51 protein-coding genes and 1 rRNA gene (2 of these 52 cut by a window edge) are annotated in these 57671 nt (G+C 25.1%); 22 read left to right on the plus strand and 30 right to left on the minus strand.

The genetic code is table 4. The features are described from left to right. The 17 genes from FOY43_RS02870 to FOY43_RS02950 all read right to left on the minus strand — a co-directional run. Nucleotides 1-5658, minus strand: partial view of an ABC transporter permease gene (locus FOY43_RS02870; protein WP_146309033.1) — the 5' portion only. Its footprint begins 2058 nt before the window's first position; the window shows 5658 of its 7716 coding nt (coding positions 1-5658); its start codon is at nt 5656-5658; the stop codon falls past the left edge of the window. 93 nt (nt 5659-5751) lie between these two features. Then, entirely contained in the window at nt 5752-7740 is a 1989-nt protein-coding gene (gene ftsH, locus FOY43_RS02875; protein WP_146309034.1) for an ATP-dependent zinc metalloprotease FtsH, read from the minus strand. A 49-nt stretch (nt 7741-7789) separates the two neighbouring features. Next, nucleotides 7790-8683, minus strand: coding sequence for a tRNA lysidine(34) synthetase TilS (gene tilS, locus FOY43_RS02880; RefSeq protein ID WP_146309035.1), 894 nt, complete (start codon nt 8681-8683; stop codon nt 7790-7792). Next, nucleotides 8661-9245 carry an aminoacyl-tRNA hydrolase gene (pth, locus tag FOY43_RS02885; RefSeq protein WP_146309036.1) on the minus strand — a complete coding sequence of 195 codons (585 nt, stop codon included), beginning with the start codon at nt 9243-9245 and terminating at the stop codon, nt 8661-8663. Before pth ends, tilS begins: the two co-directional genes overlap by 23 nt. 77 nt (nt 9246-9322) lie before the next feature. Further along, on the minus strand, nt 9323-9586 hold the full coding sequence (locus FOY43_RS02890; RefSeq protein ID WP_146309037.1) for a DUF4177 domain-containing protein: 264 nt from the start codon (nt 9584-9586) through the stop codon (nt 9323-9325). 19 nt (nt 9587-9605) lie between these two features. Continuing rightward, nucleotides 9606-10412, minus strand: coding sequence for an alpha/beta fold hydrolase (locus FOY43_RS02895; protein WP_146309038.1), 807 nt, complete (start codon nt 10410-10412; stop codon nt 9606-9608). Beyond that, nucleotides 10412-11392, minus strand: coding sequence for a lipoate--protein ligase (locus FOY43_RS02900; protein ID WP_146309039.1), 981 nt, complete (start codon nt 11390-11392; stop codon nt 10412-10414). Before FOY43_RS02900 ends, FOY43_RS02895 begins: the two co-directional genes overlap by 1 nt. Before the next feature lie 107 nt (nt 11393-11499). Continuing rightward, a complete protein-coding gene (gene lepB / locus FOY43_RS02905) occupies nt 11500-11970 on the minus strand; it encodes a signal peptidase I (protein WP_146309040.1) in 471 nt (156 codons plus the stop codon). Between the two features lie 158 nt (nt 11971-12128). Then, nucleotides 12129-13760: a hypothetical protein gene (locus FOY43_RS02910; protein WP_146309041.1), complete on the minus strand. Its 1632-nt coding sequence runs from the start codon at nt 13758-13760 to the stop codon at nt 12129-12131. Nucleotides 13761-13992: 232 nt separating this feature from the next. Then, nucleotides 13993-16164, minus strand: a complete 2172-nt coding sequence (locus FOY43_RS02915) for an ABC transporter ATP-binding protein (RefSeq protein ID WP_146309042.1) — start codon at nt 16162-16164, stop codon at nt 13993-13995. Further along, entirely contained in the window at nt 16142-16780 is a 639-nt protein-coding gene (locus FOY43_RS02920; RefSeq protein WP_146309043.1) for a hypothetical protein, read from the minus strand. The genes FOY43_RS02915 and FOY43_RS02920 overlap by 23 nt, the downstream gene beginning before the upstream one ends. Before the next feature lie 199 nt (nt 16781-16979). Then, complete coding sequence (locus FOY43_RS02925) at nt 16980-19115, minus strand: ATP-binding cassette domain-containing protein (RefSeq protein WP_146309044.1); 2136 nt, start codon at nt 19113-19115, stop codon at nt 16980-16982. A 90-nt stretch (nt 19116-19205) separates the two neighbouring features. Continuing rightward, nucleotides 19206-21113: a M13 family metallopeptidase gene (locus tag FOY43_RS02930; protein ID WP_146309045.1), complete on the minus strand. Its 1908-nt coding sequence runs from the start codon at nt 21111-21113 to the stop codon at nt 19206-19208. A gap of 9 nt (nt 21114-21122) precedes the next feature. Next, entirely contained in the window at nt 21123-21803 is a 681-nt protein-coding gene (gene rsmG / locus FOY43_RS02935; RefSeq protein WP_146309046.1) for a 16S rRNA (guanine(527)-N(7))-methyltransferase RsmG, read from the minus strand. Continuing rightward, nucleotides 21803-22777, minus strand: a complete 975-nt coding sequence (locus FOY43_RS02940; protein WP_146309047.1) for a ribose-phosphate pyrophosphokinase — start codon at nt 22775-22777, stop codon at nt 21803-21805. The genes rsmG and FOY43_RS02940 overlap by 1 nt, the downstream gene beginning before the upstream one ends. A gap of 102 nt (nt 22778-22879) precedes the next feature. Further along, nucleotides 22880-23656 carry a 16S rRNA (adenine(1518)-N(6)/adenine(1519)-N(6))-dimethyltransferase RsmA gene (gene rsmA / locus FOY43_RS02945; RefSeq protein ID WP_146309048.1) on the minus strand — a complete coding sequence of 259 codons (777 nt, stop codon included), beginning with the start codon at nt 23654-23656 and terminating at the stop codon, nt 22880-22882. Then, nucleotides 23656-24456, minus strand: coding sequence for a TatD family hydrolase (locus FOY43_RS02950; RefSeq protein WP_146309049.1), 801 nt, complete (start codon nt 24454-24456; stop codon nt 23656-23658). The genes rsmA and FOY43_RS02950 overlap by 1 nt, the downstream gene beginning before the upstream one ends. Before the next feature lie 89 nt (nt 24457-24545). Here FOY43_RS02950 and FOY43_RS02955 point away from each other — a divergent pair, with 89 nt between their 5' ends. Next, complete coding sequence (locus FOY43_RS02955) at nt 24546-26450, plus strand: M13 family metallopeptidase (RefSeq protein ID WP_146309050.1); 1905 nt, start codon at nt 24546-24548, stop codon at nt 26448-26450. A gap of 52 nt (nt 26451-26502) precedes the next feature. On the opposite strand, the gene FOY43_RS02960 is transcribed toward FOY43_RS02955, so the two are convergent. After that, a complete protein-coding gene (locus FOY43_RS02960) occupies nt 26503-28704 on the minus strand; it encodes an AAA family ATPase (protein WP_146309051.1) in 2202 nt (733 codons plus the stop codon). 65 nt (nt 28705-28769) lie between these two features. Here FOY43_RS02960 and FOY43_RS02965 point away from each other — a divergent pair, with 65 nt between their 5' ends. After that, nucleotides 28770-29750 (plus strand): aspartate--ammonia ligase, encoded by a 981-nt coding sequence (locus tag FOY43_RS02965; RefSeq protein ID WP_146309052.1) that lies wholly within the window; start codon nt 28770-28772, stop codon nt 29748-29750. Between the two features lie 64 nt (nt 29751-29814). Here the strand turns inward: FOY43_RS02965 and FOY43_RS02970 are convergent, their stop codons facing one another. The 3 genes from FOY43_RS02970 to FOY43_RS02980 all read right to left on the minus strand — a co-directional run bounded on the left by FOY43_RS02970 (nt 29815) and on the right by FOY43_RS02980 (nt 32677). Beyond that, complete coding sequence (locus tag FOY43_RS02970) at nt 29815-30027, minus strand: RNA-binding S4 domain-containing protein (RefSeq protein WP_146309053.1); 213 nt, start codon at nt 30025-30027, stop codon at nt 29815-29817. 8 nt (nt 30028-30035) lie between these two features. Further along, a complete protein-coding gene (dnaN, locus tag FOY43_RS02975; RefSeq protein ID WP_146309054.1) occupies nt 30036-31142 on the minus strand; it encodes a DNA polymerase III subunit beta in 1107 nt (368 codons plus the stop codon). A gap of 128 nt (nt 31143-31270) precedes the next feature. Then, on the minus strand, nt 31271-32677 hold the full coding sequence (locus FOY43_RS02980; RefSeq protein ID WP_146309055.1) for a helix-turn-helix domain-containing protein: 1407 nt from the start codon (nt 32675-32677) through the stop codon (nt 31271-31273). Between the two features lie 231 nt (nt 32678-32908). Here FOY43_RS02980 and mnmE point away from each other — a divergent pair, with 231 nt between their 5' ends. The 3 genes from mnmE to FOY43_RS02995 all read left to right on the plus strand — a co-directional run bounded on the left by mnmE (nt 32909) and on the right by FOY43_RS02995 (nt 35544). Next, nucleotides 32909-34297 carry a tRNA uridine-5-carboxymethylaminomethyl(34) synthesis GTPase MnmE gene (mnmE, locus tag FOY43_RS02985; protein ID WP_146309056.1) on the plus strand — a complete coding sequence of 463 codons (1389 nt, stop codon included), beginning with the start codon at nt 32909-32911 and terminating at the stop codon, nt 34295-34297. 11 nt (nt 34298-34308) lie between these two features. Beyond that, entirely contained in the window at nt 34309-34716 is a 408-nt protein-coding gene (locus FOY43_RS02990; RefSeq protein WP_146309057.1) for a ferritin-like domain-containing protein, read from the plus strand. A 72-nt stretch (nt 34717-34788) separates the two neighbouring features. Then, nucleotides 34789-35544: a class I SAM-dependent methyltransferase gene (locus tag FOY43_RS02995; protein WP_146309058.1), complete on the plus strand. Its 756-nt coding sequence runs from the start codon at nt 34789-34791 to the stop codon at nt 35542-35544. Between the two features lie 15 nt (nt 35545-35559). On the opposite strand, the gene FOY43_RS03000 is transcribed toward FOY43_RS02995, so the two are convergent. The 4 genes from FOY43_RS03000 to FOY43_RS03015 are packed head-to-tail and all read right to left on the minus strand — an operon-like array spanning nt 35560 to nt 37368. Then, a complete protein-coding gene (locus FOY43_RS03000) occupies nt 35560-35886 on the minus strand; it encodes a hypothetical protein (RefSeq protein ID WP_146309059.1) in 327 nt (108 codons plus the stop codon). Continuing rightward, nucleotides 35880-36776 carry a UTP--glucose-1-phosphate uridylyltransferase gene (locus FOY43_RS03005; protein ID WP_146309060.1) on the minus strand — a complete coding sequence of 299 codons (897 nt, stop codon included), beginning with the start codon at nt 36774-36776 and terminating at the stop codon, nt 35880-35882. Before FOY43_RS03005 ends, FOY43_RS03000 begins: the two co-directional genes overlap by 7 nt. A 53-nt stretch (nt 36777-36829) precedes the next feature. Beyond that, a complete protein-coding gene (locus FOY43_RS03010) occupies nt 36830-37141 on the minus strand; it encodes a hypothetical protein (protein WP_146309061.1) in 312 nt (103 codons plus the stop codon). Nucleotides 37142-37173: 32 nt separating this feature from the next. Next, nucleotides 37174-37368, minus strand: coding sequence for a helix-turn-helix domain-containing protein (locus FOY43_RS03015; RefSeq protein ID WP_146309062.1), 195 nt, complete (start codon nt 37366-37368; stop codon nt 37174-37176). A 131-nt stretch (nt 37369-37499) separates the two neighbouring features. Here FOY43_RS03015 and serS point away from each other — a divergent pair, with 131 nt between their 5' ends. The 4 genes from serS to yidC all read left to right on the plus strand — a co-directional run bounded on the left by serS (nt 37500) and on the right by yidC (nt 41414). Next, nucleotides 37500-38768, plus strand: a complete 1269-nt coding sequence (gene serS / locus FOY43_RS03020; protein ID WP_146309063.1) for a serine--tRNA ligase — start codon at nt 37500-37502, stop codon at nt 38766-38768. A gap of 175 nt (nt 38769-38943) precedes the next feature. Continuing rightward, the gene (rpmH, locus tag FOY43_RS03025) at nt 38944-39090 is read left to right on the plus strand and encodes a 50S ribosomal protein L34 (protein ID WP_146309064.1); all 147 of its coding nucleotides are present in this window, start codon (nt 38944-38946) and stop codon (nt 39088-39090) included. 10 nt (nt 39091-39100) lie between these two features. Next, complete coding sequence (rnpA, locus tag FOY43_RS03030; RefSeq protein ID WP_146309065.1) at nt 39101-39433, plus strand: ribonuclease P protein component; 333 nt, start codon at nt 39101-39103, stop codon at nt 39431-39433. Continuing rightward, nucleotides 39420-41414 carry a membrane protein insertase YidC gene (gene yidC / locus FOY43_RS03035; RefSeq protein WP_146309066.1) on the plus strand — a complete coding sequence of 665 codons (1995 nt, stop codon included), beginning with the start codon at nt 39420-39422 and terminating at the stop codon, nt 41412-41414. The genes rnpA and yidC overlap by 14 nt, the downstream gene beginning before the upstream one ends. Before the next feature lie 120 nt (nt 41415-41534). Here yidC and rrf read toward each other — a convergent pair. Continuing rightward, nucleotides 41535-41640 (minus strand): 5S ribosomal RNA (gene rrf, locus FOY43_RS03040). Nucleotides 41641-41679: 39 nt separating this feature from the next. Next, entirely contained in the window at nt 41680-42231 is a 552-nt protein-coding gene (locus FOY43_RS03045) for a hypothetical protein (RefSeq protein ID WP_146309067.1), read from the minus strand. 237 nt (nt 42232-42468) lie between these two features. On the opposite strand from FOY43_RS03045, the gene FOY43_RS03050 reads away from it, so the two are divergent. The 7 genes from FOY43_RS03050 to FOY43_RS03080 all read left to right on the plus strand — a co-directional run bounded on the left by FOY43_RS03050 (nt 42469) and on the right by FOY43_RS03080 (nt 48378). Continuing rightward, entirely contained in the window at nt 42469-44652 is a 2184-nt protein-coding gene (locus FOY43_RS03050; RefSeq protein ID WP_146309068.1) for a HinT-interacting membrane complex protein P80, read from the plus strand. Next, the gene (locus FOY43_RS03055; RefSeq protein ID WP_146309069.1) at nt 44652-45896 is read left to right on the plus strand and encodes a HinT-interacting membrane complex lipoprotein P60; all 1245 of its coding nucleotides are present in this window, start codon (nt 44652-44654) and stop codon (nt 45894-45896) included. Before FOY43_RS03050 ends, FOY43_RS03055 begins: the two co-directional genes overlap by 1 nt. A gap of 5 nt (nt 45897-45901) precedes the next feature. Next, nucleotides 45902-46216, plus strand: a complete 315-nt coding sequence (hinT, locus tag FOY43_RS03060; protein WP_146309070.1) for a histidine triad protein HinT — start codon at nt 45902-45904, stop codon at nt 46214-46216. A gap of 129 nt (nt 46217-46345) precedes the next feature. Further along, nucleotides 46346-46648, plus strand: a complete 303-nt coding sequence (locus tag FOY43_RS03065) for a thioredoxin family protein (RefSeq protein ID WP_146309071.1) — start codon at nt 46346-46348, stop codon at nt 46646-46648. Between the two features lie 403 nt (nt 46649-47051). Continuing rightward, nucleotides 47052-47525, plus strand: a complete 474-nt coding sequence (locus FOY43_RS03070) for a hypothetical protein (protein ID WP_146309072.1) — start codon at nt 47052-47054, stop codon at nt 47523-47525. Continuing rightward, nucleotides 47525-48007 carry a DUF4231 domain-containing protein gene (locus FOY43_RS03075; RefSeq protein ID WP_146309073.1) on the plus strand — a complete coding sequence of 161 codons (483 nt, stop codon included), beginning with the start codon at nt 47525-47527 and terminating at the stop codon, nt 48005-48007. The genes FOY43_RS03070 and FOY43_RS03075 overlap by 1 nt, the downstream gene beginning before the upstream one ends. Further along, nucleotides 47989-48378 carry a hypothetical protein gene (locus tag FOY43_RS03080; protein WP_146309074.1) on the plus strand — a complete coding sequence of 130 codons (390 nt, stop codon included), beginning with the start codon at nt 47989-47991 and terminating at the stop codon, nt 48376-48378. The genes FOY43_RS03075 and FOY43_RS03080 overlap by 19 nt, the downstream gene beginning before the upstream one ends. 260 nt (nt 48379-48638) lie before the next feature. On the opposite strand, the gene FOY43_RS03085 is transcribed toward FOY43_RS03080, so the two are convergent. From FOY43_RS03085 to FOY43_RS03095, 3 genes are all read right to left on the minus strand, one after another. After that, entirely contained in the window at nt 48639-49955 is a 1317-nt protein-coding gene (locus FOY43_RS03085; protein WP_146309075.1) for an aminopeptidase C, read from the minus strand. Nucleotides 49956-49967: 12 nt separating this feature from the next. Continuing rightward, on the minus strand, nt 49968-51308 hold the full coding sequence (ffh, locus tag FOY43_RS03090; protein WP_146309076.1) for a signal recognition particle protein: 1341 nt from the start codon (nt 51306-51308) through the stop codon (nt 49968-49970). 138 nt (nt 51309-51446) lie between these two features. Beyond that, on the minus strand, nt 51447-51680 hold the full coding sequence (locus FOY43_RS03095; protein WP_146309077.1) for a YdbC family protein: 234 nt from the start codon (nt 51678-51680) through the stop codon (nt 51447-51449). Nucleotides 51681-51947: 267 nt separating this feature from the next. On the opposite strand from FOY43_RS03095, the gene FOY43_RS03100 reads away from it, so the two are divergent. From FOY43_RS03100 to FOY43_RS03125, 6 genes are all read left to right on the plus strand, one after another. Continuing rightward, a complete protein-coding gene (locus tag FOY43_RS03100; RefSeq protein WP_146309078.1) occupies nt 51948-52916 on the plus strand; it encodes a YwaF family protein in 969 nt (322 codons plus the stop codon). Between the two features lie 131 nt (nt 52917-53047). After that, on the plus strand, nt 53048-55252 hold the full coding sequence (dnaX, locus tag FOY43_RS03105; protein ID WP_146309079.1) for a DNA polymerase III subunit gamma/tau: 2205 nt from the start codon (nt 53048-53050) through the stop codon (nt 55250-55252). A 3-nt stretch (nt 55253-55255) separates the two neighbouring features. Then, nucleotides 55256-55543 (plus strand): YbaB/EbfC family nucleoid-associated protein, encoded by a 288-nt coding sequence (locus FOY43_RS03110; protein ID WP_146309080.1) that lies wholly within the window; start codon nt 55256-55258, stop codon nt 55541-55543. A 9-nt stretch (nt 55544-55552) separates the two neighbouring features. Beyond that, nucleotides 55553-56140 (plus strand): toprim domain-containing protein, encoded by a 588-nt coding sequence (locus FOY43_RS03115; RefSeq protein ID WP_146309081.1) that lies wholly within the window; start codon nt 55553-55555, stop codon nt 56138-56140. Nucleotides 56141-56160: 20 nt separating this feature from the next. Further along, nucleotides 56161-56808, plus strand: a complete 648-nt coding sequence (tmk, locus tag FOY43_RS03120) for a dTMP kinase (protein ID WP_146309082.1) — start codon at nt 56161-56163, stop codon at nt 56806-56808. After that, nucleotides 56798-57671, plus strand: partial view of a hypothetical protein gene (locus FOY43_RS03125; protein ID WP_146309083.1) — the 5' portion only. 62 nt of this gene lie beyond the right edge of the window; the window shows 874 of its 936 coding nt (coding positions 1-874); it begins with the start codon at nt 56798-56800; the stop codon falls past the right edge of the window. The genes tmk and FOY43_RS03125 overlap by 11 nt, the downstream gene beginning before the upstream one ends.

The following is a 57671-nucleotide window of genomic DNA, read 5'->3' on the forward strand; positions in this document are numbered from 1 at the left end:
GATTTTAATTTCAGTTATACCAGACATTAAATCAATTGGTTTATAACGCAATGAAATTAGTGAAATTAACACAATTAATATTGACATTCCAATAAATGGAACAATAATTGTTAAAGCAAAACTTAAGAATGAGAATTTATATGGACTAGGTGGTAATGTTCAATAAGAGCTAAAAATCTTTCCAATTGGTTCTTGGAGAATGAATCCAATAATATAACCTGATATACCACCAATTAATGCTGTAAACATGGCAAAAACAGTAAATGAAAGTGATAGTTGCAATGTTGAATAGCCCTGTGCTACCAAGATACCAATAACCTTATTTTTATTATTAATATATCTTCTAATAATAAAGACAATTGAAGTTGAAACTAAAACTAATAGAACTGTAAGAATGATATTTGAAACATTTTGGATTGAACTTATTAAACCTGATAGAATACTTACTCTAAGAGCTCTTTCAGGGTTGATTGGATCGGTTTCGGTTGCTTCATAAACCCTTTTTATTGCGGTACTTCCACTTTCTAAATTATTATTAACAATATTGGTTACTTGCTCTTTTAATTCAGAAGTTTTCATTTCATCAGGTGTTTTGATCAATAAATATTCTTTAACCACATTGCCTTGGTATGCGAATCTTACTCTATCAAAACCATTTTCATTAACATAAATTAATGCTTGATTTTTTGTATCAACTTGGATGTTGTTTTCATCAATTACTGGGTATAAATAGTCAGCAGTAATATCTTCACCAATGATAATAAATTTGATTCCGTTAACATCAACCAAGAATTTTGAATCAAGAGAATTAATTAACCTCTCTATTTCCGTCGGTGTTTCAGGTATTTTGCCTTCATAAATAGCCTTATTATTATTTATTAAAAATGAGTAATTTACCTTAGCGACATATGAACTTGTATCATTGAATTTAATAACATTTTCATCATATGATTCAACAGTAATTGAATTAAGAATGTCTAAAAATAGTTTGGTAATATCAATATCGAAGAATGTGAATTGACCTATAAATTCTGACATTTTAATATTTAAAGTATTATCAATAACTAAATCAATTTCACTCTCGTGCTCAATCAAAGTATTTAACGGTTTTTCATTTTTAAATAGTAGTGAAAATGTATCTGAATTGGTTTTAACTAATTCTTCTAAGTTTACTATTTTATTTTGAATGAATCAAGCTAAGTTACCTAAAGAGTCTTGATTTATTTCGCTATTTGAGTTTTCTGTGAACAACCAAATCAATAATTCTGGTGTTAAATTTCTTAAAATTGGATCCAATAAAACTGAATTTATACCAAAAAGAGTAGTAATTTCACTTTTTTCTTCATTTTCAAAAATAACCTTAAAAATATCTTTGTTATTATAAAGTTCATCTTTTACTAAATCGCCATTGATTAAGTTTCTGATGATTTGAGTTAATAACGCTTCACCATTTTGTTTGTAATATTTATCAGATGAAGCGATGTAACTAAACATTCTAGTTATTTCTTTTTTGTTTTCTAAAATGAATGACTTAAATTTAATATTATCATTAATGAAATTATTTAAATTAGCATTAGATAACATACCATTTTCTTCATTAAAGAATAATTCAATCATCCCATTTAAGTCTACAATAGAACGTGAAACAGAAAAATCAGCACTTTCAGGTAATGGTATATTCGAAAGGGTTGGTTTTAATAATTTTTTATCATTAAAGTATTCAATAATTTCTCTTCTATTCGCAAAACTTAGTAAATTATTTGCAAATTTGATTTTTTCGTTTCTAGAATAAATATTCTCATCTAACATGAAAATTTCAAATCATAATTTGAATAAATTTAATCCATCTAAACCATAACTAAATTCTGTTGTTGCATTATATGGAATGATTTTATTTAATAATCCGCTGATAATTGCTCAATAAGTATTCGAATCCTCATGATCAATTCCTAAACCGAAATTGTAATTTACTAAATATCTAGAAAGGTTCGCTACGTTCATCTCGTTTGAGAAATTAACTTTATTTCTATCGAGCTTAATCATTTGAATAACTTGATTGAATTTTGTCGAAAATTCGCTAAATTGATCTTTGTTAGTTACACTATATTTTTCTAGAAATTCTTTTTCTAAATAGTTTAATTCTTTTGTTGAGCTAAAGTTGTTTGGAATTTTTTCAAAAATCACAATATCTTTTTCAAAATTACGTAATTTGGGGGAATTTACATTAGCCGAATTGAAAAGTTTAATCAAATCAAAGAAATCTAATTTTTCATCGTCTGATGAAGGAATTAATAATTTATTATTTTCATCGATATTAATAATAGTATTCTTTGATGAAATATTAAATCCTTCAATTATTAAGTTTTTAATCAATTTATTTGAACCAGGTATTGAAAATAATGCTTTTAATGCTGATTTTAATATATCCGAAGTCTTGAATGAGTAAATAGCATAGTTACGCTTAGTTGTTTCATATTCTTCTAAACTTTTGTTATATGTCACTAATTCATCAGTAATTTTGTATATATTCAAATTTTTTCTAAGTTCTGATGAAAAAATATTAAAGTCGAATATTTCTAAAATTTGAGCAATCATTAATTTGAAATTATTGAATTTTGTTGGATCTTCAGGGTCAAAAATTTTTGTTTCAGAAAAAATTGATTTAACAATCTCTTTAATATTTTCAGGTAATAAATCGAGAATTCTATTTAAAAATACATTATTTTCTTTATTAACAAACATATTTTCATCTAGATTATTCAACATGTTTACCAAGGCATTTTTAACAGTTGTTTGGTTTAATGACTCTAATAAATATAGAATTATTTGGGATGAACTTAATTTAACATTTAATTTTTCGTTATCAACATTTACTAATTTATTATGTTCACCACTATTATAAAATTCCATAATCTTGCTTGTAAAACTTTTGAAATCAAACGAAAGGATTATATTAGTTAGGGAATCTAAAACTATTTTAGGATCTTTAGATAAATTGACCAATTCTGATGCACTAAAATATTTCTCAAAATTTAGTCCAAAAAATTGATTGGCAAAGCTGAATAAATTGTTAATTTGTGTTGTTAAATATTTTTTCTGTTCATTTATGGTTTCGAAATTATTTATTTTTAGTTTTATATTATTAAATATTCCATTAATAATTACAGATAAATAATCACCATTCCTTGTCTGAGTAAGGTTATAAATTAAGGAAAAAATTGTTTTAGGTAGTGTTTCAGTATTTGCTTTTCCAGTAAATAATTTGTATAACTCATTGTCATTTAGTGCTTGTTTTAGAGATTCCATAAATACAGACATAGATTCTTTTGATATATAACCTTGACGTACTAAATCACTATCTAAAAGAATTTTTTCAATTGAACTAGTAAAAATATTTAAAGTTTGTTTATTTAATGCTTCATCGACAATATCCGCATTAGGAACAACATATCCTAAAGGCAACGATATTGTATTTTTGAATAAATCGTCACTTTTAGCTCATCCATTTGGATTAATGTATGAAGTTCTTAAAGTTCAATTTTGACTAATCATTAAATCGATAATATCACTATCGTTTCAATAAATAGAATTATGATTATTAAAGACAACATTTTTTCAAATGATCTCATCATTAACTTTTGTTTGTCTAACAACAACAATTTTGTTCGAATCTGATGCAAAACCGTATCCATTAAATTTATTAACATCTATCTCTTCTTTATCGAAATTTGTAAATTTAAAAATCTTTGTGCTTATTTTTTTAAAATCACCATTATTTGGATTGAAAATTTCAACATTTCCTATTTCGTTATCTATAATTAAATAATTTGGGTTAATATTAAAACCTTGATTTAGATATTTTACCAATAAACCTGAAACATAAGATGGTAGTTGTTTGCTTTTAAAAAATTTATCCTGACCATCGTTTATAAAGTTGATCGATGTTTTTTGATAAAACTCATTGTATAGTTTTCCAACATTTAATTTAACACCGTTAACAACATTGTTTTCATCACCAATATTAATGAAGTTAAATGAGTTTTTTCTATTATTTTTTTGATCAACTGCATCAACAGTTAATGTTTGTCTATAACCTATGTTTGATTCTTTTACTATCTCAGCCACTTTAGTTATTAATCTTTTTTTAGTAATTACTAATGAACCGTTTTTTATACGATTAAAAGTATCATCTTTAATATTTTGATTGTTTATATTAGTTAATTCATCATAAATTTTTTCTTCAGAAATACCTTCAATATCCTTAATTGTTTTTGTTCCTGAATAACTAAATTTTTCGTAATTTATTGATTGATTTTGTAAATTTTCAGGAGCTATCATTAGTTTTAGATCTAAATCTTCTTTAGAAATTTTTGAAGTTAAATCAGATGTTTTAATTGTCTTGATATAGTTTCCGTTTTCATCAAAGAAATCTGTCAAAATTTCATCTTTTTTTTGCCAAAAAGAAAAGTCTTTTAAATATTTGGGTATTTCTAAATTATTTTTACTTATTTGATCATCGATATAAGTTTTATAATCACCTGTTCATTTTTCTCTGTTGGTTTCATCATATGTGATTGTATAATTTCATCTATTAAAATAAGAATATATGTTGTTTTTAGTAACTCATTGTTTCGGTAGATTAAATTTTATGTTTTGAGGAAAATTAAACAATACTTGTTGTTTAAATTCTGAAATATTATTTTTATTCAAATCACCAAACAAAATTGAATTATTAATTATAAAATTTTTAATTCTATTTTCTTCAGTATTCGAATAAATACCTTTGTTTATTAATTTAGTTAAGTCAGAAGTAAAAATATGATTGTTATTGCTATATTCTTCAAATCCAAGAAATGAAGTTAATTCTTTAGTTTCGACTTTATATGCTTGATTTAAGTTATCTCATTTTTTACCTTTAATAAAATCAAATGTTGCTTCAAGTGTATTAATGTTTATGAATAATGTTGAAAATTCAGAAGCTATCAATGAATTATCATCCTTAACTATTATTTTCGCAATATCATTCAATGTATAAATTTTGTCTAAATAAATATTTGAGTCTGAGTTAATTTTTTGTGTTTTTGTAAATATATTGAATTTATCATTCTCTTTATAAAATAGGTCAAAATTATATTCATCATTAAATAAAATTGTTTTTGAGTTTTCAGAAATGTCAAATAAAATTTTATTTTGAGTTTTATTATTGTAGAAAATATTAAAAAATTTAGATAAGTCATCTTTTTTGATATATAAATTTTTATAGTGTTCAGATAACTCTTTAAAAATAGAAAGATTAATATAATCATTATCTTCATTTAATAGCGAAACGCCATACTCAACTTTTAAATAATTAGAATCATCAAAATATATGATTGGCTCATTATAATCAGTTGGTATAATAACACTATTTTGATCGTTTCCATTTATATAGTAACCATTATTATAAGCACTACCGTTTGAAGGAATGTTTAAATCAAGTGTTAAATCATGTAGTTTAGATATTTTAAGTCTTTCATTATATTCATTTGTCATTGAATTTGTTATATCACTAGTGAAAGTAAAAACTGATGAAGATAAAAATACAAGAATAGTTAAACCTGTAATAGTAACTTTATTTTTAGAAAGTGATCTAAGTGTTTCTTTAAATAAATTCTTCATAATTCTCCTATTTATAAATTTAAATAATTATAAAGATTTTTGAAGAAATTACCCTTTTTATAGAAATAAAAATTACGGAAATCCGTAATTCTCTTATTCTTCTACACTTTTTATTAAATCATCAATACTTACTTTTTCATCTTTGCTCTCAACAATTTCATCTTCAGGATCTTCAGGTAATTTAAGATTCTTGGCAATATAATCGATTTCTTCAGAAACAATAGTTTCTTTTTGTAGTAATCTCTCTTTAATGAGTTCTAATAACTCTCTGTTTTCTTGAATTGTTTTTGTAGCTAATTCTAAAGCATTGCTAATTATTTTTCTTACTTCTAAGTCTATTTCATGTCCGATTTTTGAACTATAGTTGCTGTTTGTTGCTAATGTTCTTCCTAGGAATGGACTACCCTCGTCATTTTCATACTTAACTGGTCCAAGATCACTCATACCATATTGTGTAACCATTTTTCTAGCAATATTAGTAGCTCTATCAATATCACTACCAGCACCAGTAGAAATGTTCTCTTGTCCATAAACAATAGATTCAGCAGCACGACCACCCATGTAACTTGCGATAGTAGCAAGCAACTCACTTTTAGTCATGTTATATTTTTCTTCCTCAGGAATAATTAAGTTATAACCACCGGCATCACCACGAGGAACTATAGTAATTTTTTGAACTTTACTTGCTGAAGGAACTTTAATACCAACGACAGCATGTCCAGCTTCATGATATGCAACCATAGTTTGTTCTTCTTTTGTAATAACTCTAGTTTTTTTAGCTGGTCCTGACATTACACGGTCAATAGCTTCATCAAGAATCGCCAATGTTATTTTATTTGAGTTTTCTCTTACAGATAATAATGTCGCTTCATTAATAACATTTTCTAATTGAGCACCAGAATATCCTGGCGTTCTTTTAGCAATATTTTTAAAATCAACATTTGTATCAAATCTTTTGCCTTTTGCATGTAATTTTAAGATCTCTTCACGTTCTTTAACATTTGGTAATCCAACAGTAATAGTTCTGTCAAATCTACCTGGACGAGTTAAAGCAGGATCAAGAACATCAACACGGTTTGTTGCGGCGATGTATAAGATACCGGCATTCGATTCCATCCCATCCATTTCAACAAGCAATTGATTCAATGTTTGCTCACGTTCATCATGACCACCACCAATACCACTTCCTCTTGTTCTACCGATTGCATCTAATTCATCGATAAAAATAATAGCAGCTGGATTTTTTCTAGCTTCAGCAACAACTTGTCTAACTCTTTTTGCTCCAAGACCAACAAACATTTCTACAAAACTTGATGCTGAAATGTAATAAAAAGGAACATTCGCTTCACCAGCAGTTGCTTTAGCAATAAGTGTTTTACCTGTACCTGGAGGACCACCTAATAAAATACCATGAGGCATCCTTGCACCAGAGTCTTTATATTTTTTAGGATTTTTTAAATAATCTACAATTTCTTTAATTTCTTCAATAGGTTCCTGATTACCAGCAACATCTTTAAATTTTTTGTCAGAAATAATTTTTTGGGCTGGACTTTTATCGCCAAGAATTCCAGAACCACCTGCTCCAGAATTCATTTTAAACATTGATCAAATCGAAAACCCAACTATACCAACTATTAATATAGTTGGTAAAAGTGCAATAAATCAACCAACAATTGTAGGAGTTTGTTTTGGAACTGCTTGACTTATATCAAAAGTTTTATTTGATGCTTCGTAAAGTAAATCAGTAAAACTTAAACCGTTAAAATTATGACCGTTAAAAATACTAATGTAACTTTGAAGAGCTCCACCGGCTCTATAATGTAACTCCACACCATCTTTAATGTATGTTCAAGTGGTTAAATTTGTAGATGGATCATAAACAATATTTTTAATTTTGTTTTTATCACTAACACCAACACGAACAATTTCTTCAAGATGTTTTATTAATTCACCAAAAGTTGAATCTCTGTAAGCTGAAAACTTTAGTAAATCCAATAGAATTCATGCAGCAATCCCTAAAAGAAGTATTGCTAATATACTGTAACCTCAGATTTTTCTTTGGTTTGGTTTATTATTTTTCATTCTTTCCTTTCTTTAATATAGTATTTTAAAATTATACTTTAATGTTAAATTAATTTAAATATAACTTTCCTTTTATTTTAATGATGAAAACATCATTTTTTAGTTTATATTTGCTTGTTCTATTATCAGATAAAATGAAGTCAATTATTGAATTAATCTTCATTTTAGTTAGGTTAATTTCTTTATAATTTTCATTAATATATTTATAAATCAAACTATCTTTAAATCTTAAATTTTTAAAATATTCTTGATCAAATTGTTTTTCCTTTCATAACTTATAAAATTTATTAACTTTGTTATCTTTCTTTATACAAAGTTTTTGCTTCACTTTAATATGTCAAACAATTAAATTCTTTACAAAAAAAGGAAAATTTGAAAACTTTAAACGAATTTTATTTCTCTCATACTTAGGTAGTTCATTTGTGAAATCAACCGCATATTTAATATTTTTTTTATCACATAAAACTTTAATTTGTTTCTTAAAATATTTATATAAAAGCGGTCTATAAATATGCATACTATAAATAAAATTACTTTCTTTTATTCCACAAGAAAATTTATTCTTGTTTTGTTTTTTATGTAAAAAATAAGTTTCTATTAAATCATCTTTATGGTGTGCTACTAATAAATAATCTGCATCTATTTTTTTGTAAATTTCTTCAAAAAATAAATACCGTTGTTTGCGTGCTCAATCTTGAAAATTGTTTTTAACATAATCTGATTTGTTTAATATTAATTTATGAAGATTAATATTTTTATTACTGCAAAAATCACTTACTATTTTTTCATCCTTTCAGCTATCTTCACGCTGATTATAGTTCACAAATGCTACATCAATATCAAGATCTAACTTATTACATAAATATAACAAAAACATGCTATCAGGACCACCACTAACAGCAATTAATAATTTATTATTTTTAAGTTGTTTTAGACTGTTCATCTAACCTCTTTTTTAACTTACCATTAAAAGAGTTCATTACAGTCGTGATGTCGTTGAAAGCGAATGAAATAGCAGCATCTGCAGCTAAATTAAGCACTGGTTCTAAGAATAATAATTCTTCACTACTAAAGCGTCCAAGAACATGATCTTTTAGTTCTTTATTTGGATTTTGTCCAATTCCAATTCTAATTCTTTTATAGTTTGGATTTCCTAATCTTTGAGTTATGTTTTTTATACCATTATGTCCAGCGTCACTACCGCCAATTTTGATTGATGCCTGTCCTACTTTGAAGTCTTTTTCGTCGTGTATAACTAAAACGTCATCTCAAGAAATTTTGAAGAACGAACAAAGATTAGCAACAAAATCACCTGAATTATTCATATAAGTTAATGGCTTAGCTATAATTAAATCATCAACTTTGACAAATTCACCATTTGCTCTACTCTTATTTAGTGAAACGTTTAATTTTTCACAAATTTTATCAATAACCATAAACCCTGCGTTATGTCTTGTTAATTCATATTCTTTACCAGGGTTTCCTAAACCAACAATTAATCTCATATTATTATTAATAATACCATTTTAAAAATGTTTTATTATTCAATTTAATAATAAAAATCATGCCATAGGCATGAAAATTATCTTATATCATTTCTTTCAAAAACCATTGTTGCTTGAATTCTATCTCCACCCAACAATCCTTTACTTGAGCTATTTACAGTAGAAATAGTATGTAGTCTATATCCTTTTGCTGCTTGTGTATTTATAACTTCTTCTAAATCGCTTAAGTTGCCTGAACCTGTACCAAGGAATTTTTCTTTTAATGTCACTTGAATAACAACATAAGGTAAATTTTGTCCTGAAGCGGTTGAAAATGTTGAATAATCTGAATAATCTGCCATAAAAACCTCCAATATAATTTTATATTTTTTTGTCTTTTAATATTTGCAAAATTTTATTTTTAACATCATCAAATCCTTCATAAATTGTTGCGTGTCCACAATTATTTATCATTTCTAAATTAATATACTTATTATCTAAAACCACTTGTTTTAAGTCATTAATAGGTACAAACTTGTCTTCAATTCCACTTATAATTGAATAGTTTTTTTGAGTGAATAATTTTTTAATTGAATTATTATATTCTTTATTTAATATTTGATTTTTAACCATATATTCAAAATTATTTAGCCTTTGTCTTGAAATCGTTTCAAAACTTATCGCACGTCTTTCAGCTGCATTTTTGACTAATTCACTTGGATTGTAAAATAATGATGTGTAAGATTCATAAATATTATCAAAAGTTCTAGGTAATAATCTATTGAGCATTATTTCAACATGATTATGATTATTTGCTATTAAATAATTAAAAGGAGCTATTAATAAACAATATTTAACATTTTTATTTTTTTTAAGCGCATGCAGCGCTGATGCAGAGCCCAAAGAGTGAGAAACAATAAATACATCTTTATCACTAAAGTTTTTGTTTATAAATTCTTCAACTAAATTTTGGTAATCTTCAATTTTTAATTCATTATTGTAAACTGATTGTCCACATCCAGGAAAATCTATAGCTACAGAATTATATTCATTTGAATTAAAAAGTTTTATGAATGTTCGATAACTGTCTGCAAAACCATGCAAGAAAAGTACAATTGGTTTATTATTTTGAATTTCCTCAACATAATAATTTATTTCAAAATTGTTTATTTTATCTCTTAAAAGCATTATCCAAAAATCAATTCTAAAATTTCATTAATTTGTAGAGTTCCGAAATATTCTTCAAATTTAATCGATGTTAGTACATTAGTAACGGCATCTTTTGAATAATCTAAACCAATAAAGTTATCTATAATTTCATTAACGTCCAATTTACTTAAAAAATCACCCTCAAAAACGATTTCTTTGAATTTGTTGTTTTCTATGTTGTATTTTATTTTTAAAATACCACCTGGGAATTTTTTAGCATTTGATGCTTGAAAATCGGCATTTTTGTTGTAAAGTCATTCATTAGATTTTTTGAATTCAATCATCTCTTTTAGTTTGTTTTCATATTTTGCATATGGAATTTCTGCAATTTCACCATCTCCATTTTTAACAAAATGTTCCATTAACTTTTCTATAAACTCTTCAACTTTCATTGAATAATTAAGTTCTTTTGCTATGTTTGTTACCCGTTGTCGAATTGATTGAATACCTTTTGATTCTAATTTTAATTTTGAGGGATTTAATGCATTAGATAATTTTGTTAAATCCACATCAAATAATAAAGTTCCATGAGATACTATTCTATTTCCTTTAATAAATTGTGCATTACCACTTATTTTAGCTCCATTACATAAAATATCATTTCTACCATGGAATTCTGCATTTAACCCCAGTGAATTTAAAAAACTAATAATTGGTTTTAAAAATTTTTCATATCCTGCCTGCTTATTGTAATCAGTAATAAATGAGAAATTAATGTTTCCTAAATCGTGGTAAACAGCTCCACCACCACTAATTCTTCTTGCTAATTCTATTTTATTTTCTTCAATATAATCTTTTTTTATTTCTTCATAAGCATTTTGATTTCTTCCGATAATTACAGCGTTATCATGTTGATAAATTAAAAAGATATCACCAGTCATTTCTGGGTCGCTTGTAATTAATTCTTCTATGCTTAAAGTTGTGTAAGGGTTAGTTGATTTTATTCTAAATATTTTCATATTTTTATTATATTACAAGTCAATTTTGAGTTGAAATAAAAAAATACAGAATTAATCTGTATTGTAAAATGTAAGTTAATAAATCTTCATTGTAGGGTTAATCAATATTAAATTAATAGTTTACCTATCATTGATTCTCTTGTTAAAAAACCAAAATTTAAGCTATCATTACTTTTAGATAAATTTGTTCCTAAAACAAAATATGAATTATTTGGAACAATAATATTAATTTCATCGGTTATAAAATTATCAGTAATAAAATAATTAGTTATGTCTTGATTGTTTAGCAAAATTTTATTATTTGATAAGAATATATGATCACCACTTAATCCTACCAATTTTTTAACTATTAATGAGCCGTTTTTGTTAATTAATACATCGTCTAAATTTGTAAAATTATTAGTTTTTATAACTAGATGAAGGCTATCATTTTTGTAATGAGGCAACATTGAAACACCATCAATTTTAATAATTATAAATTTAGCAAAAAAGACAGATATTAGTATGATGAAAATTATGATTAAAAAAACACTTAATAAAATTATTTTTTTGTTTTTGTGATTTTGGAAGATATTCATACTTATTTATTCCTTTTCTCAATGTTTAATTTTTTTCGTTTGTTGTTATCAATGCCACAACCTGTGAGTATCATATACTTGTAGAACAAAAGTTCACAGCATTTTATCACTTTTGTTTCTAGTTTAATTACTATGTCTTTTTATTTATATTAATAATGTTAAATACTGTTTTTAAAATATATTTCTATGGCTTTGTCTGAATTTTCAGGAATAATATTGATAAACATATCATCATAATAATTTAATACATCTGAAAATTCTGTGCTTAAATTTAACATTTTCATGTTTTCTTTCAATTCATAAAATGTTGATAATTCAATAGTACTTTTGGTAAAGGATTCTTTGTTTTTTAACACTTTATCTTTTAATTCATCATATTTATTAGAACCCACCAATTTAGCAATAAACATTAAATTTACTACATGATCAATGGACATATTATTAGTATTTAAATTAAAATTATCAATATTTTCGTCTACTAGTTCAAGCTGTTCATTGTAAATGTATGTTGTTTCATTCTCGTTAGCCAAAATATTTAATGATTTTAATGCATATAAATATGCTGTATTTGAACGGTTATATTTCATTCAATCATTTAATTTTTCAATAATTTTTGATAAATTCATACTTAAAAAGTTTTTATCATATTTGTAAATTATTTTTATGTAAAAATACATCTCAACTAAATTTTTTATGTTTTGATAGTCATTATTATTAATTAATTCATTAATATTGTTTTCTATTGAATTAGATATTTTAGAATAATAAATTTCGCTATTTTTAGTTATACATAAACTAAAATATATATTTAATGATGAGAATGTATATCATGAATATAATCAATTTTGATTATTTTTCATATACTTAATTAGTAAATCATTTGATTTTCCGTCATTAAATGAAATCATATAATCATAAATTCAATTTGGATATTTTTCAAGAAGTGTAATTTCTGACATTTGGGAAAGTTTTTCTTTTAAAATATTTTCTCAATTATCATTATAAAAAAACTTTAAAATAATTTCAGAATAATGTAAATCTGTATTAATTAATATATCGATTTTTTGATCAAGTCATTTTTTAATCTCATCAGTTTTTAATTTGACATTACTTTTTGAATTAATAATAGTATATAAACATTCTATAATAACCCAATCATCTGTTTTATCTAAATTAAAATTATTCAAAACATACTCAGCATAACGTGCAAAATTATATTTGTCTTTAAATTTATCAATATGTTTATCTATAAAAAAATTATAAATTCTAGATGACATTGTTACAATATAATCTAAATTAGTCTCAGAATAAGGAAAAAATTCAAAAACACACAATTCATAATTTCAAAATTTTTCTATGTTCCTATCAAGTTTATATAAATTCAACTTATTGTTTTCTTCAGATAAATACAAAGACTTTATAAAATCAGTATCATAGCTATATGTTTCAAAATTAACGGTATTAATCAGTTCACTGATTTCGTTATTTAATCAATTATTATCTAAATTCAATAGCTTTGAAAGTTTATTAAATTCATATAATGTGTCTAATGATGATACTTCTTTTGTGTTATATATATTTATAAAACCTTTATTTTTGACTAATTTAGATTCAATTAAATCATCATATATATCAGTATTAAGTGGTTCTACGATCATAAATGGTAATGAATTAATTGTTCTTTTAGTCTTAATTTTTTTACTAACTAAAATTACTGTTGGAATAGAAATAAACAATGTTCCAAGAATTAAACTTGAAATCAATAAATATTTTTTATATATTTTTTTCATTTTTCCTTTCTGATTTTATTTTAATAAATTTTGATATAAATATATTATTTTTGGGTTTAAAAATCACGGGTATAGATCAAAAATAAAATAAAACAAAATTTGTTAATACATTCAAACGCTTTGATTCAATATATTTAATTCTTTATAATAAGCGATGAGTATTTCATTTTTATGGATCTTACAAAATAATCAAATAAATATAAAAATACAGAGCAATTCTGTATTTTAGGCATTAACCCCTTAATAAAAGTAAGCTTTTTTTAAAAAAAGTACTAAGGGAAATTGATGTATATATAAAAATGGTAAGACTAAAAATTATTATCCATGTAATCAAGGTTTTTGCATATACCTCAGTGACAATAGGTGTTATTTTAGCAAAACTATTCATATTTGAATATAGTAAAAATTGAATGGGTTGAACAAAAATTAAGGAAACAATTAATGTTAATATCATTAATAAAACGATAATTGATATATGGTACATTAAACTTTGAAAAGGTTTAGCACCATAGACTTTTAATATTCCAATTATTTTACGTTTTGAATGGATACTCATAAAGCTAAAAACAGTTATGAAGAGCAATGACAATAAAGCTAAAGCAAAAGAAATATAGGCTAAAATAATTGATGTAGAATTTTGACTACTTACAATTTTAGCGATAGCTTCATCCGTGTAATTAATAATCCTATATCCTTCTTTTTCTAACTCTTCTATTTTGTTTTTGTCATCTGTATAAATATTAATAGACTTGAATACATTTTCATTTTTTATATTATATAAATCATTGGAAATCATTATTTCGTCACTATCGTTTTCGTATATCCCGACAACCTTTACGTAAAAACCTCTATAAATTCCACCAATATTAAAATATTCGTTTAAATATTTTTTATCCCCATAAACATTGCTGGATGGAATTAAAATTTCATCATAGTTTTCTATATATCTACCATTTAAAATTTTGATATTATCATTTTGAGGTAAGACTTTTTGTATCTTAGTCGAGTCGAATGAGGGTGTTGGTTTCCCATTCAAGGTGATATTTTCAAGATAAACATCTTTACTAAATATTTTTGCAATATCATAACTTCAATTAAACGAAACATTTTTATTTAAATATGTGTAATAAATATCTCTAATATTAATATTTTCATTAATTCCAATTATTGTAAATTCTTGTTTAATTTCTTCATCATTTTTTGATATAAGTATTTCAAATTTCTTACCTATAGGATCTTCTATTTTTAATTTATCTACAATATCTTTTCCTAAAATAATTTCATTATCATTTAAAAATGGAATTTTTTTATTTGAATTAATTCAAATATTATTTGATAAATATTCACCATTATCCACAAAAAATATATCTTCAAGAAACGTTTTTTCACCATTAATATAATAATATGGAATTCGTGTTATGTAATTTTGTGAAATGTAATCAAAGCCTTTATCATTAATATGTTCTAAGTCATAGCTGGTGATATAACTTGAGTGGTGTTTTGTTTCAACTTCGTAAATATTTTGCTCAATTTGATTTTTATACGATGAATTTATATTAAAAGTTTTTTGTGTTAAGTTAACAGCTGTACTTGTTGATATGCATGTTGTTACAAATGTTAAAAGTACTAATAAAAATAGTAATCATTTTCTCTTAAAATCAGATCAAGTTAAACTTAAAATTGGTTTATATTTGCTAAATTTTGTCTTATGACTTTTAACATTAACGACTGGTTTTTTGTCCACTGACGGTAATTTATTTTCCATCATCATTTTTGTTTCCATATCAAAGATATAATCACCATATTTTTTTGCAGATTCAAGATCGTGGGAAACTACAATAATAGTTTTAGAATCTTTTAATTTTGAAAGTAAATTAAAGATCTCATCACTATTTTTAGCATCTAAATTTCCAGTTGGTTCATCACAAAGTAAAATGTCAGATCCTCTAGATAATGAACGTATGATCGCAATCCTTTGCTTTTCTCCACCACTTAGTTTTGACACTTTTTTATTTAAAGTTTTTTTGGAAATATTAAGCACTTTTGCGATTTCATATATATCAGATACATTAACTTCCCTGTTTATAATTTGATTTGAAATTAAAATATTTTGTAAACCACTTAAATTTTCAATTAGATTAAAATTTTGAAAAACATAATCTATCTTTATTTCTTCTTTTTTATTTTCAAAATCTACTTCGTTATTATCAAATAATATCTCGCCAGAATCACATTTTTCCAACCCACCTATGATATTAAGCAAAGTTGACTTACCACAACCTGACCTACCTGTAATAAAAATTAATTTATTTTTCTTAAATTCTGCATTTAAATTTTTTATTACATATTTGTCTTCATATTTTTTACTTAAGTTTTTAATATTAATCAAAATGCGAACCTTCAAAACTATTATAAATATTTTTATTTATAGAACTAACTTCGGTATCTACCGAAACATAATATGAATTATTCAATTTAAAAAGCGTTCTAACATTTACGGAACCATCAATTCAACTTGAGAATCTGGCAGAAACATTATATTCATTTTTTATTCGTTCACTACTTGTTGTTGTAAGTGTTTCTTGATAACTTTTATCAGATTTTGATATTGAAACCGAACCACCTAAAGAAGCATTTACTCCACTTGTTCCGGCACTTATCCCTCCTGAAAAAGTCGCTCCATTAATTCCTCAGTAATCGATTCAATAATTGGTTGTCATAGCAATGTAAGGGATTTGGTATGGTTTCTTATCTTTTACAACATTAGATCACGATTTTCCATCTCAATGCGCTTTATCAGGAACAAATCAATTGTGCGATACTTTCACAGTTCCTTCATTTGCAACAAATAAATCTAATCCATTAACGCGTTTATATGCATATTTATTAGTAGAAATATTAGAAGTATCCACAGTTCAAGCTTTAGCTTCTTTTGAATTTAACTCAATTGCCACTACGGTTGGTGCACCAATTGCAACGACTGTAGATGAAAATAATAAGCCTTTTATAATTTTTTTCATTCTTTCTCCATCAAATATTTTTATTTACTTACATAAGTATCAAAAAATGTTCAGTATTACTTACATATTTTATCAATACAAATACATAAGGAAGAAATGCAAGAATATAAAATTTCATTTGATTTATTTCAAAAATAAAAAAACACTATTTAACGTATATTAATGTTTTTTAAGATTTTTATATTCTTTTCTTCTAGAATTATTTTAATAAATTTGAAGTTTTTTCATTAAATTTTTTGAAAGAAATTATAGTATAAATTAGTATAGAAAGAATAGTTAATGAAATTCAGGTAATCGATACCACTTTGAAATTGTAAACTCAATCAATGTTAACTTGAAACTCCATAAGTTGTATATAACCAGAAACCCATAAATGAATTGGATAATAAAGTGAAAAACTTATTATACCTGCTATTAATAAAATTACAATAAGAGATGTTATATGATATAACATGCATACAAAAGTTTTGGCTCCTAGTACTTTAAATATTCCTATTTCTTTAGTTTTAGAATCATTTAACATTTTTCCGGTTATAATCAAAATCAAGAACGATATTAAAGAAATTGATAAAGAAACATATTTAAGAGTTGTATGAAGTCCTAAAGAATTTTGTAATATTTTTTCTAAAAATTGGGTTGATGGTTTGAAAATCTCATATAAGTAATTAATATTTTGAATTTTTTTATTTATTTCTGAGTCATCGCTATAAATTTTTAAAAAATTAGGTTGTGCTTTATTAATATTTTTTATGAATTCATCTGATCCTGCTATTGCTTTTTTTTCGTATTCGAAAACTCCAACAACTTTAACATAAGTGTTTTTATTTTCCGTTTGCAATAAATACTCAAAATTTAATTTAATATTAGAATTGTAGATCGATGATGAAATTAATATTTCACTACTACTATTAACTTTTCTACCATCTATAATTTTTAAGTCATTATCATTTATTAAATTTGTAAATTTTACCTGTGTCTTTTTATTATCAACATTGTAATTTAATATGTAACTTTCATTATCAAAAAAATTATCTTCAACTAATTTTAATTTAGTATTAGGATTTATAAAACTTAGTATAAATTTATTATCCGTAGTTCTTAAATAATTTATGTCAACAACGTTAAATTCATAATTATAAATGTTGATTTTGTTTCCTATTATTTCCTCTGGTTTTATTTTAAATTTATCTAATATATTACCACTTAATATAATTTCATTTTCTTTCAAAAATTTAATTTCTTTGTTTGAATATGTTTGAACTTCATTTCTTTTCGACTCGATATTATCATAACCTTCAATTTCTAAATTATTTATTACTGTTTTTTTATCATTATAACTAACTAAATAATATTGCTCATTAAATTTGTATTCTTCTACAACTCTATTTACATTAAAATTATTAGTTATGTTTTCAATTTCTTCTTTAGTAAATACTGCTTTATTTTTCTTAACTAAGTTAAATTGATCTAAATTAGCTTTATTAACATTAGATTGCACCATATTTTCATTGATATGTATTAAATTATTTGAAGTTGAAATAAGTAAAGTAGAAAAAACAAATGATAATATTAGTAAAATAAATAATACAAATTTCTTTTTGTAATCCGATCATACTAATTTTAGTGTTGGTTTTAATTTTGAATTTTTTATTTTAACTTCAATTTTATTATTGATTAATGTATTTTGTATTTCGTTGACTTCGTTATTTATTAAAACATTTTTTTCTAAATCATAAATATAATCACCATAACGTTTAGCTGATTTGACATCATGAGTAATTATAATTATTGTTTTACTAGACTTTAAACTAGATAAAATCTTAAAAACTTCATCACTATTATTTTGATCTAAATTCCCAGTTGGTTCGTCACATAAAATAATTTCAGAATCTCTAGTTATTGATCTTAAAATTGCTATTCTTTGTTTTTGACCACCGCTTAATTTACTTACTTCTTTATTCAATATTTCCTCAGAAATATCTAATTTTTTAGCTAATTCTACTATTTCAGTTTTAGCTATATCCCTATTAATTATTTGATTAGCGATTAAAATATTATCCATCGCTGAGATATTTTCAACTAAATTATAACTTTGAAAAACACAGTCGATTTTGTTATTTTTCAAGTATTCTTTAAGTTTTATTTTTTCATCTCCAATATAAATTTCGCCAGAATCTGAATTTTCAATCCCTAAAATTAAATTCAATAGTGTTGTTTTGCCACTACCTGATCTACCGGTAATGAAGATCATCCTATTTTTAGGAAATCTTAAATTTAAATTCTCAAAGATAACTTGATCATTAAATTTCTTACTTATATTTTCTAATTCAATCAAAATTTCTCCTTTTAATATAAATTATTTTAAATCATAAAAATAAAAAAGACGTATATTTATATGGATTTTTCATAAAATACGTCATTTACATTATCAAATTTCAAAAATTTCTTCTTTTTTAGAAAATAATTCATCGCCTTCTTCCAGATTGTAAAATTCTTGGAATTCCTTGATGTTTTTTAGTTGTAGATTAACTCTTTCTTTAGCGGGCGAGTGAACATCTGTTAATAATCTTCTAATTGAATGTTCTTTATTTGCATAACCTCTCTCGCAATATGCGTAATTTTTGAAGAAATCATCAAGATTGAAATCTTTTTCACTTGAACCAGCAATTAAGGCCGAAATAATTCCTCCATTATCAGCTATATTTTCAGAAACTGTAAGTTTTCCATTAACTTTTCCAAATTCAGTTTCATAATTATCAAATAGTTCGATCATTTTTTTCGTTTTGGTTTTAAAATTTTCATAATCTTGCTCAGTTCATCAATTATTGAAACTACCATTTTCATCAAACTGTGCACCATTATTGTCAAAGGCATGGGAAATTTCATGACCTATTGTCATACCTAAACCACCATAATTTTTACCACTTGAAGCATTATAATCATAAAATGGAGCTTGTAAATAACCGGCGGGAAAAACTATTCTATTAGAAAATGGATTGAAATAAGCATTCACTTCATACGAACCCATATGTCAAATATTTTCATCAACATTTTGATTATATTTTGAATATTCAAATCTTGTAACAACTTTATCCAAATATCTAAAATTACTTAGTAAATCTCCATTTTCTTCGAAACTTATTACATTAAACTCATTAAAATATTTTTCAATATAATCTGGATAACCAACCATCGGTTGAATTTTTTCTAGCTTTTTAATTGCCATTTTAATTGTGTCGCTTGATAATCATGTATTTTGTTTTAGTCTATTTTTGTATACATCAATTATTTTATAAACCATTTTTTTAACATCTTCTTTAGCTTCATCACTAAAGTTTTTCTTACCATAATATAAACTAAAAACTTCACCGAAGTATGATAATGTTAAATAATACGCTCACTTTTCGAGACTTTTATTTTCTTTAGCACCAGTAAGAACTTGAGTTAATTCAAAAGAAATTTTTCTAGTTTCTTCAGTTAAAAATGAACCATAGAATAAGAAATTTTTAACTAAGATAAGTGATTTAAATTTTTCAAAATTTTCTTGATTGTAGATATTTTTATAGTTATTAATATATTTTGGATTTTCAACAACAATTTGATCTGGCAATTCTTTAATTGCATATAAAATGTAATCTTTAACATTAAAATTATTAAAAATTTTAACAAAGTCATCTATTTTATAAGGATTGTAATATTTAGCTGTATCTGCCTTTTCTTCGCTTGATTTCATGAATTGAGCCGCTAATTGATCAAATTCAAAAGCTTGCGAAATTATATTTTCGATTTTTTTATCATCAAAACCATATAACTTCATTAATTTTGAAGCAACATTTTTAACAGCATTTAGTATCTTTGTTTTCTTTTCTTCATCTTCATAATATTCTTTTGAAGGTAATAAACCTCTATAATCATTTGCTCATATAGTATAAATTTTATTGTTTATAAAATCTTCAGAAATACTTAATTGTAAGGGTACGAAAGCTAAAATTTCTTCAAATTCATTGATTTTTTTATAAATTTCATCGTAATTATTGATACTTAAAATTAAATCAACTTCATTTTTTATGCTTTTTCATGCTGTTTTTTCTCTATTTTCAACATCAATAAGCATTTTGTAAAAATTAACCATTTCTTTAATTTTATATTCATTAGGAATTAATTTCTCGTCTCCAGCTCAATTCTTCATTAATTTTCTTAACTCTTCATCAATTTCAAGACTTTTTTGTGAATATGAACTAATTTCACTTCTATCGGAAGGGATTGGAGTATTTTTTAATCATTCTTGGTTTACATATGTAAAGAAATCATTCTTCAATAATTTATAACTCATATATTTCTCCTATTTTTTTATGTCTTTTCATTTATATGGGAATTCTTTTGGTGTGCTTCTTAATTTAGTTATTTCAACAATAAAGTTGTGTTTGTCAGTATTATTAATTTCTAATTTCTTAACATTAATGTTATATTTAAGTTTTTTTAAAATATCTTCAGCATTTTCTATTTCAGATGAGTAATTTTGTCCCTTTATCAAAGACATATTTCCATTTATTTTTAATAAGTGGAATGAACTCATAAGCATACTTCTAACATCAGCCACAGCTCTGGCAACTATTAAATCGAAAATATTTTTTTCTAAAACTTCTTCTGAACGAGTTCTGATAACTTTAACTCTGTCTTGGATATTAAACATTGTTATAACTTCATTCAGAAAATTAACTCTTTTTTGAATGGGTTCATAAATTGTTAGTTTATTTTTATTATTTAATAAAACAAAAGGTATTGATGGAAAACCTACCCCAGCGCCAATATCCAAAATTTCCATATTTTCTTGACTTTTACAAACTTCTTCCATGTACATAAGAGATTCATAAATACCTTCTCCCCATAGTTTGTCGTCGTAAAAACCAGTTAAATTCATTACTTTGTTCTTTTCTTCTATAAAATTAACATATTTTTCAAGTGTAGAAAAATCATAATTATTGTTTTTACAATAATTAATAACAATTTCTTTATTTGTCATTATATTTTTTTAATATTCCTTTTGAATTTTGTGTATAAATCAGAAATACTTTTTCCTTCAATTGATGATTCAATAACACCAGCTAAAAATTCACCTAAACTTACAATTTCAAGTTTTGTGTATTTTTTGGCTAATTCATAGTTATCAATTGAGTCAGTAATAATAACTTTTTCAACATTAGGATTTTGTTCAAAAGCATCAAAACCTTTCGAAAAAATTCCATGACTTGCCATAACAATAATTTTTTTAGCTCCATTTTCTTTCAAAGCGTCGACAGCTTTTAAAATTGTTCCACCTGTGTCAATAATATCATCAATAATAACTGCATTTTGATCTTCAATGTTTCCAATAAGACCCATAACCTCAGTTTGATTTACACCAGTTCTTCTTTTATCAATAATACTTATTCTTACAGTATTAGCAATTAACTCAGCAAGTCTTCTTGCTCTAACAGTTCCACCATGGTCTGGAGATACAACTGTAAATTTCTCATTTCTAGCTACCAAAGCTTTAGCCAAAGGATATTGTCCTCTTAAATCGTCGATTGGAATATCAAAAAATCCTTGAATTGAAGGGTTGTGTAAGTCAACACAAATTAATTTTGTTGCACCTGCTTTTTGTAAAAAGTCAGCAACTAATTTAGCACCAATAGGTTGTCTTCCCGCAGCTTTTCTATCTTGTCTTGCATAACCATAATAACTTAAACAAACAGTAATTGATCTAGCACTAGCTCTTTTTAATGAATCTAAAAATAAAGATAATTCCATGATGTTGTCATTAACAGGTCTAGAAGTGTTTGCAATAATGTAAACATCTTTTCCTCTTACTGTTTCATCAGCAACCATCATTATTTCACCATCAGCGTAAACTGTTTTGGTAATTCCTGTTAGAGGAATATTTAAAATTTCAGATACTTTATTTGCTAAAGTCTTAGAGTTATCAAGACCAAAAAGCATCACATCTTTCTTTTTCATTTTCTCCACCTTTTTTATAATTTTTACTTAATTATAATATAAAAAATTTTAAAGGTTTGATTTGTTGATCTTTTTTCAATAAAAAAGAATGTTTAACACATTCTAATTTTGAAACTCTGTTAAATATTGATGTAACTTTATAATTTCTTCTAGATCTAGTTGTTGAATTCTAACATTTTCATCAATGTTTAATTTTTCATATGCTTTTTTTATTGCATTTGTTGAAAACTTATTTGTTAAAGAATAAGTTAATTTTTTTCTTCTTGCTAAAAAACAAAGTTTAAAGAATTCTTTTAATTCAGAGTAGTTTTTCATATTCTTCTTAAACTTTAATGAAATTATTGCTGAATCAACTTTTGGAGCTGGGTTAAATGAATTTGCTTTTACAATAAATTCTAATTTACAATCAGCTAAATATTGACAAGTTAGTGAAAGTTTTGAATAATCAGGTGAATTTTTTTTAGCAATAATTCTTTGAGCAACTTCTTTTTGAACCATCAAAATAGCACTATTAAAGTTTTCTACTTGATCAAAAATTTTAAAAAGTATATCGGTTGTAATGTAGTATGGAATGTTTGCAATAACATCATAATTTTTATAGTTTTGTAAATCAGCCTCAAGAAAATCCATTTGGTTAAGTGTGAAATTATCATCATGAATTTCCTTTTTTAAAATTTCAACCATGTCCGGATCAATTTCAAAACAATCTAGTTTTTTTGCTTCTTTAACAAGTATTTTTGTCAATGCACCGCGACCTGGTCCTATTTCAATAATATTTTTATTTTTTGGTTGTGAAACATCAATTATTTTTTTAATAATATTTTGATCAATTAAAAAATTTTGACCAAACTTCTTTTTAGCATAGACTTCTTTTTTCATTACTTTATATTAAACAACTCTCTTAAGTTTTTATTAACAATTGATACAAATTTATCCATACCCATTTCTAATAAACCACCTATATAATAAGATACAAATAAAACCTTGTTTGGTTCATTTTTTTCTTCAACAAATGGGTGTGGTCTTAAGTATGGACTATCAGTTTCAACTAAAATTCTATTCAATGGAACTATCTTTATTACATTTCTAGCATTCTGATTTGAAGCAAAAGTTACAGTTCCACTAAAACTAAAATATGCATCTAATTCTTTAAATTTTTCGGCTCATTCAACAGTTCCGCTAAAGGTGTGTAACATAAATTTAACTTTGTATTTTTTCATTAGATCATAAACATCTTGATAAGCTTGATCACAATCTTCTTTATCTCTAATATGGATTACAACTGGCAAATTAAATTTTTGAGCTAATTTTAATTGACCTTCCATGCTTTTGATTTGATTTTCACGACTTGGACCATCTTCATAATAATAATCCAAACCGATTTCACCAATAGCTTTAATAGAATCATTAATTAATGGTTCAACTCTTAAATAATCATTCTCATCATTTCCATCTTCAGGATGAATACCGATGGCCGGTACTAAAATATTTAACTGTTTATATCTTTCAATCAATTTTAATATCTGTAAATTTTCTTTTTCATGTCCACCATTAACAACTAAAAATTCAATATTATTTGATATCGCTTGTTCAATAATCATATCGATGTGTTCTGATAAATATGAACTATTTGTTAAGTGACAATGCGCATCTACAAATTTACTTCTTTTTTTACTCATGTGTTTATTATAATAAAAAAATATTTTTATGTAATTTATTGCTTATTTAATTTAAAATATAAATGTTATAACTTATATTAAGGAGAAAAATGAATAAAAATAGTTTAAAAAATGATTTTTTTAATCATATAAATCACGAATGACTTGAAAAAACACAAATTCCTTCAGATAGACCTTCAATTTCAGGTTTTGGAGAATTAGATTTAGCCATCGAAAAATTAATTATTGATTTAACGTTAGGTTTTGCTGATGGTTCAAAAGAAATGCCTGATAACAAATACATTAAAGAATATATAAAATTATTTAGAAAATTTTACAACGTTGATCAAAGAGCACAAGATTCATATAAACCAGCACATAAAATTTTATCTAAAATCGAAGAATTAGAATCGTTTGATGAATTAAATGAAAAATTCATTGAGTTTCAAAGAGATTTCACTTACTTACCTGTTGATTTTGGTGTTGCTGAAGACATGAAAAACAGTAAAATGAATGTCTTGTGAGCTGAAACTCCTGGACTAATTCTTCCGGATAAAACTGATTATGAAGATGTCGAAAATAGGGATAAAAAATTAAATGCATGAAAATCAATGGTTAAAAAATTGTTGATTAAATATGGAAAAACTGAAGAAGAAAGCGAAAAACTTTTAGACGATGCAATTAAATTTGATTCATTATTAGTTGAATCTTCAAAAAACAGTGTTGAGATGGCACAGTACACAAAACTTTATAACCCATTAAATCAAGAAGAAATCAAAAAATACTTTATTGGTTTTGATTTAATTAACCATGCTTCTGTATTAGTTGAAAACAAACCTATTAATAAGGTAATTTTCCCTAATGAAAAAATTTTTCCGGTATTTAAAAATATTTTTAACGAAAATAACTTTAAAATCTATAAATCAGCTTTATTTGTCTTTAACTTATTAAAAGTTGCGCCATTTTTAAATGAAGAATCAAGAATTATTTCTGGGGAATTTAGTAGATTTTTAAGTGGAACAAAAGAAGCAAAATCATTACTTAAATATTCTGTAAATTCAGCGCTAGCATATTATTCAATTCCTTTTGGTATTTACTACGCCAAAACATATTTTGGTGAAGAAAATAAAAAGGAAGTAGAAAAAATGATCGAAGAAATGATTCAAGTTTATAAAGAAAGACTTGAATCAAATAGCTGACTTGAAAGAAAAACAATTGAAAAAGCTTTAGAAAAATTAAGCAAAATTGAATATATGGTTGCTTATCCCGAAGAACTTCAACCTGTTTATGATCATTTATTTATCAATGAAAGCAAATCTCTTGTCGAAAATATTTTTGAATTAAATGCAGTTAGAAATAAATTCTCATTTAAAAAATATTTAGAAGAAACAAATCCAAAATATTGAAGCATGTCACCTGCAACTGTTAACGCATATTACAATCCAATGAAGAACCATATTGTTTTCCCATCTGCTATTCTTTCATACCCATTCTACTCACCAAAAAATAGTTCAGCTGCTAACTTCGGTGGAATTGGTGCTGTTATAGCTCATGAAATATCTCATGCTTTTGACAATAATGGTTCACAATTCGATTCAGATGGTAATTTAAATAATTGATGAACAGAAAACGATTTAGCAAAATTCAATAAAAAAATTGAACATATTATTAGATTATTTGATGGAAGAGAAGTTATTAGTGAACAAAAATGTAATGGTACTTTAACAGCATCAGAAAATATTGCTGACTGTGGTGGTTTCCAATGTGCTTATGAAGCCGCAAGCAGAAGAAGTGATTTTAATAGAAGAGATTTCTTTGAATCATGAGCAAGAATTTGAAGATTTAAATCAAGCGACGAATACATTAAACTTCTTTTAAGTGTGGACGTTCACGCTCCAGCTAAATTAAGAGCTAATGTTCATTTAATGAATTCAGCAGAATTCCAAGAAGAATTTGATATTACAGAAAATGACAAAATGTATCTTCCTAAAGAAGAAATGTTAGAAATTTGATAATTAAAGTGCGTTATTGCACTTTTTTAATATAAAAATGCAAAATTAATTGCATTTATCTTATTCTAAAACCTTTTATTAAAAGGTTTTTCATCTTTGTATTAACTTTCATTTCTTTTTCTCTTTGTTCTACAACTTTATTAATGTAATAATTATAATTACCAATAATAATTAAATTTTTACGAGCTCTTGAAACAGCTGTATAAATTAGTTTTTTATTTAACATAAAATCATAAACAGGATTAAATGGGAAAATTACACATTCAGATTCACTACCTTGGAATTTATGAATAGTTATAGCATAAGCAAGATTAATTTGCGATTTAAAAACACTTTCATTATATGTGACTTTTTTAACTTCACCATCTAATGAATTAAATTCAACGGTAATTTTCTTTCCGTATTTCGAATCTTCACCATTTTTTTTAGTTCCATTTTCTACTTTAGTTATATATCCTATATCACCGTTAAAAACGTTATCTTCATATCTATTTTCAGTCTGGATTACTTTATCACCAATTCTAAATTCTATTTTCGTTTGAAGACTTGTTGTTTGAGTCACAACCTTGCCTTTAGGATTTAATTTAGCTTGAATTAAATTATTTATTTCATTAATCCCAAATTCTGTTTTATATGTTGGTATTAAAATAACAACATCTTCTATCGAAAATTCTTTTACTTTTTTAACATACTGTTCGACAACTTTTTGATTAAATTCTTCACTATCAGCTTCTATTATTTTTACAACTTCTTGATCAAATAATGGGTTTTTGTTTGAATTAATAATTGTATTAAAATGTTCAGGAATTTCTTTATATTCACTTCTATGATTAAGATTCAAAAAACAAGTTGTTATTACTTTAGAGTCAATAAAATCCTTTAATAAATTACCACAAGAAATTGATGGAAGTTGATTTATATCACCAATTAAAATAATCTTCTTTAAATTTTTTGAGTTATATAACAATTTATAAAATATTTTTTGATTTACCATCGAGAATTCATCAATGATTAAAATTTCTTTTTGATTTAAATCATTGATATTTGCTGAAATATCGGCGTCATCTTCATCAATTTTCAAGTAACTATGAATTGTTTTGCACTTAACCTTAGCTTTTAAACTGACATTTGATGCAGCTCTACCTGTTGGAGCTAAAACAACAACTTTATTTTCGTCTGTTAATTTATTATGTTTTAAATTCTCTATAATTTTTGCAATTAAAAATGTTTTTCCTGTTCCTGGTGCACCAGAAATAATGGTTATGTTACTATCTCATACATTTGCAAAAGCTTTCTTTTGAGATTCATCTAATTCATTTAAATATAGATTGTTAACTTCGATTTTTAATAATTCTGAACTATTTATTTTACTTATTATTTCGCTAATAGATTCTTCTTCTTCTTTAGTTGAAGTTAAAGAAATATAAATTTTAGATTCAATTTCTTCTATTAAAAAATATTTTTTGTTTATTCCATAATCTATCGCATCATTAAAAACCGGAATATCAAATGAAGCATAATTTTTACTTCTTTTATAAATTCTTTCTAATTCGTAAAAAGTATCATTATTTCTTTGTTGTTCATAAATTATCAACGAATAAATGTAAGCACAAACTCTTTCTAAATCAAGATTAATCAATTCATCAGAACTTTTAATTTCTAAAAGTTTAACTAATTCGTCTAATTTCACGATAGGGATTGGATAATCGTAAACTAATTTATATGGATTTATTTTTACAAATTCATTTTTTAATATAGCATTTGGGTTATGAAAGATTTTTTCTTTAATGTAATCTGTAATTGCGTTTAATCCATTTTCTTCAAATAATTTTTCTTCATTCAATAATTCTGAATTCGATTTTAGTAACTCATAAATTCCTGAAAAATTATTTCTTAAATCGGTAATTAATGCGGGATTTTCTTCTTGAAATAAGGTTAATAATTTTTCCGCATAAGTGTCTTTTAAATATTTAATTGTTATTTTATTTACATTATTATCTGCTAAAAAATTATAAATTTCGTAAGAATCATTTAAAATTTTTTCAAATTTAATAAGGGTATATCTACCATCGTATTTTTGGTTTTTTTCAACTCAAATGGAATATGTTTTATTAAGCTCTGGGATGTTTTTTGTACAATAAATTGTATAGTTGTCAGCTACTTTTCCATCTTTAAAAGATTTAAAAGTTAAAAGAGCATAATTTCCACCTTCATGCTTAATTATATACTTGATAAATTTACCTATTAAATTAATCATAATTTTTTATTTTAAACTATTTTGTAAATAAAGTTATTATTTTCAATTTTTAGTAAAATTTAGTTATGTATAAATCAAAATTGGATATTAAAAACACACAAAAAGCTATTGAATTACTAAAATTTACTTTTACTAAAGAATTACATAAAAACCTTAATTTAACAAGGGTTTCAGCACCTTTATTTGTTTTTTCTAATAGTAAAATAAATGATGGTTTAAATGGTGAAAAACCAGTAATTTTCAAGGCTAAAACAATTGATCAAGATATTGAAATAGTTCATTCGTTGGCTAAATGAAAAAGAATGGCGTTAAATAAATATAAATTCGATGTTTATGAAGGTATTTGAACAGATATGAATGCAATTCGAAGGGAAGAAGACTTAGATAATAAACATTCTCTTTATGTAGACCAATGAGATTGAGAAATGATAATAAAAGAATCTGATAGAAATCTCGAATTCTTATTTAATGTTGTTAAAAAAATTTACAAATCAATTTTACACACTGAAAGAAAACTTAACATCGAATACATCGAATTAAAAGAAAAATTACCTAAAAGTATTAAATTTATTTCAAGTTTTGAACTTTATAATTTGTATCCTAATTTAACTCCAGAACAAAGAGAAAAAGAAATAGTTAAATTATATGGTGCTGTTTTTGTTTATGGCATTGGTGATAAATTAGGAGATGGTTTAGAGCATTCAAAAAGAGCTTTTGATTATGATGATTGAAATTTAAATGGAGATCTGTTATTTTATGACAAAATTAATGATGACTGTATAGAGATCAGTTCAATGGGTATAAGAGTAGATAAAAATTCATTATTAAAACAAAAAGAAAAATTAAATAAATCAGATGATTTCATAAAAGAATATCACTATATGATTTTAGAAAATAAATTGCCTTTTACAATCGGTGGAGGAATCGGTCAAAGTCGTTTATCTATGTTTTTACTTGAAAAAAAACATATCGCCGAAGTTCAAGTTTCACTTTGAGATGAAAATAATGTTAAATACTTTAATAATAATGGAATTGAAATATTATAAATTTTCAAAATATATCACAGAATCTTCTCTCTGTGATTTTTTTAAAAAATAAAAATAGCTTCCGCTATTCTTCACTTTCTATTTTGAATAATGAATCATTTACTCAAACAATATCACCTGGTTTAATTTTAGAACTACGTCCTTTTGCTTCATTACCATTAATGATAACTTTATTTACTTTAAGAAAATTTTTAGATTCTCCGCCTGTACTAGTTTCTTGAATTTTTTTGAGAAATTGACTTACTTTGATCGAATCACCATAAATTTTTACTGTCATAAGTCTCCTTAATATCTTCTTAAAGGTGTAATTACTTGTTTATTATTTTCATTAGATTTACTTACAATTAACATTATATTACCATTTTTATTAATACATAAATTTATTTCGTCATTTTCAAAAGCAGTTAATGCATCTTTAATAAAAACATAATTAAAATCTATATCTATAGGATCTCCAATTAATTCAAACTCAGTTGTAGAACCAGTCGATTGACCAATATCACTTAAATTAGTTGAGAGAGTTAATAAATCTTTGTTGATTTTGAATTCAACTCTATTATATTTTTCTTGTTGTATGAAAACAACTTTATTTAATAAATCAAGTAAATCAGATTTTTTAATACTAATTTTTCTACTAAATTCAGTCGGAATAATTCCTTCGAATGATACAAAAGGAACATCAACGATTGAAGATTGAATTATAGTATTTTCATATACTATTCCTACTTTTGATTCATCTAAAAACATAATTACATTCTTTGGTGCTTCTTTTGTTATCATGTTCCTAATGTTTTTACTCTCAATTGAAAAATTAACATTAATATGTTTGTTTATTTTAATTGTTTCAGTTGAAAGTCTAAATGTATCTGTTGCAACCAACCTTAAAATATCATTTTTACTTGAGAAATTGATGCATTTTAATATTAAACTTTTTCCGCTTGTTTCACTTGAAGCAGAAAACGAAACATTTTTTATAGCTTTCTCTAATTTGCTTGTATTTATTTCAAAACTGTTTTCTGGTTTTTTGAAATCAATATTAGGAAATTCAACATCAATACAATTTAAAGTGTAAGATATTTCATTCTCCCAAATTTTAATTATTTTTCCATTTGATTCTATTGAAATTTCATTATTTAACTTTTTAATAATATTTTTAAAATACTGATTATTAATTAATATAGTTCCAGGAACTTCTACTTTTATATTAATTTCGTCTACTTTTAGTATTTTTTTAGTTGACATTAAGCCGTTAGATGCAACAAAAGTTATTTTATCGAAAGAAACATCGATTTTTACACAACGGAAAGGCATAAAAACATTAATTGGATCTACATATCTACTTACAAATTCTATTGTTTGGTCTAAAATATTTTTTTTGATTGTGAATTTCATTTCAATCTCCTAAATATATAATTAATATATAATCGTTATTTTGTTGATAAATAATAAAAACAATAATTTTGATATTTTTTTTATCTAAAAATACTGTTTTTTATGAAAATTACTTGTTGATAAATTCGTTATTTAATTTTGTATAGTTCGTTATTTAAGTAGTTATAAGCCATTTTAAAAGTATTTGAATTTTCTTCATCTTTCTTTTTAAGAGCGTTTGTGACTGTTGAATGATCCCTAGCAAAATAAGAACCAATTTCCTCAAGAGAAATTTTGAGATTATCTCTTATCAAACACATAGCAATATGCCTTGCTGTTACTATATTTTTATTGCGTTTCTTGCCAACTATCTCTTTTTTTGATATTTTGTAATACTTGCACACTTCATCAATTATTAAGTCTGGAGTTATATTCTCTTTATTTTTTATAACTTCCTTAAATATTGAAGCAACCACTGGATAAATATAATTTGAATTTAATATGTCACTCTTATAAAATTTAATTCTATTTATTGCACCCTCTAAAGATCTTATTGAAGCTTGAAAATTTTTTATAATAAATGTTCTGGTTTTTTCATCAAATTTTTCTTTATCAAATTCATTTTTTTCAAGCAAAGCATCTAAAATTGTGGTTAAGTCATGATCTGAAGGGATTTTGATCTGGCTTTGGAAACCAGAAGCTAATCTAGTAATAATCCTGTTATCAAATAAACCTTTTAATTTTTCTAATGGGTATTCACTAGCAATTATCGTAGGTTTTTCATATTGAATTCTATAGTCTATAATTTGAAAAATAAAATTTATTGTTGCTTTTTTATTACCTTCACCAAAAATTTGAAAATCATCAAAAAGAATCAAGTCACAGTCAGAATAAAAACTAATTAATTTTGAAATTTTTAATTGATTATTTTCAGCCAAATATGTTGAAATGTTACGTGTGAATTCAACCGGATTTACATAAATTGTTTTTTTCTTTTCCTTTTCAAATTCAAGTTGAACACCCTTAAGTAAATGAGTTTTTCCTAAACCTGATAAAGAGGAAATATAAATAGGATTAAATTCATTAATTCCATTTAATGTAAACATACAAGCTTTAATAGCTTCTTTATTAAAATCACTTTCAATGTAATTTGATAAAGAATATTTTTCATTAATAGTGTCATTTTTCAAATCCACTTTAATATTTTTTATAAAATCTTCTTCTTTATCTTTTTTAATTTTTTCATTTTTTAATGATATTTTTTTCTCTTTTTTGTTATTTTTGAATTCTTCTACTGTCAAAAATTTATAAACACATCCATATCCAAAAAAATCACTAACAACTTCAGTTATTATATCTTTATAATGATCATTAAAAATTTTAATCATTTCAGAATCAACAGAAAAAACTATTCCTAAAACCGAGTTGTCTAACTCAACTAGATCAAGATTATTTAGAAAAGTTTTTCAAATCATTCTATCATCAATTTTTTCTTTTGCAGAGTCAATGAATTTTTTCTTATTTGCAACAATATTTAATCCTAATTTATTATCCATTATTATTTAATTTTAAAGCAAATAATAAAAAAATAAAAAATATTGTTAATAAAGTGTTTTTATAACAATTTTTACCTAATTTATTAACATCTTATACTACTATAAAATAGTATTATTATATAGTTGTTAACAATATATTTATATATGTATATTTTTTGTTCATAACTATGTTATTAAAAGTCACAAAAATTAAAATTTATTTATAATTGTTAAATATAACAAAGGAGTAAAATGTTTGATACAATAGCTGCAATAAGTTCTGGAAATAAAGTTAATCAACCAATATCAATAATAAGAATTAGTGGTCCTGAAACAATTAATATAATGAACAAAATTTTTAAAGGAAGAATTGGCAGAGATCACGAAATAACATACGGTCACATTTTAGATAAATTTAACAATATAGTTGATGAAGTTTTAGTTATGTGATTTATAGGTAAACAAGATTCTAAAAACAATATTGTTTTTAATAATTATGTCGGCGACACTTTAGTAGAAATAAATTGTCATGGTGGAATTTTGGTAACTAATTTGATTTTAGAAATAATATTAAGTTATGGAGCTAGATTAGCCTTACCAGGGGAATTTACAAGACGAGCATTCTTGAATGGGAAAATAGATTTGGTTAAAGCTGAAGCTGTTCATGATTTAATTATGGCTAAAACAAAAAAACAAGCTAGTGCAGCTATAAAAAAATTTGATGGCAATACATCAAAATTAATTAACAATTTAATAAAAGATATTGAATATCTTATTGGTTTATGTGAAGTAAATATTGATTATCCTGAATATGATGACCTTGAAAAAGTTGATGATGAAATAATGAAAGATAAATTAGGTGAATTAATTAAAAAACTTAAAGAAATTGTTGTAATAAGTCAAAACTCAAGATTAATTTTTGATGGTGTAAAAGTGGCTATTTTAGGAAAACCTAATGTCGGTAAAAGTAGCTTATTAAATGCATTATTAAATGAAGAAAAGGCAATTGTAACTGATATTGCTGGCACAACTAGAGATATTATTGAAGAAAACATTCAATTAGATGGAATTTTATTTAAATTAATTGATACAGCCGGGTTACGCGAAACTGATGAAAAAATTGAAAGTATTGGAATTAAAAAATCACTTGAACAAATTGAACGTGCCGATTTATTGATACATGTTATGGATCCAAAACAAAAAAATGATAATTTTGATTTAATGATAAAAGAAAAAGCAAATGAATTAAATAAAATTTATATTCCTGTTGCTAATAAAAAGGATATTTCTACTAAAGAAGAAACTGAAAAAATTTTTTCAGATCTAAAAATAGATAAATTAACCTATATTTCAGCGTTAAATGAAGATATAGAAGATCTTAAAAACGAAATGATTAATTTATTTAAGGATATAGATATCGAAAATGATATAATGCTAACGAATACTAGACAATTATCTTTGGTTCAATCTGCATTTAATAGCTTAGGAGATGCCTTGAATAGTTTGAATTACAATATGACTTTTGATGTTATTATTGTTGATATTACTAAAGCTTGGGAATCATTAAAAGAGATTACCGGTGTTGCTGACAAAGAAGATTTATTAGATGCAATGTTCTCTAATTTTTGTCTAGGTAAATAAAGGAGATAAATATGAAAAATTTAAGAGTTTTACAAGCAAGTTTTGGAACTTTAGCTTTAAAAGTGAAGAATTTGCACTGAAATGTAAGTGAAGAGTTTTTTACATTACACAAACAATTAGATAAATTATATGAAGATATAAATGATTTTACAGATAGTTATGCTGAAAAATTGGTTATGTTAGATAACTTAGCCTTGGGTTCGTTTGAAGAAATGAAAGAATTATCTATAATTAAAGAAGTTAAATCAAAATGATTTAGTGCTAAAGAAGTAAAAGAAATTGTGGTTAATGATTTATCATTAATTATTGATTATGCTTTAGCTCACAGAGATGAAGAAGAAACATGTTTAATTGATCCATTGTATGATGAAACTTTAGAAAAATTATTATTCTGACGTTGAAATTTCAAAAAAGCTTAATCAGATAATAAGCCAGCTAATAGCTGGTTTTCATTTTAATTTATAGTTAAACTTCTTTGATAAAATTTAAACATGTCTAAAGATTTAAATGCATTATTTAATAATGTTTATGATACTGAAAAAGCAATTGAAATTTATGCTAATTCTTTGTCTAATGTAGGGTTATGAAACTCTGAAAGAATATTAATAGATAAATATAAAAAAGATAAAAAAGTTTTTCTAGATTTAGGAACAGGTGTCGGTAGAATTCCTTTTAATCTTAAGAATTTTGGTTTTGAAAAAATATATGCAAATGATTTAAGTAAAAAGTTTATTTTTATCGCACAATTGATAAATGAACATGAAAAAAGAGAAGAAATTGTATTTTTACACCTTGATTCTTCAGTTCTAACTTCTAAGATTGAAAAAGAATCGATTGATCTAGCGTTTTATAGTTTTAATGGAATTATGTGTATTCCTACCGAACGAAAAAGAATTAAAGTGCTAAAAGAAATTTATAAAGTTCTAAATAAAAATGGAATAGCAATTATCACTGCAACTAATCGTGATAGTGGTTCGTATATTAAAGATTTTTTTGACAAAGAATTATCTAAATGAGAATTAAATAAACAAGATAAAAATTTGGAAAAATTTGGCGATACAACTTATAACTTTGATGGTGTGGATGGATTTATTAGATATACATCCAATGAAGAAATGATTGAATTTATAACAAAAAATACAAAATTTAAAATTCTCGAATATATCACGAGAGATGAATTGACCGAAGAAGATGAAGTTGTCCAAGAATTTGGTAATAACACCACATTTTGAGTTTTAAAAAAATAAAAACCACTTAAGTGGTTAATCAATGATTTTAACATCAAAACTTGTAACTTTTTCATTAAAAAAGGAAGCAAGTTTTTTTATTTCTTCATTATTTAATTTTAAATTTTTACTATTGTGTAAGTTAATTAAACCTATATCTCATCTTAATTGATATTTATTTGATAATAAGAAATCAATTAAATCTTCCATAAATCATTCACAATATTTTTCGTTAAATTCTAAATTTCTAAAAATTCCTTCAATATTTATTTCAAAAGTTCTTTCATTAAAACTTGTTATTTTGAAATCAAACGAAAGATCTAAATCTTTAGCTGTTTTAATAATTTTTATTTCATCTAGCATTTTTTATCCTCTAAAACCTTATTAATATGATTATAAATTTCACCAGAAATTTCATTATTTTTTAATGCATAATCAATATTCGCTTTAACAAATCCAGAAATACTTCCTAAATCATAGCGTGTTCCTTGAAATTCATATGCAAATATTTTTTCATATTTCATAACTCTCTTAAAAGCATCAACAACTTGAATTTCACCATTAACACTTGGTTTAGTATTTTTTAAATAATCTAAAATTCTTGGGTTAAAAACATAACGGCCTAAAATAGCTTTATTTGAGGGAGCTTCATCTACGCGAGGTTTTTCTACAGCATCTTTTATTTCAAAGTAATTATTTTCTCTTTCGTCATTGTTTTTTGGAACCACAATACCATACTTATTTACATCCTTATTAGGAACTGATTGAACACCTAAAATATTAGCTCCATTAGTTTCATAATAAAAATCTATAAGTTGTTTTATAGCCGGCTTTTCAGAATAAATTAAGTCATCACCTAAAATAACAGCAAAAGGTTCATCATCAATATAATCATAGGCACAAGCTAAAGCGTGTCCTAAACCAAGTTGTTCTTCTTGAATAACAACTGAAATTAAAGCTTCTTTGTTTGTTTCTTTAACAATTTTTAATAACTCTTTTTTACCTTTGACCCTTAACTCATTTTGTAAGCTTTGATCGACAGAAAAGTACTTAACAATATCTTTTTTTCTAAAGCTGGTAATTAAAATAATTTCTTCAATACCGGATTGAATTGCTTCATCAACAAGATAATCAAGAGCAGGTTTATTTAAAATTGGTAATAATTCTTTTGGAGTGCTTTTGGTATAAGGTAAAAATCTAGTCCCCCACCCAGCGCAAGGGATAATAACTTTTTTAATTTTTTTAATTTCCATAAAATTATTATACTAATTTAGTAATTTTAAATAATATGAAATTATTAACACTATTAAAAAATAAAATCATGTGAAGTAAACACATGACTATGATTTTGTGTTTTAAGAATAAAATGTAACTGTTTTATGAACTCTTCATTTAATTCTTTTTCAGAATTGTTTATGCAATAATTTATAGCTTTGAAATGATTGTTTGTTTCGATAATGTCATCGACATTAAATAAATCATTACTCACAAAGGTTCTTGTTTCATATATCAAGCGTGTTTGCTCTTCATTTAACGAATTACCTTCTTTGCGATTGGAATTGTGGGTCATTAAAATCTGGAGTTTATAATAAAGTCCACCCCTTATTTTATATTCCATTTCATCTCTAAGTGTCTGTAAAACTTTATTTTTTAAATAATTCTAAAAATACCATCTTCCTTACAATTTAAAAATAAACATAATTTATTTATTACTGCTTTTGATATTTTTTCGCCTTTTGAAATTTCAGCTATAGTTCTTGATGATATTTTTAATTTTGATACTAAGTCAGATTTTTTTAAATTGTTCTTTTTTAGAATTTCTAATAAATCATGATAATCGTACATTTAACCTTTTCTTTACTTATTCTATTAAAATTAACTAAAAAAGTAAAGAAGAACAAAATATAACATCTTACAAAATTCTATTAAAAATATTTCTTAATAGTATAATTAATACTAATTGAGACGGGAGTAATATGTTAAACATTAAATTCATTTTAGAAAACGAAGAAAAAGTAAGAAATAGTCTATTAAAAAGAGGTTTTGATATAGCTGTTTTTGATGAAGCTGTTGAATTAGCTAAAGATCGTGGACAAACTATGTTTGCTAGTCAACAAAAGAAAGCTGAATTAAGTAAATTTTCTCAACAATTTTCTGAATTTAAAACTGATAAAGAAAAAATAAAGCAATTACAAGAAGAAGTTAAAAAAATTAAAGATGAACAATTAAATTTAGAAGAAAAAACTAAAAATTTAAATGATAGATTGAATGAATTATTATTAAGAATTCCTAACTTACCACTCGATGAAGTTCCTGAAGGAATTGATGAAACAACAAATGTTGTTTTAAGAACTAGAGATAAAATTGGACGTGGTTTAGTATCTGGTGTTTTACCACACTATGAGTTAGCTGAAAAATTAAAATTATTTGATTTGGAAAGAGGTGCTAAACTAAGTGGTTCAAGATTTGTTTTATATACAAATTATGGAGCTAAATTATGTCGTGCTTTAATGAATTTCATGCTTGATTTACACGAAACTAAGGGATATACAGAAATTCTTCCACCAGTTTTAGTAAAATCAGAAATGCTTTATGGTACAGGTCAATTACCAAAATTCAAGGAAGATTTATTCAGCATAAATGATTGAAACTTGTATTTGATTCCGACAGCAGAAGTTCCACTTACAAACATCCATAATAATGAAATTATTGATCTTACTAATCCAGTTAGAGTTACTGGTTTTACAGAATGTTTTAGAAGTGAATCTGGTAGTTCAGGCAAAGATACCAAAGGCATTATTAGGCAACACCAATTTAAAAAAGTCGAGCTTGTTAAAGTGACATCTGAAAAAGACGCTATAAAAGAATTTGAAATGATGCTTGAGGATGCTAAAGACGTTTTAGAAAAGCTTGAAATTCCATACAGAGAATTACTTTTATGCACTGGTGATTTAGGATTTTCATCAAGAAAAACGATTGATTTAGAATTATGATTGCCAAGTGAAATGAGATTTAGAGAAGTTTCAAGTGTAAGTTATATGGGTGATTTTCAAGCCCGTAGGGCCATGATTAGATACAGGGATGAAAACAATGAAACTCAATATGCTCACACAATGAATGGTTCTGGATTAGCCATTGACAGAATTCTTGCTGCAATTTTAGAAAACTATCAAAATCAAGATGGAAGTTTAACAATTCCAAAGGTTTTAGTTCCATATATGAACGGCTTAGAAATAATAAAATAACATTTAATGCACTAAGGTGCGTTTTTTGTTTATTTTAACCCTTTCTATAGTATAATAATTTAAATATTTAAAAGATTTTTTATTATCTTTTTTATATTTGATATTTAATTTAATAAAAATTTATTTTGTTTTATAATTTATTAGCTTATTTTAGAAATTTTTAAAGGAGATAAATATGAGTAAAAGAACTTATCAACCTAACAAACGTAAACACGCAAAAGTTCACGGTTTTAGAGCTAGAATGAAAACTGCAAATGGTAGAAAAGTTTTAGCAGCTAGAAGAGCTAAAGGTAGAAAATACTTAACTGTTTCTGACAAATAGTTAGTTCAAAATGAAAAGAAAATATCGGCTAAAGAAAAATTGAGAGTTTGAAAGTGTTATCCTTTCGAAACTACAAGTTTCTAATAAAATGGCTGTTATTCACTACGTCCCACATACTGAAGTAAAAATAGGAATTACTGTTCCTAAAAAATTCGAGAAAGCTGTTGGACGAAATTTCTATAAAAGACAAATGCGTGCCATTTTACAAAGTTTTAATATAAAAGATTTGAAATATAAAATTGTTATAATTGTAAGAAAAAATTTTATAACTGAGGAAAATTTTGAAGTTAAACAAAAAATGGTGCACAAATTATTGGAACAATTATTAAATGAAAAAAACTAAAAGTCATTTAAGATCAGAAAAGTTTAATTATTTTACCGAAGGTCAAGATCCTAAAGAAAAACGTAAGTCAAAATTAAAGAAAATATGACGTTGAACAAAGATTGTCTTATATGTTCTTATTTTTGGTCTTACCTTAACAGGGTGTGTTCAATCATTTGTAATACCTTCAAGTACAACTACAGGTAACGCAATTGAAATTTATCTTGATAAAGATAAAGTTGCACCACATGTTACAACATTAAAAGTTGATAAAGAAACAATCGCTTCAACAAGCGGTGATAGCGAAGATAAAACTACTACTAATTTAAGTTTTGAAGTTATCAAAATTGATGACTTAGTTAACAGACAAATTACAGATAAAAAAGTAATAAGTGATTTAAGAGATAAAACAAAAAACGAAAAAGGTGAATATGGAAAATATGATTCATATTCTTCTGCTATTAGTATTTACCAAAATAGTGATAAACAATATTTGGGTGAAAAACCAGAAAATTATTTATACTCAAAAAATGGAAACTATTTATTCATGAGCGACACAGCTCAAGAATATAATCCAATCAACACTTTCACAAATATTTATCTTGTAGCTCAAGCTGGAACTAAAGATAAAGATAGTAATTCGTTAAAACCAGGCGGTGCTCCAAACATTACTTTAGAGTTTGGTGATCACGGAAGAATCATTGGTATTACAGGAATTGCACAAATTTCAAATGATTTTACAAATCCTAAAGATAAATTCTCAAGAGATATTCTTCAAACTTTTTACAACGAATCTATCTCAAAATGAGATGTTACTCAATACTTAGAAGGTTTAACACCATCTGAATTCATTAAAGTTAAAATTTATGACAAAATTGTAAATGGTGAAATTCCAGAATTAACAAAAGTCCAATATGATATTTTAAATAAATATAATTCAGTTATTAGTTCATATTTATCTGCTGTTAATATTGGATACAACAGTGACCAATTAATGACCTTCACTTCTTTTGTTGTTAAAGCTGAAAATAATGAAAATGAAGATAAAGTTGAAGGAGCAACTTCAACTACTACAAATAAAGAAGAAACTAATAAACCATTAGAATTATCTATAAATAGAAGTGAATGAGAAAATAACAATAAATTCAAAACTTATGATGCTATTAAATCTACATCATTAACTTATGCTGGTGACAGAGCTCAAAAAGTTCTCACAACTTGAGGTGATTCATGAGCTCTTGGACCATTCTATGGATTATTCATTTATCCACTAGCGGCATTAATGCAAAGTATGTCAATCATTACACCTATTTGAGCTGGTTGAGGGTCAATTTGAATTATTGTTTTTGCTGTGGTTGTTACTAAAACACTTGCGTTAGCTATTTCATTTAAATCAAGATTCTCTCAATCTATCCAAGATGATTTAAGAGTTAAAAAAGCAGCTATTGAAGCTAAATATAAAGGCTTTGAAAATAATAAACAAATGAAAATACGCAAAAGTCAAGAACTTAGTGCATTATATAGCAAAAATAATATTAATCCAATGGACTCAATGGCCAATATGATTATAACAATGCCTATTTTCATTGCTATTTGAAGGGCCTTACAAATTACTCCAGAAATTAAGTCAACATTTTGATTAACAATTAATTTCGCTTCAACTTCATATCAAAAAGTATTTGAAGGTCATTGACCTTACTTAATTCTTATAGTTGTAGCAGCTGTTGTTCAAATTGTGTCACAAATTCTTCCTAGACTTCTTAATAGAAAGAAAGAAAATCAAAGATTGACAACTGATCAAAAAGCAGCAATCAAAAAATCAGAAAAGACACAAAGAATTATGATGGTTGTCTTCTTGTTCTTTACGATTGCGTTTACAGCCGGAATTCAAATTTATTGAATTGCATCTGGAATATGAGCAATTTTAGAAACAACAGGAATTCATTTATTGAAAAAAACTAAATGATATAGATTATCTTATTCTAAGAAATTTAAAAAATAATACAACAAGCTAAAAACTTGTTGTTTTTTTTAATAAATTTTATTAATTATTTATAACAATACTGAATCAGTATTGTTTCACTATTTTTATATAAACATACAACACTTTTTTAAAATAAAAAAACAGCGGCGCCCTATTTTCACCTTTCGGCTATCTTCGGCACTAAGAGGCTTAACTACTGAGTTCGGAATGGTATCAGGTGATCCCTCTTGCTATAACCACTGATAATATGATAACATGTTTTTTGATAAATCCAAATATTTTTTTATTTTTTTAGAATACTTTTTAAATAAGGAATCTTATTTCCTTCAAACTCAAAATATTCTATATTTCGCTTATTGAAGTTATCTATTATTTTTAATTCTGGTTCTTCATCATCTATTAAAATTCATATAGAACCATCCTTTTTATATATTTCATCAACTAAATGTCCAATTTCATAAAAATTATCAAAATGTTTGTTTTCAAATCTAGTCTTAAAAAGTTGTTTTACAAAACTTCTTTTAATTTTTTTAACTATCTCCCTATCGCTTTGAACTGCTAGCTGAATATAAATTCTATCATCTCCGACTTTAAAAAAAGGTAATATACTATCAGAAATAACATCTCTTCTTAGTGATAATTCACCTTTATTGTCATTTAAAAGAGAAATAAAGTCTATTCAATTCATACATATTTTTAATGGGTAAAGATTTTGTAATTCCATATTAAAGAACTTTTTTTCCAATAAAACACCAGAGAGAGAAAAATCTACATTTCTTTCATTTAAGTAATTTGAAATAGAAATAATACTTTGTATTGGATTTTTTTGATTCATACTAAAATTTTAATCTTTTATTTTTAAAAAGTTCTTAAATAAATTTACCCCTTACGTAAGCTATTGATTAACAAAATTTAATAATTAATTTGATTATAAATGAGTTACAGCAAATTAAACAAAAAACTGTAATCATTCAATATCTTATAGTGTTTGAGTAATATTTTTGATTTTGTAGATAAAATTAATACTATATAATTTTTAAAATATATTTTAAATATTAGATTTGAGGTAAAAATGGCAAAAAAACAAAAATCATTTTTTGAAAAATTAGCTGAAAAAAATGATAAACATTTAGAAAGAACTAAACCGAAAATTATTAAAAAAAGAAATACTAAAGCCTACGTTATTTTAGGACTTTTAGGTGTGGTTGTTGCTACCTCTATTGCTGTACCGGTTACTGTTAATACAGTTAAAGTTAACTATACACCAGCATTAAGTGATAGTGACAAAGTTCTTGAATTCGTCAAACCTGATGATTCTAAGACTCCAATCAATGTTGAAGATATTTTAGGAAAATTAGAAGCTAATAAAAATATTAATAGTGAAAACACAGAAAAAATATATAAAGAAGCAATCTTCTACCTTTATGAAAAGGAAGTTAAAGCTTCTAAAGAATTTCAACGTTTATGAAATGAATCTCTTTATGCAGGAGATACTGAAAGAACGGATATTGCTCTTAAATCGTTAGATGAAGTCAGAAAAGAACAAGAAAACAAGATTAAAGATTTAAAAAGACAAATACAAGCAGGATATGGATTTGATAATTGAGAAAAACAATTCAATTCAGTTATAACTAGTGAAGAGTATGGTAATGCCACTTCAGAACAACAAGCAGTTGATTATTTGATTATTAAAGCAATTGAAAAAGATGCTTTAAGAAAATTTACTATTGAATCATCAACAAACTCGTATTTTAAAAGTCAAAATGATGTAAATAGAGTTGCAATGCGTGATATTTATTATGTTGATGAAAATAACAATAATGTTGTAGATGAAGCTACAGGAAAACCAAAAATAATGTTCCAAAAAGGGGAAAAAGTTTTCCCTCAATTTATTGAAGGAAAAAATTATTTTATTGATAAAAACTCAAATAAAATAACTTTATTAAAATCAAGCAGCTTTGTAACTGAAAATTGAGATACAATTTTAGATTACTTTACAGAATTTGATAAATTAAATAAAAATTATGTTGTAAGTACATTCACAATACCGGGTGTACTTGAAAATTCTGTTACAGGTTCATTCAAAGTTGATAAACAGCAATATTTACAATTTTTAATTAACTCATTAATTAATGATGAATTAATTCCTAATTACACTTTAATTCAAAAATTTGATAAATTAGAATATTATCTTCTTGAAAATAACCTTATTTCTAATAGTGCTAAAAGTAATTATGAAAATTATCTAAAACTTCTTTCAATAGATGACTCTGAAGTAAAGAATAATCTAGGTTCTTTAGGAGTACAGAATTATTTAACTTTAGCCAAAAACAAAGATATGGCTTATGCATTAAGTACAATGACAGAAATTTTTGAAAATAAAGATTCAAAATTACCTTTTGTTAATTTAAACACATTATTTGAATTTAAGTTTGCCCAAAAGACAGAATTAAGAATTGAAAATCTTAAAAACGAAATTAAAGAACTAAAAGAATCGGTAGAATACAAAAATGGTTCTAGAGAAGAAAAAAACATTATTAAAAATAAAATTATTGATAAGGCTTCTGAAATAATAAGTATTATGGAAGGTGAAATCACTTCTATGAGTGATTTAGAATTTAATCAACAAATTAATGAACTTTATAATAAGGTTTTATCTGTAAGTGTAAACAGCAAAAACTTCTATTCAATTGTTTATTCAATTGATGGAATGGATAAAGCTAAATTAATTCCTACTTCAAAAGGTTTAACTATATTTAAATTTGATGAAGTTACAGACTATGATCATTTAATGAAATTAGTAAAATATGACTTAAATGCTGTAGCGAATGATAAAACGCCATACTTTAATTCGCTTAATATCATTAACGGTGATTTAGAAAATAAAAATGTAGTTCTAAATAAAATGTTAGAAGATAATAATTTTAAAGAATACCTTAAGTCGGATAAAAGATTATCATCAAATAATAGTCAGTTCACTGATGAAGATATTAAAAATACCATTGTATCAAATGATATTTTAATAAATGGTGACAAGCAAGCTGAAGTAATAAATATTTATTCAAAAGTTAATGACTGAATTAAAGAGTTAGTGAATAAAGGCTCTGTTTATAATATTTCTCTTGTAAATGGTAAAGTTTATATTGACTATGACAAAACCTCAGGTAAACCTAATTTATCTGAAAAAGAATTTGGTGAAATTTTATATCATCAATTAAACAATTACTTAAATGTAGATAAAGGAGAAAATGAATAATGAGTAAAATAAAATATTTATCATCATCACTTCTTATTTTGCCTGCTTTAAGTGTTGTTTCTTGTGGTAGAGTAGAAAATTCAATCGAAAAAACTAAACAAGATGATGATTTTAAAAGTGACGAAATCAAAAGTATTGCTGAGTCAATTTGAACAGAAAAAGTTTTATTAGACTTATATAGTGAAGAAAATAGTGAAGTAAAAAAACTTTCTGATTATTTGGAGAATAAAGAATCAAAGTTTTATAAAGAAGCTCTTTTAACCTTTGATATATATGCTTCTAATAATTTATCAAAGGATCCAAATTTCTTTGTTAAAATGTATGCAGAATGAAATAAAAAAGGTTGATTAACTTCTGAAGAACAAAAAATATTAGTTCCATTTAATATTCCTACTGTTAAACCAGGAACTGAAGTGTTTGAATTGATTTATAAAAACGGAAAAACTGAAATTAATAAAACAATTAACAACTCACTGTTAACGTTAAAATACTTCTCTATCAATAATGAAGAGCAACTAAAAAAACTTGATTCAAACTTTGAAACAAATAAATCTAAGTATGATTTGAATTATTATAATTTAATTAGCTACATTATAGATAGTAAACCATATCAAGTTTGAGAATATGAGGAAACTAATACATCAAATATTTTTGTTACAAGAAATAAAATTATTAGCACAACAAGTGATTTTAAGGAATTATTAGCCGACAAATATGACTTAAATTATAGAGTTTCAGAAAATGAATTGCTTCTACCGAATAGAGGATATTTGACAGAGTTTGGTGGATATAAAGGAATTGTTGTTAATAATGCTTCTAAGTACAACTTAGATTACACATTCAGTAAATTAATTGCAAAAAATAAAGATTCTGTTGTAGATGGTTTCTATTCAAATAATGCTGATAAAAAAATTGTTTCAGTAAACAATGAAGGCAAATTAACTACATCAATTTCACTTTATGATGAAGAGTCGAAAAAACTTAAAGCGGCTTATGTCGTACAAATAATTCCAACCGTCAAAGAAATTGAAAAAGTAGAAAATGACAAGACTAAAGTCGAAAAAATTCTTTCATTTGATGAATCAATTTTCAAAAATAAATTGACAGAATTAATGATTATGTTGAGTTTCAGTGATAGTTCAATAACAACTAAAGCTATTAGTTCATTTAAGAAAATTGGTTATAAATTAGAGCTAATTTATGAAATTCTTAAAGAAACTCTCAAAGGAAGTGATTTTATTTAATAATTATGGATATTTTTAAGAAAATAATTGATAGAGAAATTCCTGCTTCAATAATTTATGAGGACGATGTCGTAATAGCGTTTTTAGACGCTTATCCCGAGCAACCAGGACATTTCTTGGTGGTTCCTAAAAGTGAATCTAAGAATATAATTGAGAATTCTGATGAGGAATTTATTCATGCAATGAGAATTGTGAGAAAATTAATTAATGAGAGATTAATTGAAAACGGTATAACGGATTTTAGAATTCAAGTTAATACTGGAACTAAAGCTGGTCAAACTGTTTTTCACACACATATTCATGTAATTCCACATAAATAAGTCCATTTGGACTTTTTTTATAAAAACTTTTTAAAACTATTTTTTTTAGTATAATAAAAAAGTAAAAAATAGATTTTAAGCAATTTTTATTGTAAAAAAATAACTTTTTATTAAAATAGAGAGGTAACTATGTTGAAAGAAACAACTAAACAAGAATTAGGTGATGGATTAAAAAGTGGAACAAAATTATTGGTTTTCCACGCAACATGATGCGCTCCATGCAGAATGTATAAAAATTCTTTAATTGAACTAAGTGAAAAAGATGGAATTGAAATTTACAGAGTTGATATTGATAAAGACAAAGACTATGCACTAGATATGGGTGTACAATCAATTCCTGCTACATTTGTTTACAAAAATGGTGAAAGAGTTAAAGACTTTTTAGGCTACAGACCATATGAGCAATTAGTTGAAGAAATTAAATCATTATAGAGAACTATAGAAAACTATAGTTTTCTTTTTAAATTAAGAATAAAAAATACTTTTGAAAAAGCACAATGTTTCTTAATACATCAGAAAATAAAAAAAGAAAAGCAACCTCGGTCGCTTTCCATTATTATTTAATAAATATATATGAGAGTAAACTATGGATTTACTATGCTATACACAATAATTATAAATAATAGACATGAAATATATAAATAATTTTGAATTGAATAAAAAGTTTTTATACTAAAGAAAAAAATATATAAATAATGTTTTTTGTATTATGAACAATAAACAATGGTTAATTGGAATAATTTAAGCGAAAATTTGCTGCATACTGCATTCCGAACAATATGCATTAAAATTATACTACAATTTTTATTTATAAAAAATTTAATAAAATATAGATATGCAAAATATTTTGAATGTAATAAGTGAAAAGATTGACAAAGATCAAAAAAAGTTAAAAAGATATAAATTGGTTGATAAATTTATAAGTTTAAGTATAGCTATACTTAATATTACTGCGGTTGTTTTGGCTTTTATAGCTTTAGTTAAAATATTGAATATTATTAAATTAGAAAATTCATCTCAGTGATATCAAAAAACATCTTTAGTCTTGATTCTTTGTTTAGCTATTATGATTATTTTTGGTTTTATTTTAACCATTATAATAGAAATTTACAAGTACAATGCCAGAACAAACGAATATAAAAAGTACTTAACGACAATTAAAGATTTATATGTGAAACATTCATCAGGTTTAATTTCTGATGAGGAATTAAATGAATTTATTGATATTTTATGAAGAAGCGCAAATCAAAAAAGAAAAATAATTGTAGCAGATGTTGTTAAACAACAATTAAAGAAAGGAAATAAATAATGTTTGACGCTTTAAAAGAATCTAAAAGAACGATTTCGCAAACCAAAAAACAAATTTTAATTTATGGTTTATTTTACTACCTACTAAATTCAATTACAATTATTACAACTTTTATTGTTGGTACAATAGCTATAATTTATCTTGCGGGAGCTTCTAAATATTATGGAGATACAGTAAATCCTTATAATAGCTGATTAAATCAAGATTCTAATTATGTGTTAACTACAACAATTGTTAATGCCATACTTAGTTTATTTTCGGGTATCATTTCGTTTTTCTTAGTAAATACTAAATTCATTGAAAAAAAATCATTATTAAATAAGTTAAATATGGAAATGATGATTTATAATGAAAAGAAATTTTATTATGGAAATAAAAAACAAGTTGATAGAGATTATATTTTATATAAAAGAATATTTTATCTTTCTAATAAGGAAAAATTTGAAAGAGAGGAAATCAAAGAATGAGAAAAGCAAAATTAAAAAAACGTTCTGAATTATTAAGTAATCATGAAAAATATAAATCGGTTTTAAGAAAATATTTGGTTACTAAATATTGTTTTGTTTTTCTAAGCGTTCTTACTTTAGTTATTTCTTCAATAATCATTATATTGAACTTATATTCAATAAGATTTAATGAGTATCCACACCAAACTATGATTTATTTTGTTAGCATAGCGTTTATTTCTGTTGTTGTTACTCTTTTGATTTCTGTACAGTCATTCTTTAATATAACTGATAAAATAACAGTTTTTGAAGAAAACATTAATACTAACTTAAAAAGAATTGATAAATATAAAGAAAATAATGAAATAACAAGAGAAGATATTGACGACTTAATGAAAACTTTTTAACTATAAGTTGACGTATGTCAACTTTTATATTAACTTTCCCACTTAGTAGCATAATTTCTTGAATTTCTATACATTTGAAGTATTGAAAAATACTTATTTTGTTATTTATATTTTTTACTATGAATTTGACCCAAATTCCTATGTAATTTTTGAAAAAAGTTAATAAAGCTATATTTTTTTATTAAAAATAGTTCTTTTTATATTAAACTTGAAAACTATATTTACTTAAATAAAATAAAAAAGAACTTAATAAAGTTCTTCTAGTTGAATTTACACAAAACATCTCATGGCTCAATTTCAATAATTTCTTTTTCAGCAGTTTTTAAATATAATTCATCAACATATTTTTTATCAACAATAACTGAGTAATTGAATTCGTCGAATCATTTGTCAGACATGGAGAATATTCCTTTTTTACCTGAATCGCTTCCTCATGAGTTTTCAACCATTCAGTTTGTAACATTATTCTTTTTATCTAAATTCATTCCAACAAATGACATAGCATGAGATAATCCGCTTTCGCGATATTGAAGTCTATCAGCCTTGGTGAAATCTGAAGTGTCTGAAAAAATATCATTGTAGTTGAATAAATCTGTATCCATTATTCCTAGTTTAGAATTTGAATATTTTCCGACATCACAACCAAATCAAACAGGGTTACCATCTTTTAATGAATTTATTGTTGCATTTTTTAATTCTTGTAAAGGTACATTTATCATTTTAACTTCATTTTTATTTAATACACTATAAGCATATTTTAAAACAAAAGCACTACCATGTTTATAAATGTTTCTAGGATCATGAATAATATCAACTTTATCTGTAAATTCTTTACCTATATATTTTTCAAAGAATTCATTAGGTGTGATGTTATTTATTTTTTTATATTTTTTATCCTTGTCTTTGTATTCAAAATTGAATTTTTTAGGAGGGATACCTAAACATTTACAAAGAATGTCATAAACTTCATTAAGACAAGTTTCTTTGAGTTGCTCTATTTCTTCTTTTGAATTGGTTTCTCTAATTAATTTGGCATATTTTCTTAATCTTAAGAAAAGATGATCGTTTAATTCAAAAGTTCTTTCAGATTGAAAAGTTTCTGGCATAGCTTCTTTTGGAACAACACCGTATTTTGTAACTAAACTTTGAAAGTATTCTCAATATCCACCGTCAGGAGCTGGTGAAGATAAAAACTGTTGTACTAAATGATTTGAAATATCTAAATTTTTAGTTAATTCGATGTTTTCAAGAAATGTATTGGCCTTTTCTAATTTATCATAAAAAGCCAAATAGTTTTGAGATAGTTCAATATTTTCAATATTAAACTTCTTCATCACTATTATTCTAGCCATATTTAAAGAAGCAAAAATCCAACATCTACCACTATTTTTTTGATTCGTTATTTCGCCTTTTTCTGTTTCTACGTTAAAAACGAAATTATGTTTTTTAATCGTGTCATGGTTGATTGTTGAAGCATCAATTCCATTTTTTACAATTGTGTTTTCAATAATTTTGTTTGATTTAGATTTAGAATATTTACTATTAAATTTTTTTAATAATTCTTGAGTTATTTCCATATCAATTCCTTACTAGAATAATCCGCCAAAAGGATTTCCACCTCTGCCGATCGTTTTGCCAAGTTCGCTCATTTTTTTAACCATCATATCATATTCGTTCATTAATCTGTTAAATTCTTGAGCTGTTCTTCCGCTTCCTTTAATAACCCTCTCTTTACGAGAAGCTAATTTAAGAAGTTTAGGGTTTTTTCTTTCTTGTTTAGTCATTGAGTTGATTAAAATTTCATAAATTCTCATTTTTTCTTCAGCTTTGTCCAATTCTTCTTCGTTAATTTTGCTACTTAAATTACCAGGTAACATTTTTAATAATTTAGAGAATTTACCTAGTTTTTTCATTTGATTTAATTGGTCTAAAAGATCATCTAAAGTAAAGTTACCAGAAAACATTTTATTAACCATTTTTGCTGCTTTTTTCTCGTCGATAACATCGCTAGCTTTTTCAATAAGTGACATAACATCACCCATACCTAAGATTCTATCTGCCATTCTATTTGGGTAGAATAAATCTAAGTTAGCAACTTTTTCACCTGTACCAATGAAGCGAATTGGCAAATTAAGAAGTTGTCTAATACTTAAAGCAGCTCCACCTCTAGCATCAGAATCTAATTTAGTGATGATTGTACCGGTAAGTTTTAATTTTTCATGGAAAGTTTGAGCTACATTAATAATATCTTGTCCAGACATTGAATCGGCAACAAAAAAGATTTCATCAGGACTAGCGACTTTCTTAATTTCAAATAGTTCATTCATTAAGTTTTCATCAATTGAAAGACGTCCGGCGGTGTCAATAATAATTAAATCATTTTTACTTTCTCTTGCTTTTATTAAACCATTTTTAACAATATCTACAGGATTATTTTTAATTCCTTCTTCATAAAAATCCATTTGAATTGATTTAGCCAAAGTTACCAATTGATCAACCGCAGCAGGACGATAAATATCAGCGGCTATTAAAAGAGGGTTTTCTACGAATTTCTTCTTTCTGAAAAAGTAAGAAATTTTTGCTGTAGCCGTAGTTTTACCACTACCTTGAAGTCCAACCATCATAATAATGTATGGTTTTTTATTTACTTGAGGTTCTACAACTTCACCACCAAGAATTCTAACCAATTCTTCATGAACTATTTTAATCATTTGTTGAGACGGATTAAGTTTACCAATTAAATTTGATTCGATTGTTTTTTCTTTAACATTGTTAACAAACTCTTTAACGATTTTCAAGTTAACGTCAGCTTCAAGAAGCGACATTTTTATATCTCTAGTAATTTCTTTCAAATCATCTTCGTTGATTGTTGTCTTTTTTGACATTTTTTGCAATGCTTTTTGCATTCTATCTTCTAAAAAATTAAACATATTTAAATTATAAAAGAAAATTCATATATATAGTACACAAAAGTTCTACTCGAGTAAAAATACCATTTTAGTTATATGTTATTAAAAATTCAAAATAAAATCAGAAGCATAACTTCTGATATATTGACATACTCTTAACTATTTTATTTTTTCCAAAACTTTAACCAAAGATTTAACCTCTTCATCAGATAAAGTTATACCTTTTCCCATTTTTGAACGGTCAGAGTTTCAGTCTCTGATATCATACTTAGCTTTATTGCCATTTCATTCAACTAAATTAATTTCTTTTTTTCAACCACTACTTGATTCTGATAAAACAGCAATATTTTTAATGATTTTGTAGCTAATTTCAGGACTTGTTTGCTTTGCCATTTCTCTCCTTAATTCTTATCGACTTTCTCTATAATTATAAACTATATTAAATATTTTTATTTTATATATTTTATAGTAAAATTTCCTATATAAATACACTAAAATAGGAGGCAATATGCGTAAAGAAATTAGAGAAAGAAACAAAGCGCGTGCTATCAAGAGATCACACAAATTAGCTAAAGAAGCAGCAAGAGCTAAAAGAAGAGCAGAAAGAGAAGCTGCAGCAAACTAGCATTAATTTTATAAATTAATGCTTTCTTTTTATTTATGCTAGAAAAAGAATATTGATACTTACAAAACAGTTTTTTTTCTTGAACTGGTTTTAAATTGACAGGTGATACTTTTGGTGGGATTAGTAAAATAATTTTCTATATTTTTACCGCTTTAATATTTCTTACAATGATTTTATTGTGATTGTTTAGAGATAAAATAAGAATCTATTATAACCGTAGTAGTATTAATGTTAGAAGAAGAAATTTACTAATCAGATTAGCTGGTTCATTCACAATAATCTTTATGATTTTTAGAACAAGCGTTCTGATTATTTATCACTTTCCTAAAAGTTGAGAAATTTTACCATTACATTTTTGTCGTTTAATTTGTTTATTTATTGGTTTAATTTTACTTTTTAATAAAATAAAGTATTTTAAATACATCGCTTTCTTTGCGATTTTTGGTTCTATTTTAGCAATGTCACTTCCGGATTTTGCAAATAAGTATCAAGCAGATTTTAATGGTGCAGTATTTGGTAAAGAATATATCAAAGGACAAACATATAGTTTTGCCTTGTTCATAGATAATTATCATTATTGAGACTACATTCTAATTCACAGTTATTTGGCTATTGTTTCATCTACATTGATGATTTTATATCCATTCAAATACAAAGTAAAAGATTTTGTTAAAACAATAATCTTCTTTGGTTCACTTTGCACACTTTTCTTCGTTATAAATGCACTAACGGGACATTTTGCTCCATTGCAATGAAAGAGTAATTATTTTTATACAGGAATAGATCAAATTAATAATTTTTCAAAATTATTACCCCCAATAACAAAATGACCATTTATTTTTATAGCAGAGTTTATTTTAGGTTTTATTTTTGTAACATTAGCAACCATTTTACATATAGTGCTTGCTAATGTTAAAGTAAATTTAGATAACGGAATTAAATTATTTAAAATTCAAAAAACATTTACCTTTAAGGAATTCTTCGAAAGAAGTCAAAATAGTTAATTAGCACTATGTGCTTTTTTATTCACTTTTTAGAAAATATGAAAAAAATTTTTATATATTTTATTTATTTTGTCTTTATTAAAATTTTAAATATTTTATTATTTATAATATTAAAATAACAAGGAGAAAACGTGAGCTATAAATCGTTATATAGAAAGTATAGACCTGTAAATTTTGATGAAGTTAAAGGACAAGATCACATTGTTAAAACTTTAAAAAATATTGTTTTAAGCAGAAAAATAACACATGCTTACATTTTTAGTGGTCCAAGAGGAACCGGTAAAACATCAATTGCTAAAATTTTTGCTAATGTGTTGAATTGTATGCACGATGAGGATATTACTAAAATTTGTAGCATTTGCCTTAAAAATATAAATAATTCTTTAGATATCATCGAAATGGATGCAGCCTCAAATAACGGTGTAGATGAAATTAGAGATCTAAAAAATAAGATTGAATTATTACCTGTTCAAGGAAGATACAAAGTTTATATTATTGATGAGGTTCATATGCTTTCTAAGAGTGCTTTCAATGCACTTCTTAAAACTTTAGAAGAACCTCCAAAACATGTTATTTTTATTCTAGCAACAACTGATCCTCAAAAAATTCCTGCAACGATTCTTTCGCGTGCTCAAAGATTCAATTTCAAAAGAATTTCACAAAATGAAATTTTTACTCAACTTTGTTATGTTGCAAATCAAGAAGGTATAAGTTTCGAGGAACAAGCTCTGAAATTAATTTCTCGTTTAGCTAATGGTGGTTTAAGGGATGCTTTGTCCTTGTTTGACCAAGTCGCTGCATATAGTAATGGTGATATTAAACAAAAAGATGTTTTAGTTTCGTTTGGTTTAATTTCCAATAAAAATGCAATACAACTTTTAAATTCTATTTCTAGAGGTAATATAACGACTTCTATTGATATTTTCAATTCACTTAGAGATTCTGGTATGGAAGCCAATTCTCTAATTGATACACTTTTTAGTGTTGTTAAAGACTGAATAATTTTTAGAAGAACTAGGGATGAATCGACCTTAGAAATACTTTCTATTGATGAAGTTGAATTATTAAAATTACAAGAAATTTTTGCCTTTGAATTTTTGGATCAAATCAATGAGTGGATGCCTAAAATCAAAAACTCAGAAGTTCCCTTCCAAGTTTGTGAAATTTTTGTGCTTCAAACTTGTGGTATAAGACAAAGATTAAATAAAGAAACTGTTGTTTCAAACATGGGTGGAACCTATGATGTTGAAATTTTGTCAAGAGTCGAAGAAATGATTAATCAAGCTATACAACGCCAAAATGAAAAAATTAAGGAATTAAAGTATAATCATGAAAACTTTGACTTTAATAATGATGATGCTACAACATTTGAAAAAGGATTAAAATTTGAAAGTCATTCAATGAAGGATAAAATTGAATCAAAAATTGAAGAAATGAGAAAACAGGAAGTTGAAGAACAATACACTGAAACAGATTTTGAAGATGAGTTCGGAAGCTCTGATGACTTTTCTCTTGAAAACTTTATTGAATCTCAAAAAAACATTAATGAGCAAGCAAATAGCTTAAATGACATTTTAAGCAGAAATGTTGATGATTTAGAATCGACTTTAACTACAGAAATGAGTAAGACAACCCAGTTATTCTATGAATACAACGAAAATGAAGCAGATCTTAATGAAATTCAAAATAGAGTTATTCAAGAAAACGAGTCTCAAAATGATAAATTGATTACAACTCAAGAAATTTCACTATACAACGAAATTTTAGATACGAATCACCATGATGACAAAACTTTAATTTTAGATATAAGTAAAATAAGAAAAACAAATCATGATATTAAAAAACTTAATGATCAAGATGATAGAAAGATATCAACCTTTGTTAGTTTCGCGAAGGGATCGCGTGAGTATGTTGAAGATTATAGACGTAGACAAAAGAAGATTGACGAACTAAAAAGTGAATATAGAGATTTCACAGAACAAATTAATTTATTCTTAAATACAAAAATAGGTTCAGGAGATGATAAACACATTTACCTTGTTACAAATGATCCCTATACGCTTAAGATGTTGGAGAGGGAAAAACACGGAAAATGATTCCAAAGTTTTATAAGAAAATTTTTTGGTAAAAATTTAAGAATTTTTGTAGCCTTAAGACCTGAATGAGACAATTTATTAGCTCAATATCGTAGTTTGAGTAACGAAGAAATTAATTTTTATAAGTCAAAAACGGTTGAACCATTAGATGGAGACGAACTTCACGATAATGATTATGCCGAAAAAAATGTAACTGGTATTTTTGGTACTGGAATTAAAGTAATCAAAGAAAAGAGGTAAACTATGAATCCAGAAATGTTAAAAAGATTAAGAAAAATGCAAACAGAATTGGAAAAGAAACAAAAAGAATTTAATAAAAAAGAATTCACTATTGAAAAACAAGGTGTTAAAATTGTTGCTTCAGGAAATAAAAAACTTGTTTCAATTTCTATTGATGAAATGTTGATAGATCCCGATGATAAAGATTTGATAGAGGACTTAATTGTTGTTGCTTGAAACGAATTAATTGATGAAATTGAAGAAGCAGAAGAAGAATTAGCTCCTGCTATGCCTAATGGATTGCCATTTTAATTAACAAAAATGAATAGCAAAATTAAAGCTATTGAAGAAGCAATAGAAAAAATAAAAAAGATTGATAATTTAACAACTAAACAAGCTGAAAAAATAGTGAATTGAATTATCGAAACTGATGAAAAGCATGTGCTTGACGTTTCAAATGCTTTTATGGAACTTAAAAGAAAAATTAAGTATTGTTCGCTATGTGGTTATCAAACTGAAGAACAAAGATGTTTAATATGTACTGATAACTCAAGAAGTAATGTTTTATTTATCGTTGAAAATTCTAAAGTTATAAATAAGATGGAAAAAGCGAATATTTATGATGGTAAATACTTTATTTTTAATAAAGTAATTTCCGATGAAAAATCTTTAGATGAATCAAATGAATTGATTGAAAAATTAATTTTTTATGCTAAAGATTTTGAGGAAGTTATCATTGGAATAAGTCCTACTTTAGGTGGAGAATTAACTAGTCAAATTTTGAAGAAATATTTAAAAGAAAATAATATAAAAGTTTCTCAATTGGCGATTGGTTTACCAGTGGGCGCTAGTGTTGATTACATTGATACAATAACTTTAGAACAATCAATCAGAAATAGAACTAAATAATATCGGAGGATTAACTAATTATGTTCATAACGTTTGAAGGTTTAGATGGGTCTGGTAAAACAACTTTAATTAATATGTTGGTTGAATATATTAAAGAAAATTATTCTAATATTCATTACATTTTAACTAGAGAACCGGGTGGGAAAGATATTAAAATGGCTGAAAAAATAAGACAGCTAATTTTAAGCAAAGAATCTGAACTTAGTCCTAAATCTGAAGCATTACTATACTCAGCTAGTCGTAGAATTCACTTAGAAAAAGTAATTTGACCAGCATTAGAAAAAAATAAGTTAGTCTTATGTGACCGCTACATTGATAGTTTTTATGCTTATCAAGGTTTTGGTAGAAATTTAGGAATTCAATATGTTGAAGAAATTACCGAACTAATTATTGAAAAAACTTATCCAGATATTACAGTGTTTTTTGATATTAATCCTGAAGAGTCTAAAAAAAGACGTCTTGCAAATCGTTTATTCGACGATCGTATGGAAGATGAGTCTGATGAATTTCACAAAAAAATTTATCACGGATATCAATTTTTGATTGAACGCGACCCCAAAAGATTTGTTGTTGTTGATGCGACTAAATCTGTTCAAGAAGTATTCAATCAAATGATCAAAAAATTATTAAGTAATGACAAATTTATGGATTTTGTAAATGCTAAATAAACAAACAAAAAAAATAATTGATAATATTTTTAGCTCTAAAAGGATATCTCATTGTTTTCTAATTAATTCCCAAAGAGGATATGATAATGATAAAGTCATTATTTATTTACTAAACCAATTAAATAACTCTAGCATAAAATCACTAAATAATATTTCTGAAAGATATAATAATATCTTTGTTATAGAACAAAATGAAAATAATAATATCTCAAAGGATGATTTAATTGATGCATTTGACAAATTAAATTATACTTCTGCTGTTAAAAACCAAGAAAAGATACTAGTAATTAAAAATATTGAATGTGCTAGTGTCAATGCTATAAATGCAGTATTAAAAAGGATTGAAGATCCAAATAATAAAACAAAAATAATTTTATCTACAAATAAATTTTATTTTGTCATTGAAACTATTAGATCTAGGTCACAAATTATTAATGTGAAAAGTGATTCGAGAAATAATTTATTAGAGACGTTAAGAGATATTGATGTTGTTAAATGAGTCGCCGTAATTTATTCAAATATTTTTAATGACTATGATGTTGCTAAAAAATACATTAGTGATGATTGATATCAACTAATTGAAGAAATTTATGAAAACTTATTAAATTCTTTAGATAATCCATCAACTCTCTATGTTTATCTCTCTGGTTTGCTCACAAAAAAAGAAATTGAAAAAAATATTTTTGTCATAAAAATTCTAATTTTCTTTATTTCAGCTGTTGCAAACACTAATATTGCTAAATCCTCTGATCCACTTTATGCTAAAACTATGAGTTTAAGTAATAAAATGAGAACGAAAGGTATTAAGTTATCAAAATTCATAGTTGTTGGAAGCGAATTTATAGATAAATTAACAAGTGCTT

Source organism: Mycoplasma anserisalpingitidis, assembly GCF_007858495.1.
GTDB classification, from domain to species: domain Bacteria; phylum Bacillota_I; class Bacilli_A; order Mycoplasmatales; family Metamycoplasmataceae; genus Mycoplasmopsis; species Mycoplasmopsis anserisalpingitidis_A.